This is a genomic window from Prevotella pectinovora, from assembly GCF_000834015.1.
Classification (GTDB): domain Bacteria; phylum Bacteroidota; class Bacteroidia; order Bacteroidales; family Bacteroidaceae; genus Prevotella; species Prevotella pectinovora.
The window spans coordinates 1-57671 of the sequence record NZ_JXQI01000060.1 but is presented as its reverse complement, the minus strand read 5'-3'; the positions used below and the strand labels follow the sequence as shown (position 1 = coordinate 57671).

Below are 57671 nucleotides of genomic sequence, written 5' to 3'. Positions count from 1 at the left end.
CGAAGGCTATCGGATACGGAGTGAAATACGACGGTGACGTGTGGGACATCTACGCAAGGAAATATGTGCCCACGGAGATGCTCCCCGTGGGAGTGATTCTGACCATACCGGCAGCAGGAAGCGAGATGAGCGACTCGAGCGTGATAACGAAAGAAGACGGCGACCTGAAGATTGGATACTCCAATAATATCTGCCGACCGAAATTTGCAATCATGAACCCGGTGCGCACATTCACACTGCCTCCATATCAGACAGCATGCGGAGCCACCGACATCATGATGCACACCATGGAGAGATACTTCGGAAAGGTGGATGACATGACACTGATAGACAATATCGCCGAGGCGCTCATGAGAACGGTGAAAGACAGCGTGTTCCATGTGCTCAAGAATCCGGAAGACTACCGTAACCGCGCTTGCATAATGTGGGCGTCGAGTCTGGGACACAACGACCTGACAGGCGACCGCTCTTATGCTGACTTCGCGACACACCAGATAGAGCACGAGCTGAGCGCCATGTTCGACGTGGCACACGGAGCCGGACTTGCCGCAGTATGGCCGTCGTGGGCGAGATACGTGATGGACGAGAATGTGTCGAGATTCGCACGCTTCGCAGTGAACGTGATGGGAGTGCCCAACGATTTCACCGACACCAAGGCTACGGCAATGGCTGGAGTTGAGGCTGTGGAGAAATTCTACAGGGCCATCGGTATGCCTACAAACATCCATGAACTGATAGGAAGAGAAATCACCGACGACGAGATAAAGGAGCTGGCGCGCAAATGCAGCCACGACGACGGACGCACCATCGGAGGATTCAAGAAACTCGACCGTCATGACATGGAGGAAATCTACAAGATGGCAAGATAAGCGCCAATCCTGTGGAGATGACGGATGATAGAAAGACGAAAACTATGCTTCCCTTTCCCACGCCGCCACAACCGGCGTGGGGAAGGAGTCACATACTATATATTATAATAATAAGGTGTCTGTTGCTATAGACAGATATGATGCTGCAGGCAGATATGATATTACAGACAAATAAATACTATAGACAAATATATTATTGCAGGTAAATGTAAAACTATAGACTGATATAATGAAAAACAACAATTCCATTTTCGGCAAAGACGGCGTGAGCTATGTCTTGCCATTCGTGCTGATAACGTCGTGTTTCGCCCTATGGGGATTCGCCAACGACATCACGAACCCGATGGTGAAGGCTTTCTCGAAGATATTCCGCATGTCGGCAACAGACGGCGCGCTGGTGCAGGTGGCTTTCTATGGAGGATACTTCGCGATGGCATTCCCGGCAGCGATGTTCATACGGCGCTTTTCGTATAAGGCAGGAGTGATGCTCGGTCTCGCGCTCTATGCCCTGGGAGCCTTTCTCTTCTTCCCGGCAAAGATGACCGGGGAGTATGCCATGTTCCTGATGGCGTATTTCATACTCACTTGCGGACTGTCGTTTCTTGAGACATCATGCAGTCCGTATATCCTGACGATGGGACCGCAGGGGTCGGCTACGCGACGCCTGAACCTGGCGCAGTCGTTTAACCCTATGGGATCGCTGCTCGGCATGTATGTGGCGATGAACTTCATCCAGGCTAAGCTCAACCCGATGAGCACGGCAGAGAGGGCACGGCTCTCCGACCAGCAGTTTGAGGTGCTGAAGGATCACGACCTCTCAGTGCTCATAATGCCATATCTCGCCATCGGAGCGGTGATATTGGTGATGCTTCTCATAATAAGCATGGTGAAGATGCCGAAGAACGGCGACAACGACAAGTCGCTCAACGTCATCCCCACGCTGAAGCGCATCCTCCACATCCCGCACTACAGAGAGGGAGTGGTGGCACAGTTCTTCTACGTAGGAGTGCAGATAATGTGCTGGACCTTCATCATACAATACGGCACGCGGGTGTTTATGAACGAGGGGATGACGGAGATAGATGCAGAGGTGCTGTCGCAGCAGTATAATATCGTGGCGATGGTCATTTTCTGCTGTTCGCGGTTCGTGTGTACCTTCCTGCTGCGCTATCTCAATGCCGGACAGCTGCTTATGATACTTGCCATCGTGGGCGGATGCCTCGTGGCGGGAGTGATAATGCTGCAGAATGTGTGGGGAGTATACTGTCTCGTTGCAGTCAGCGCATGTATGTCGCTGATGTTCCCTACTATCTATGGCATCGCCCTCGAAGGACTCGGCGACGATGCCAAGTTCGGAGCGGCAGGTCTGATAATGGCAATCCTGGGAGGCAGCGTGATGCCGGCAATACAGGCAAGCATCATCGACATGCACGAGGTGATGGGAATGCCGGCGGTGAACGTGTCGTTCGTGTTGCCTCTCGTTTGCTTTGTCGTGATATCCGTATACGGCTATCGCACGATGAGGAGGTCGAAATGAAATTCTTAACCCCAAAGCGGTCATCAAGACTTTGATTTGAATTAAACCCAAATCGGTCGTTAGGGCTTGCTTGTATTTTGTTTTTTAGAAGGATGGATTTTGTTTGGCTTTTAATGAGTAATAGCAGGCTATTGCGAATTAAAAACGGACAAAAGACGCCTTATAAAAAGCAAAGAACTGCAAGCAGTATTAAAATACTACATTGAACGGCCTAATGACCGTTTTGGGTTAAAATAGTTTGATAACTGCTGAATTATTTGGCAGTTACGGGAATAATGACTACCTTTGCACCGCTTTTCGGCGTAATCGCTGGCAGGAAGAAGAGTGGCCTGTTATGTTGCGTTGGAACGATAAACAATTTTAAACAGTTAAATTACAATGGATTTAATTAAAGTTGCTGAGGAAGCATTTGCAATCGAGAAGCAGTATCCTGAGTTCAAGGCTGGTGACACTGTTACTGTAGCCTACAAAATTATCGAGGGTTCTAAGGAGCGTATCCAGCTCTACCGTGGTGTTGTTATCAAGATCAACGGTGAGGGTACAAAGAAGCGTTTCACTGTACGCAAGATGTCTGGAACTGTTGGTGTAGAGCGTATCTTCCCAATGGAGTCTCCAAACATCGCAAGCATCGAGCTTAACAAGGTTGGTAAGGTGCGTCGCGCTAAGCTGTACTACCTGCGCAAGCTCACTGGTAAGAAGGCTCGTATCGCTGAGAAGAGAGTCATCATCAAGAAGTAATGGCTCTTGACTTGGTTTAAAAGAACAACGAAAAGTTATAAATGTGGCAGTCCGTTCAGATTGAATTGGCTGCCCATTTTGTTTTGTTATCCAAGCAAGCCCTAATAACCGATTTGGGTTAAACGGCATAATTGCCGTTTCGCATTTAATAATATGTCAATTGAAAAGGAAAGCATAACTACAGATATGAGAAACAAGAAAGAACTGTTGGAATATTATACGGACAAGATGACGGGACTGGATGAAGTCCTTCAGAGCCGCAAGGCAAAGGTGAAATATATCATAACGGCAGAGATTCTGTTGTTTGTCGTGGCTGTTGCCGTGGCGGTGGTATATCTGTGTGGATATGTATCAGTGGCAGTGTTCATTCCGGCTTTCTGTATCGCACAGGCTTCGTTTGTGGGCGTGAAGGTTTTCGACAGACAGAATTCAGTAGCCATCGACGGGATGGAGGCGAGGATTGATGTATACAGGCAGAACATCCGCTATATGGAAGGCGACTTCTCACGATTTGACGATGGCAAGAGATATGAGAATCCATCCCATCAATATTCCTTCGATATGGACATATTTGGCAAGGGATCTTTGTATAACCGCCTTTGCCGTAATGTCACTACGGGTGGGGCAGACAGGCTTGCCGGGATTCTGGATAGTGCTGCATGCCGTACTGCTGCCGCAGACCGTTCTGTTGCTTCTCAAGACAAACCGTCGTCGCGTTGCGGAACATCTGTTCCTGCTCTTCCTTCAGAAATAGACAGAAGGCAGAAAGCTATATCGGAATTAGCAGAGATGGAGGAGTGGCGAACAGATTTCCTTTCAGCCGCCTATAAAGGAAATATCGACACCGGGGCTATACTAAAGGCGCTGCATGAGGCGAAAGAGGCAGGAATCCCTGAAGCGGCATTGTCTCGGAAAGGGCTGACAATGGTGGCTTCTTCGATAGCGATATTCGTCGTGTTACTTATCTTCACGGTGTTTACGCCGCTCCCGGCCGACTTCGTTTGTCTGTGGACTGTTGCTCAGCTTGCCGTCAGCATCGGAGCATCGGCGAAGGCGATAAAGATGATTAGCAAAAGTGTGGAGAAAATAAGTGTCAGCACAAAACGGTTCGTCTCGTTGCTGCATATAATCACCGAAGCGCAATTCCGGGAGGAAGACAACAAGCTGGTGGCATCTGTCCTTAAAGGCAACAATGGGGCAGAGGCTCTCAATTCATTGAAGGAACTGAAGGCTATCCTCGATGCTCTCGACAGACGGGCAAATGTGCTTGGCCTTGTCATCTTCAATGCTTTGGGATATAGCGACTTCTTTCTCGTAAGGCGTTATCTGCGTTGGCAGCGGGATAATGTGGCGTCGTTTGAGAGGTGGGTTGATGCCGTGAGCCTGATGGATGCCATGGTGTCGATGGCGACAATGCGCTGTAACGAACCGCAGGCTGTCATGCCGGTGGTTACAGATTCTGAGGAGGTCGTTTTTGAGGCTAAAGGACTGTATCATCCTTTCCTCGGAGAGAAAGCGGTGAAAAATGATTTTACTATACAGGATAGTAATTATTATATCGTAACGGGTGCCAATATGGCGGGCAAAAGTACGTTCTTGAGGTCTATAGGAGTGAACTATATCCTCGCGATGTGTGGTATGCCGGTATTTGCAGAGAGCTTGCGTGTTTCGGTCTTCAATCTTTTCAGCAGTATGCGCACCAGTGATGACCTGACGCATGGCATCAGCTATTTTAATGCAGAACTGCTTCGTCTTCGTCAGCTTCTTGACAATGTGCGGCAGGCATCGCATACTCTCATCATTCTCGACGAGATACTGAAGGGCACAAACTCTCTTGACAAGCTCAACGGGTCACGTATGTTTCTTGAGGCGATTGCCAAACTGCCTGTCAGCGGCATCATTGCCACCCACGACCTGGAACTGTCGAAGATGGCAGATGAATATCCTGCCCGCTTCCATAACTTCTGTTTCGAGATAAAACTCTCAGATGCCATCACTTATACTTACAAGATTTCTCCCGGCGTGGCAAGAAACCAGAATGCCACATATCTATTGAAGGGAATATTGAAAGAGGAATGATGAGTGGGGCTTCTGGTTCTTTTCTATTTATATAGGTTTTTCTAGACTATCTAGTTTTTCTAGACTTTCTAGACTTTCTAGACTATCTAGACCTTCTAGACAATCTAGACCTTCTAGACAATCTAGATTTTCTAGTATTTCTAGCTGAAATAGACTGTTATTTCTTTTTCATCTCTTCGATTAGTGCTTTCAGCCTGCTGATTTCTTCTTGTTGTTTATAGTAGGATTTGAGGGCACGTTGACGGAGGTCTTCATACGATGATTTCCATTTCATCATTTCGGCGTTAGCCTTGAAAAGTTCGCTTTCAAGTTCACGAAGGCGGGTTTCAAGCTCTTTAAGTCGTGTGTCTTGTTGTTGGCGGTAGCCGGTACGTGCTTTGTGCATTCGCTCCTTGATGCCGCCTTCGGTGATGAACTCCTGTTCGAGGCGCTTCATAAAAGACATCATCATCTTGTCTATCATGTGGCATAGAGTGAGTCCATAGTTGCACATCTGTTCATCATTCCATTTGTCAAAGAAAGGTTCGTAGTCAGGAAGTCTGTTGTGATGGCGACAGTAGTCGAGCATCACGTTATACCGTTCTTCGCCGGCGATGTAATACTGTAGATGCCGTGATTTGAGATAGTCTTCGAAATCTTCACGTAATTCTTTTAGGGAGGCGCGTGCCACGTTGAGCAGTTTCATCTGCATCTCAGATGACGTAACACCGTCGGCAAGACCTTCTACAATGTTTTGCTTGCATGACCGTGCAGCCTGTATTATCTGGTCGCGAGTGCGGTCTTTATAAGGATGTATGAATCTGTTGCAGAAGGCAAATGACATCTGGTATACGATGTCTGCCTTCTGATAGAAGTACAGATCTTCCCAGTTCGTTTGTTTGCCAAGCACGTTGATTTTGTCATTTCCCGTGTCTGTCATAATATTCTGTTTTTTTACATTCAGTGAACAAAAACATTCCATTTTGCATTCAGTGAACAAAATTACCTAATATTTTTAATAATTCATAGCAAAGAGTTTGTTTATATTGAAATAATCAATATCTTTGTGGAGAAATATTTATAAAAAGGAACGCTTTTTCAATTATTATTAACACATAAAAACAAAAAACTATGGGATTTACAGAATCAGTTAAGACAGTGTTTAGTAAGTTTGCCACATTCAGTGGCCGTGCATCACGATCATAATTTTGGTGGTTCTATTTGTTTAATAGTCTGGCATGGCTTGTGTTCGGGATTATAGGTTCAGTACTCGGTAGCATTTTCGGCGGCGGTGATGCAGGAAGTGTATTGACAGGATCGGGAATTGGACTTGTGTTGTCTTTAATTTACAGCTTGGTTGCCATTGTTCCGACTATTTCGGTTCTGGTGCGCCGTCTTCATGATACCGGCCGTTCAGGTTGGCACTATTGGTGGTGTCTGATTCCTATTGCCGGTCCCATCATCCTTCTGGTTTTCTTGGCATCACCAAGTGTGCCGATGGACAACCTTTACGGACCATGCCCTACAGATTGATTTAATTGCCTATAAGACTATTGGTGATTTCAGTAAAGTGAAACAGCAAAACATAAGGACTGATACAGCTTTGATGGCAAATATGATATAAAAAACACCCGGAGCATCATATAGAATGTTCCGGGTATTTATTTAGATTTTTTCCTTTATTCAATTTTCCAGTCTCTATTCGGATTTCCTGTCTTTGTTTAGGTTTCCTGTATAGATTTCCTGTCTTTCTCAGGATTTCTTATTTTTTCTTCAGATTCTCAGTCTTTGTATATCAGTACCGTGGCATACGCACTCATGCCCTCTTCTCTGCCAGTGAAACCGAGTTTCTCTGTTGTTGTAGCTTTGATGGAGATGTCGTCAACATCGGCATTCATCACTGTGGCGAGACATTCCTTCATCTTTTCAACATGCGGATTTATCTTAGGGCGCTCGGCACAAACCGTGGCGTCAATGTTTCCGAGTCTGTATCCCTTTGTGGCAATCAGGTCGATGGTCTTCTTCAACAGTATCTTACTGTCTATGTCGAGAGTGTCAGCCGATGTGTCGGGAAAGTGATAACCGATGTCTCTCATGTTTGCCGCTCCGAGCAATGCGTCACAGATAGCATGTATCAGCACATCAGCATCGCTATGGCCAAGCAGACCGAGAGAGTGTGGAATCTTTATTCCGCCCAACCACAAGTCACGTCCTTCAACGAGCTTATGAACGTCAAAACCAAAGCCTACGCGTACCGAACCCACCCTGTCCCTCCCCAAGGGAGGGTATGCGGCTTGTCTGGTATTTTGAAAGGCTTCTGTTTTTAGTTCTTCTATTGTATCTTTGATTATTCCTATAGTTTCATCAGTGTCATAAAGAACTTCTTCATTTGTGAATCTCAAGAAAGAAAATCCTTCCTTTTCCAGATAATCTTGGCGTATTTTATCTTGTTCTTGTTGTTCACCTTCCGAATGATAACCTCCGTCTATCTCAATGATGAGACGCAAACGTAGGCAAACGAAATCTGGAATATATCCACAGATAGGATGTTGTTGCCTAAAATGTTCTTTTAACCCATTCCTCCTTAAATATTGCCATAAGAGCGATTCTGCTTCTGTAGGATTATTTCTCATTTTTTTGGCTTTTTCTAAAAGGAGTTGATAGGTTGTCCCGTCTGTAGTAGTATAACCATATTTCATGCTAAATCAATATTAATAGTAACTTCGTTCCCTCCCTTGGGGAGGGTTAGGGTGGGTTTTAATTATCTTCTCTTGAACAAATCCTTCAGTCCGTCCATATCGAAGCCCAGAGTGAAGCGGAGTGTCTGGTCGAGAGGGTTGCTCTTTGCAGTAGCGATGACATAACCGCAGTCGAGGGTAAAGGCACTCATGCGGAAGCCCGCACCGACAGTGAAGTATTTTCTGTTACCCTTGTTCTCCGACTCATGGTGGTAACCGGCGCGAACGCTGAACTTGTCGTTGTATACATATTCAGCACCGACACTCCAGTTTATCTCTTCAAGTTCCTCCTTGAAACCTCCAGGAGCGTCGCCGAAACTCTTGAACATTCCGGAGATACTGCTCGTGTTGTAGTATTCATCCTCCACACGCTGCTGGTAGTCCTCTGTCGTTTCCCCCTCTTCCTGCTGAGGATAAGAAGGAACGAGCAGCTTGTTTGCGTCGGCAGATATCGTGAAGCGGTTAAATTCGTCGATCGGCACCATCAGGGCAGCACCCAATCTCATGTTTGTTGGAATAAACTCACTGTAGTCACTGCCGCCGAATGTTATCTTACTACCGATGTTGCTGATGTTCAGACCGATGCCGAGCTGACATTCGCGAGAACCGATGTTGATATAGTCGTTATAGTAGCAGGCGAGGTCGGCAGCGAAGGCGTTAGAAGCAGAGCGCTCCTCTGTAGAACTGTACTGCATGTCGGACATGAGAAAACGCACGCCGGCAGCGAGAGAGAATTTCTCGCTCAGCATCAGAGAATAAGCCACATCAAACGACATCTCGTATGGGTTGATGGTCTGTGCGTTTGATATGTCGCCCGTACCGTCGTAGTTCGTGTAAACCTCACCGAGAGAGAAATATCTCAATGATGCCGAAACGGCGCTATAGTCACCGATGCGGTAGTATCCGGCGAGATATGCGATGTCCATGTCGCTTACCAGTGAGCGCAGCCAAGGCGTGTAGTTCAGGGCAAGACCTGCACGGCTGATACAGAAAGGATATTTTGCCGGGTTCCAGTATTGGGAGTTCACGTCAGGGTCGGTGGCGGCACCCACGTCACCCATACCGGCAGCGCGTGCATCCGGTGCGATGGTCTGTGAAACGAGAGCCGTATGAATAGGGTTGAACATCTCGCGCTTGTCTTGAGCCTTGACGTTAGTTGCTATTACGGTGAGCAATACTGCCGCAATGATTCTTATTCTGTTCTTCATTTATATCTTGTCTTTTGTTTTTATTCTCGTTATGATGTATTGCGTGATGGTCCTCCATTCTTCAATGCCAGTCTGTCATTTCAGCCTGCATTACATGAAAACTTCGTTCACGCCTCTATATAACTCTTTTTGTGTTATATTATTGTGTGACGACAGTCAAAGAGTTACATTCTCAGTTGAGTACTATCAGTTTCTTGGCTTTAGTTGCCTCGTTCTTTCCCTCGCTTGTCATGCGCACACGATACAGATATACTCCAGACTGCAACCTGCCGCCGCTGTCGGTGGTGAGATCCCAGTCGTATGTGAATGTTGCCGACTCTGCCAGAGTGTTCTCCGTATGATTCCACAGCAGCCTGCCGCTGATGTCAAACACTTCGATGGTCATCTCCACGTTGCTGCCGCTTCTATCGTGGCTGACGATGAACGTAGTGTTCGTCTTTGCCGGATTGTTGGAGCAATAGACGTTGGTGATGTTCGGAGTCAGACCTTTCACCACGTTGAATTTCAGCGTCGTTGTCGAAGGGTTGTTGAGGATATCCCATGCGGTGAATTTCAGCTTGTGCGGTCCGTTCTCCAGTTCCGGGATGTTATACCATGTCGTTCCCTCGGTATACGAACCGAAGTTGAACGAGAAGTTGTCGTTCAGAGTGAATGTCATCATCGGGTCGTCGTCGACTACCAGTGTCAGGTCATGGCCGATGCCGCTGCCCGAAGTGTTCAGTCCGTCCTTGTCAGATATCTCCGCCACGAAGTAAGGCGTAGAGTTCACGTTGCCTCCGTTGCTGAAGCTTGGAGAGTTGAGATAGCAGTATATCGACGGACCGTTGGAGTCGTTGGATACGATTTCCGTTCCACCCACGATGAAGTTCTCCGTATATCCGTTCATCGTCCTGTTGTCGGTACTGCTCACTGCAAAGGCATTTATCCTTCCGTTCTCGTCAGTATAGTTGATGTCTTTCGTCACGGCAAAGGTGATGTCGAACTTTCCTGAGCGTATGCTGTCGTTGCCGTTGAATATCGTCTTGGTGTAGTCGAAGAAGGTGTATGCATATCCCGTATCCTTGCTGTTCAACTTGCCCACACGTTTCTCCTTGGAGTCCTTAACGTCGATGTTCACCGTTCCTGTGAAAGATTCGTCGGTGGTGCCGTCGGCATTCTTGATATGTCCCTTCACGTTCACCTTCGCTCCCGCCTTTATCTGTGGCAGTTCTGTGGCTTCAGCCAGACATATGCCGTTGATGCTGTCTATCACTACGTTGCTCTCCGCTATCTTCAGACTTATCGCCGGATCGCCGAGCAGGGCATAGTGCAGCTTGTTCACCGTTCTGTCGGTGCCATCGCTGATGATTCTGTTCTTTGCCACTCTCTGAGCCTCGCCAACGGAATTGAACTTGCCGTTTGTCTTGGTGAACAGCGCCTTCACGTATTCGGCATTGAGATATTGGTTCTGTGTGATATACACCGTTCGTGCCGTGCCGTAGAAGGCGAAGGTGCCCCCGTTAGGATTAAGCACGGAGTTCACTCCGATGTTGCTCACCGTTCCGTCGTAAGGCATGATGTCGCATGATGCCGTAATCCACAGAGGCAGCACCTTGTTCTTGAATGCTGCGAAGTCGGCAGACGACAATACAAGCTCGTGAGACAGCATGTCCGGGCGTCCGTGTCCGGCATAGTCGAAGAGCAGCGCACCTTCAGCTTGCTGCTTTTTCAACAGACTCGTCACCTCAGGGTATGTGTTTCCCGTTGCCGACGATACCCTTGTATACATGTCCCAGAACACACGCTTTGCCTGTATTGCCGGAACGAGTTGCTCCACAGCCTTGGCGGTGTTGTCCACCGACGTCACGTGAGCGTTGTTGTTACCGTCGTCACCGAGGAAGAGAGCCACGTTCTGCCATGCCCCCGCCATCTTGTTCTCCATATAGCTGATGCTCTTGTCCACCATTATCTTCGCTTCGTCAGCAGTCTTCACCGGAAATCTTCCCACAGCGATGTCGTATTTGTCCGATTTGGTGGAATAAGCCGATGCGTTTGCACCCTCACCGTCGTCGAGAGCGGTGAAGTAGCAGTCGTCGATGAAACTGTTCACGTAACTGAAAGAGTTGTCGCTCTCGAAACAGAGCAGGAAGTCGTCAGGGCTATAGTTCCTCAGAGCGCTGACCTTCATTCTGTTGTCCCATTTACAGTCGCCGAAGAGCAGCAGATATTTCGGCATCGACGCCTCGTCTTCCGCCCTGTCATACATCATCTTCATATACAGACGATAGGCATCAGCCTCCGGCGTACCGCTCGAGAACTCGTTATACAGTTCATCGGCAGGCACGATGCGAACGCTCATCTTGTCGTGCTCCTCATGATAAGCCTTCAGACGCTCAGCCTGTTTCAGCAGTTTCTGACTTGCCGGGATTATCATCACCATATCGTAATTCTTATCCCCGTGCAGGTTCTGGTTTGTTATGTTGTACACATATTCCGGTGTGGCGAACGTCGCCTTCGAGAGTTGTGGCTCCGGTCGCGGATCATTGAAGGTAAGGGTGATGTAGTCGAGTCTCACCGTGTTGCTCGACTTGTTTGTTATTTTCACCTTGTTTGTCTTTGCCGAACTGCTTGCGAGCATGTCCTTCAGATAGAACGAACCTTCAGCCAATACGCCAGTGTCGTATTCGCCGCCATTCTTCGTCGTTATCGTTCCCACCACCGAGTCGTTGATGGCAATCTCGCTCGTAGATGCAGCCGATGAGGTGAGTCTCACGAACAGAGTCCCTTCGCCGGTCTTCTGTGCCGGAGTGGTCAATTCGTATGTCAGACTTGCCCCTGGGTTTATCGGAGTGGTGTCAAACAAGTTCCTTCCTCCCTGGAACCAGGCGTAGTCATCCACCTCGTATAGCGTGTGGTAGTCGTCGTTGGCAGGATAGAAAGATGACACGAAGGCAGCCGAGTCAACGCTCAGCGGTTCGCCCTCGCTTTGTGTGATGAAATAATATCCGTAGTCAGAATAAGGATTGCGTATGCGTGAAGTCTTTGTAGCGCTGTCCCACGACACCGGACCTATGGCACGGAAAAGCTTCTTGCCATTCACAGTGACTGTAGGCACCTCCTTCAAATCGTCATATTCAGCGATTTTCTTGTCGAGCAGCTGTTCCGAATGTAGCGCTCCGCCATATCCATATACCTTCACCTTGCTCAGGTCGTTGAATCCCGCCTGACGTATCAGGGCGTCAGTAATCTGGTAAACACCCGTTGACGGCACACGTATCTTGGCCCAGTTGCCCGTTGCCAGCACCGAGTTCTTTGCCCAACGTTCGCTCTTCGTCTTGTCAGCCTTGGCGTTGGCCTTTCTTGTTGATGTCGATTTAGGTTTTGCCGTGATGCGCAGCATGAAGCTTACGAGCTTCTGGTATTTTCCGTTGCGCATCACGATAGGTGAGAAATATACTTCCAGTCTGCCTTTCTTCCTTTCCACCACTGTCTTTGTCGTTATCTCCGGCAGGGCAGGGTAGGTGACATTGCTGATTTTCTTCAGTTTCTCCACGTCGCCCTTCTGCATGTCGATGAATTCAGGATATTCAATTGTCACGGTGTATATGGAGTCAGCATAGGCAGGTCCCAGGTCTTTGGAATATCCGAACGTAGGTATGACGGAGTCTATTCTGACTTCGTCGGCAGTCAGATTGAAGAACTTCTGTGCCTTGGCGGTCATGCCGGCAAGAAGTACTGCTATGGTGAGGAGTATATTTCTTATCATTTATTTTATATTAAATTCAAGCACTTTCCTGTCTTCTATATATCCAGTGAGGTGGTCGTCGATGTTCACAGGTCCCACGCCCACAGGAGTACCAGTATAGATGATGTCGCCGGTTTTCAGCGTGAAGTACTTGCTGATGTATTCAATAATCTCGTCAATCTTGAAGAGCATGTCGCTTGTGCGGCCCTCCTGCACGGTCTTGCCATTGATGTCGAGATGGAACTGCAGAGCCTGCACGTCTCTGAATTTCTCCACGCTCACCCATTCACCAATTGCAGCAGCACCGTCGAATCCCTTACACATCTCCCACGGCAGACCTTTTTTTCTCAGTTCCGCCTGCAGTTCGCGAGCTGTGAAGTCGATGCCCACAGTCACGGCATCATAATACCTATGGGCGAAGCGTGCAGGTATAGCCTTTCCCAGTCGGCAGATGCGCACTACGATTTCCGTTTCATAGTCAATGCGTCCCATGTCGTCAGGAACGAAGAACGGTTTTCCGTCCTTCAGCAGCGACGAGTCCGCCTTGGTGAAAATCACGGGGACTTCTCCCTTGTATAACGTTTCGTTAAGCTCTTTATTGTGTTGAGGATAGTTCAATCCTACTGCGAAAATCTTCATTGTATAATTGTTTTGTTTAATGTTCTGTTATTTTATCCTTTGCATGCCCTTTATAGTAGTTGTGAGCCAGTCGTCTGCCGCCACTATGCCTTCAGGTCTTTCAAAAGGTGAAAGTTTGAGTTTCTTGTCCGCTTTCATTTCTTCCTTAGAGGCATAGTCGATGCCAAGGATATACATTTCCGTAACCATGTCCACGTAACCCATTGTCTTTGTCTGGTAGACGCGGTATCTGTCTGTCATGTTTATCAGATTGTATAATCGCGGAGTACCCAATTCCGTGCTGTATGTCTCGCTGTTGTATATGTTACTGAATGCGAATCCGAAGAGTGGAACCTTGAAGGGCTTGTCAGAAAACAAACTGTCTCTTACTATTTCGCAGCGTTTGTTTATGGAGTCTTCGTTCATATAATATATTCCTCCAGCCCTTTTCCAACTGGTTCCCATTCTCCTCGAGCCTTTCAATGTGTTATAGTGTTTGTATCCGTCGAAGAATGCTAAAGCTGTAGGATTGCTGAAGTCTGCTAGTGATTTCAGCATCTTGCTTTCACCCTCATAAGCCTTTTCGTCCTTGAACTTGTCTTCCGACAGTATTTTGTATGAATTTGGTTTGCCGTCGTCATTGTTTTCTTTGAAATACAGATAGGCCATGCTTTCGCTTACTGCTGCAGGCTTGCTGTTCAGAACTGTCATGTGTCTGATATATACTTTCATCCTGAGCATTGCGTCTTTCTGCTTCGAGATTTTCACCTCAGGAAGCCTGTGTGTGCGGGGTGTAAGGAGAATCGTAGAGTCTTTCAGCGACTGCAGGTTTATGTTTGCCGGCATGTAGTTTATGTGTTGTATGTGTATGCTTTGTAGCTGTTCTGCAGTTTTGGGTAGTTTCCCGTCGTAGTCGGTAATGCCTATAACGTCTGTTCCGTTGCCGTTATATATGCTTGCCGAGATGACAGGCAGCTTGTCGTTTGCGTCAACCACAGTGATTTGGCTGTATGCACATTGGCATATCACTGAAACAATTGCCGGCAGCAGTGATTTTATGATATTATTCAGATTTTTCATACGAAGTATAATGTTATTGGTTACAGGCAGATAAAAAACAGTAAAAGCCAAGCAAACGATTTCTTGAATCCCTTGCCTGGCTGATATATTTAAGTTTGTGATTAATCCTCAGGATTAGTCAGCGCTCAGAGAGAAGCGCTTGTAGTCAACTACTGTGAGGTCCTTGTCGGCAGCCTTCAGGTAGTCAGCAACAGAGAGCTTGCTGTCCTGGATGAACTCCTGGTTGAGCAGACAGTTCTCCTTGTAGATGCGGTTGATACGACCCTTCACGATGTTCTCGATCATCTGAGCAGGGAGGTTTGCAGCCTTCTCTGCAGATACAGTAGCGATGATCTCCTTAGCCTTGGCAACATCCTCAGCTGTGATCCATCCCTTGCCCATGTTAGACTCCATGTGCTCCTCAGAGTCAACGTGTGCAGGGTTGATGCCAGCCTTCTTCAGGGCAGCGTCAACAGCCTTCTGTACCAGCTCCTGCTTTGTCTTCTCAGCAGCAACCTTCTTCTCCTCCTCGATGAACTCCTGAGAAACAGAAGCCTCGTCAAGGAACATAGGCTTCATGGCAGCCACCTGCATTGCTATAGCGTGAGCCTGCTCCTCAGCTGCCTTGTTGGTCTGAACCATTGTGCAGAGAGTGTGCTTGCCCATGTGGTCGTATGTAGAAATGTTCTCACCCTCGATGAAGTTGTAGCCGTCGAGCTCCATCTTCTCGCCGGTGATACCAGAGCGAGCGACAACAGCGTCGAGAACCTTTGTTCCGTCAGCCAATGTCAGTTCCTTAACCTCGTCGAGGCTCTTAGCCTTTGCAGCTACAGCAGCGTCGAGGATATCCTGTGTCAGTTTGATATAGTCAGCTCCGTTAGCCACGAAGTCAGTCTCACACTTCAATGCTACGATAGCGCCGAAGTTGTCAGCGTATTTAACGAGAACACAACCGTTAGAAGTCTCGCGGTCAGAACGCTTAGCAGCGATAGCCTGTCCCTTCTCACGGATAATCTCTACTGCCTTGTCGAAATTGCCCTCTGTTTCAGTGAGAGCCTTCTTGCAATCAGAAAGACCGGCGCCAGTCATCTTGCGCAGCTTCTGAATATCAGCTATTGATACAGCCATAGTCTTAAATATTGAATTAGGTTTTGGATTAATATTGAAAAAGGAACATTGAATTAAGTATTCTGTAAGTCATTAATTCAACGTTCCTAATCTCTTTATACTGTCATTGATTAAGCCTCTGCTGGTGCCTCCTCTGCGGCAGCCTCTGCAGGTGCGTCCTTGCGTGCAGCCTTACGTGCGCGCTTTGGTTTGTCCTCAGCTGTCTCAGCCTGCTCCTTTGCAGCCTTCTCGTCAGCCTTCTCTACCTTGCGCTCCTCAAGACCCTCGTTGATAGCCTCGCAGCAAGCAGTCAGGATAACGTCGATGCTGTCCTTTGCGTCGTCATTGGCTGGGATCATGAAGTCTACGTCCTTAGGGTTAGAGTTAGTATCCACGATAGCGAATACAGGAATACCAAGACGCTTAGCTTCCTTAACGGCGATGGCCTCTTTCATAACATCAACAACGAAGAGTGCAGATGGCAGACGGGTCAGGTCGGCGATAGAACCGAGGTTCTTCTCCAGCTTGGCGCGCTGACGTGTGATCTGCAGGATCTCACGCTTAGAGAGGTTAGAGTATGTTCCGTCGTTCATCAGCTTATCGATGTTAGCCATCTTCTTCACAGCCTTGCGGATTGTTGGGAAGTTGGTGAGCATACCACCTGGCCAGCGCTCGATAACGTATGGCATGTTTACAGAAGCTGCCTTGTCAGCAACAACGTCCTTAGCCTGTTTTTTAGTAGCAACGAACAGAATCTTCTTGCCTGACTTTGCGATCTGCTTAAGAGCCTCTGCAGCCTCGTCGATCTTGGCTGCGGTCTTATACAGGTCGATGATATGAATACCGTTACGCTCCATGAAGATATAAGGAGCCATTGCAGGATTCCACTTGCGTGTGAGTTGACCGAAATGACATCCGGCCTTCAGAAGCATATCAAAATTTGTTCTTGACATTTCTTTTTCTTTTTAAAATTGTTTGTTTACTTTCTTTTTTATTCTTTTGTTAGAATCAGCCGGCGAGTAATCGCAATTCGAGTCTTGCCGGTTTAGATGCTAAACATTGTCCAGCTATCCAGAGGATTAACGCTTGCTGAACTGGAAACGACGACGAGCCTTTGGCTGACCTGGCTTCTTACGCTCAACGGCACGAGAGTCGCGAGTCATGAATCCGTGATCCTTCAAAGTCTTCTTGTCCTCAGCGTTCACCTTAACGAGTGCGCGTGCGATAGCGAGGCGGAGAGCCTGGCTCTGGCCTGTGAAGCCACCACCGTCGAGGTTAGCCTTGATGTCATACTTCTCAACAGCGTCGAGAGCCAACAGAGGCTGCTTTACAACATACTGTACGATTGCTGATGGGAAATACTCAGTAATATCTTTCTTGTTAATGGTTATCTTGCCGGTACCCTCGCTCATGTAAACACGTGCAACAGCACTCTTGCGGCGACCAATTGCGTTAATTACTTCCATTATCGTGTGAATTATTTATACTGGTTAATATCGATTGCTTTAGGTTTCTGAGCCTCGTGGTTGTGCTCTGTTCCCTCATATACATAAAGGTTGTCCATGATGTGGCGTCCGAGAGGACCCTTTGGAAGCATACCCTTCACAGCATGACGGATAATCTTGTCAACACCGCCCTTGCGAGTGCGAAGCTCGGCTGGAGTGTTGAAGCGCTGTCCGCCTGGATAGCCAGTATAACGTGTGTAGACCTTGTCGGTCTCCTTCTTGCCAGTGAAATATGCCTTGCTGGCGTTGATGATGATTACGTTGTCTCCGCAATCTACGTGAGGAGTGAAGTTTGGCTTGTACTTACCGCGCAACAATTTTGCCACCTTAGAGCAAAGACGACCTACTACCTGGTCTGTGGCGTCGATAACAACCCACTCTTTGTTGACTGTTTCCTTGTTTGCGGAAATAGTCTTGTAACTTAAAGTGTTCATTCTGATGTTTTAATTTTACTACTAAAAAACGTTTTTTTTATTACTTTCTTCACGCTTTTCATATTCCGTCTGTCCTATTTATAATATAAGGTTAGAGGTTTATGAAAACCGTTTGAACGTCGATTCACTAACCGTCGCACTCGGCCAAAAGTACAACTATTAACACTACGTTCGTGGGGTTCTAAGTCTTTCCCCGTTTAATAATCGGATTGCAAAGGTATGAATTTTTCCTTTATATTTATAATACAAGACTCGTTAGGATTTTATTTTTATGAATATTTAACTGTAATTTGCAGGAATGCCATATTGCAGGATTGTCTGTATGGCAGTATGGCATTTGAGGTGAATTGGGTTGAGATTTCTACTGACTGTTGGCGGTTAGAGTTTAACCCCGCCGTTTGGGGATGATCCTTGCCGGGTTTCCCACTGCCGTGCAGTTGTCCGGCACATCGGTGAACACCACCGCTCCGGCACCTATCGTCACGTTGTTGCCAATCCTCACGCCTCCGAACACCGTGGCGCCGGTATATATTTCCACATCGTCGCCAAGCGTGGGGCGACCGTCTTTGCCATTACCCAGCGTCACCATCTGCAGGCAATAGAACCGTTCGCCTATCCCCTCGGCATTCAGATACGTGGCATAGGCATGCTCCAGATGCGCTCCCTTGCCGATGCTCGGACACCAGATGTTCAGAGTCCTCTCTCCAGGCAGCATCCAGCGTATGGGAGCCGAAAGGTATTCCCCGATGCGATAGTAGAATAGATTCCTGAACGTGCGCTCCCTGGTACACGCCTTGATGAAGTTCAATACCCCAGCCCGGCGGTCCTGCACCTGGGTCAGGTCGGCATCGATATCCTTCCGGTGGAGCAGATAAATGGCTATGTGCGGCAGCATCCTCAGTGTGGATGCCGACAATATTATGGTTTGAGTGACGGGATTCATATTCCTACCTTAATTTATGTATAACCTTATATAATATAGATGATGCGCCTATTGTTACATCAAGATGCTTAATTTTCGTTTTCTTTCTGCAAATCTAATGAAGAGTTATGAAAGAAGGATAAATATATCCAACTTTTTTTGATTTATCCTTACAACATTAAATTTTTTTATGTAGATTTGCAACATCTATTGGAAAACATCCGCAAGGAAAGTAATTTGACTAACAAAATAACGATACTATAAAAAACATAGCAATGGCAAAGAAAAAGCAGATTGTTGAGTGCGTGCCCAATTTCAGCGAGGGTCGCGACATGAACGTTATCAAGCAGATAACCAGTGAGATTGAAAAGACATCGGGAGTAAAGCTCCTCGACGTGGATCCGGGCGAAGCCACCAACCGTACGGTTGTAACCTTCGTAGGAGAGCCGGAGGCCGTTGTAGACGCAGCTTTCCGTGCTGTGGCAAAGGCAGGCGAACTCATCGATATGCGCAAGCATCACGGAGCACACCCACGTATCGGTGCTACCGATGTGTTGCCAATCGTACCTGTAAGCGGCATCACACTCGAAGAATGCGCCGAACTGGCACAGAAACTCGCTGAGCGCATCGCCGACGAACTGCAGATTCCTACATATTGCTATGAGGCAGCAGCCCGTACACCAAAGCGCCGCAACCTTGCCGTTGTGCGCAGAGGTGAGTATGAGGGTATCGCTGAGCGCATTATGGACGAGAACGAGAAGCCTGACTTCGGTGCAAGGCCATACGACGAGAAGGTGGCACGCACCGGTTGCACGGTAGTGGGAGCCCGCGACTTCCTCATCGCCGTGAACTTCAACCTCAACTCCACTTCTACACGCCGCGCCAACGCCATCGCGTTCGACGTCAGAGAGAAGGGCCGCCCGGTTCGTGAGGGCAATCCTATCACCGGAAAGAAGAAGCTCGACGAGAACGGAAAGGTCGTGATGCAGCCGGGTACGCTCAAGGGAACAAAGGCAATCGGATGGTTCATCGACGAATACGGCATCGCCCAGGTGTCAATGAACATCACCAATATCAACGAGACACCGCTGCACAAAGCCTTCGACGAGGTGTGCCGCTGTGCCCAGAACCGCGGACTGCGCGTTACCGGAACGGAGATCGTAGGACTCATCCCAGAGTGTGCGCTCCTCGACGCCGGCAAGTATTTCCTCGCCAAGCAGCAGCGCTCGGCAGGTATTCCTAAGGAAGACATACTGAAGATTGCCATCAAGTCAATGGGACTCGAAGACCTGCGTCCGTTCAACCCCGAGGAGAAGGTTATAGAATACCTGCTCGCAGCAGGCGAGAAGGGCGGCAACAAGCTCGTAGGCCTCACGGTGAAGGGATTTGCCGAGGAGACAAGCCGCGAGAGCCCGGCTCCTGGAGGCGGTTCCGTGTCTGCATATATGGGAGCACTGGGAGCTTCGCTCGCCACTATGGTGGCAAACCTCTCAAGCCACAAACCGGGATGGGACGAGCGTTGGAGCGAGTTCGCCCAATGGGCGGAGCGCGGCATGGAGCTGCAGGAAGAGCTTCTGCATCTCGTTGACGAAGACACCGAGGCGTTCAACCGCATCATGGCTGCCTTCGGAATGCCTAAGAACACCGATGAGGAGAAACAGTTGCGCACTGATGCCATACAGGCAGCAACGCTCTTCGCCACGGAGGTGCCGCTGGAGACTATGAAGACATCATACAAGGTGTTTGAGGTATGCCGCCAGATGGTGACCACAGGAAATCCTAACAGCGTGTCGGATGCAGGAGTGGGTGCGCTCGCAGCAAGAGCTGCCGTAATCGGAGCAGGCATGAACGTGAAGATCAACGCAGCATCGCTGAAAGACCGTGAGAAGGCAGAAGCGCTCATCGCCGAGGCCGACGCTCTCGTGGAGAAGGCAAATGCTGAGGAGAAGGAAATCACGCAGACTGTCGAAGAGATGATAAGAAAATAAAATGACGAAAGGTGAGGGTGAAGAAATTACGTTTTTCTCCCTCACCTTTTTCGGTCATATATCATATAAAAATGTCTAAATCGAAGCAACTATGACAAAAGAACAATTCCAAGAGGAGATACGCATCGGAATCCCCGACACTCTGCCGGAACCGAAGGCATACGATAAAGAGATAAACCATGCGCCCAAGCGCAAGGAGATTCTCACCGACGAAGAGAAGAAACTCGCCCTGCGCAATGCGTTGCGCTATTTCCCGAAACATCTTCACGCGAAACTCGCACCTGAGTTCCTCGAAGAACTTCACGAATACGGTAGAATATACATGTATCGCTACCGTCCTGACTACGAGATGTATGCCCGTTCGATAAGCGACTATCCACACCGCTCTGAGCAGGCAGCCGCCATCATGCTGATGATTCAGAACAACCTTGACCCGGCAGTGGCACAGCATCCTCACGAACTGATAACATACGGAGGCAATGGTGCCGTGTTCCAGAACTGGGCACAGTATCGACTCGTGATGAAATACCTCAGCGAGATGACAGACGAGCAGACGCTCGTGATGTATTCCGGTCATCCGCTCGGTCTCTTCCCGTCTCACAAGAATGCGCCACGTGTAGTGGTGACAAACGGTATGGTGATTCCAAACTACTCCAAGCCAGACGACTGGGAGCGCATGAACGCACTCGGAGTGAGCCAGTATGGACAGATGACCGCCGGATCATATATGTATATCGGTCCGCAGGGAATCGTACACGGCACTACCATCACCGTGCTCAACGCTGCCCGCAAGCAGATGAAGAAACCTGGCGGTCCTACTGACATCCACGGAATGCTCTTCGTATCCTCTGGTCTCGGAGGCATGTCGGGAGCTCAGCCAAAGGCAGGCAACATTGCCGGAGTGGTGAGCATCGTTGCTGAAATCAATCCGCTGGCTGCCGAGAAACGTCATGCACAGGGATGGGTAGACGAGCTGCACTACAGTCTCGACGAACTGATTCCTGCCGTTCGCAAGGCGATGGAAGAGAAACGCACGGTGAGCATGGCTTATGTGGGCAACGTCGTTGACCTGTGGGAACGCCTCGCTGACGAGAATATGCATGTGGATCTGGGTTCCGACCAGACATCGCTCCACAACCCATGGGCAGGCGGCTACTATCCGGTAGGCGTATCGCTTGAGGAGTCGAAACGGCTGATGGCAGAGGAACCGGAAAAATTCCGCGACCTCGTGCAGGAGTCGCTGCGCCGTCAGGTGGCAGCCATCAACAAGCTCACCGCAAGGGGCATGTACTTCTTCGACTACGGCAATGCCTTCCTGCTGCAGGCCAAGCGTGCCGGAGCCGATATCGTGATGCCCGACGGAAAGTTCCGCTATCCGTCTTACGTGCAGGACATAATGGGACCGATGTTCTTCGATTATGGTTTCGGACCTTTCCGCTGGGTTTGTACATCCGGCGATCCGAAAGACCTCGCCACAACAGACCGCATCGCTGCCGAAGTGATGGAGCAGATCAAGGCAGAGGCGCCAGAGGAGATACAGGGACAGATGGACGACAATATCCACTGGATCAAGGAGGCCGGTAAGAACCACCTCGTTGTGGGTTCCCAGGCACGTATTCTCTATGCCGACTGCGAGGGACGCACCAAGATAGCCCTCGCCTTCAACGAGGCGATAAAGAAGGGCGAGATTTCAAAGCCTGTAGTGTTGGGCAGAGACCATCACGACGTGTCGGGTACCGACTCTCCATTCCGTGAGACAAGCAATATCTATGACGGTTCGCAGTTCTGTGCCGACATGGCGGTACAGAATGTCATCGGCGACTCATTCCGCGGTGCTACATGGGTGTCTATCCACAACGGCGGCGGAGTAGGCTGGGGAGAGGTCATCAACGGTGGCTTCGGTATGGTGATCAACGGTGATGCCGACTCAGACCGTCATATTCGCGAGATGCTCCTGTGGGATGTGAACAACGGTATCGCCCGCCGAAGCTGGGCACGCAACTCTGGTTCGATGACGAGCATCGAGCGCGAGATGCTGCGCACTCCAGGTCTGCAGGTTACGATGCCGAGCATCGTTGACGACGAGATAATCAATAACATTTTATAATACACAATATAGTCGGAAAGTCCTGAGTGAACTCTGTTAGCCTCAACGGAGGCGTATTATATTCATAGGTCTTTTGGGTCCTCAGGGCTTTTCCGATTTTTAAAATTAATCATACACTACTATGATACACAAAATTTCAGCAGAACATCTTACGATTGAGCGTATCGGCGAAATCATTGAGAAAGGTTACAAACTCGAACTTAGCGACGACGCACGTCGGCGCATAATCAAATGTAGAGAATACCTCGACAGGAAGATTGCCGAGACCACAGCTCCCGTTTATGGAGTGACCACAGGATTCGGTTCTCTTTGTAACGTATCCGTTGGCGCCGACCAACTGGCACAGCTGCAGATCAACCTCATGATGTCGCATGCCTGCGGTGTCGGCGACCGTGTGCCAAACGAAATCGTGAAGATTATGCTGCTGCTCAAGATACAGTCGCTGAGCTACGGATATTCAGGTTCGAAGCTCGACACCGTGGAGCGCCTCGTCGACTTCTTCAACAACGACATCTATCCTATAGTATATATGCAGGGCTCGCTCGGAGCTTCCGGCGACCTCGTGCCGCTGGCACACCTCACATTGCCTCTCGTCGGACTCGGCGAAGTGGAATATAAAGGCAAGGTGATGACAGGTGCTGAAGTACTGAAGGAGATGAACTGGCAGCCTATACAGTTGGGTTCTAAAGAGGGTCTCGCTCTGCTCAACGGTACTCAGAACATGAGTGCTTTCGCCGTTTGGTCTCTGCTTCAGAGCGAGCGGTTGAGCGACTGGGCAGACAGGATTGCCGCAATGTCTCTCGACGCTTACTACGGACTGCTCTCTCCATTCACCAAGGCCGTTCATGTGGTGCGTCCTCACAAGGGACAGCTCGACACCGCAGCAAGAATGCTCGAACTGCTTCAGGGCAGCGAGATAGCAGCCAGACCGAAACCTTATGTCCAGGACCCATACTCTTTCAGATGCATCCCACAGGTGCATGGAGCTGCCAAGGACACACTCGCATACGTGAAGTCTGTTATCGACACCGAGATAAACTCAGCAACCGACAATCCTACCGTTTGTCCAGATGAAGACCTCATCATCTCTGCCGGCAACTTCCATGGCGAGCCTATAGCATTGCCAATGGACTTCCTCGCTATCGGAATGAGCGAGCTCGCCAATATCTCCGAGCGCAGAACATACAAGCTCGTGTCAGGCACAAGAGACCTGCCAAGCTTCCTCGTTGCCACACCTGGCGTGAACAGCGGATTCATGATCACCCAGTATACCGCCGCTTCAGTAGTAAGCTTGAACAAGAGCCTCTGCACACCGGCGTCTGTAGACAGCATACCTTCAAGCCAGGGACAGGAAGACCATGTGAGCATGGGAGCCAACGCTGCCATCAAGCTCTATAAGGTGGTGCTCAATGTGGAGCGCGTGCTCGCAATAGAACTCTTCAATGCAGCACAGGCATTGGAGTTCCGTCGTCCGTTGAAGTCTTCTCCTGCAGTGGAGAAACTGTTCGAGGACTATCGCAAGGTGGTTCCGTTCATCGTGAACGACGAGGTGATGTATCCCCACATACAGCACTCTATAGAGTTTCTTAGAAAATAATCCATACCACATATCCGACTGACAGATGAGAGTATTGATAGAAAACATCGGGATTCTCGCTGGCATCGATTCTCATGGCAAGCAGAGGCTCTGTGGCAAAGAGATGCAGAGCCTCGGCATATTGAATGACGCATGGCTCCTCGTTGAGGACGGGCGCTTTGCGGCATGGGGCACGAGAGCTGAGATGCCGGCAGAGGGAATAGCAGCCGACGAGCATGTGGATGCTGAGGGAGGTGCGGTGTTGCCATCATGGTGCGACTCGCATACCCATATCGTTTTTGCCGGAAGCCGTGAGGCGGAATTCGTTGACAAGATCCGCGGTCTCAGCTATGCTGAGATTGCCAAGCGCGGAGGCGGTATCCTCAATTCCGCCGACTTGCTGCATACGCTTTCTGAAGACGAGCTTTACCGGCAGGCCATGGTGCGCATGGAAGAAGTGATGCGCAAGGGAACCGGCTGTGTGGAGATAAAGAGCGGCTACGGACTCAACACCGCCGACGAGCTGAAGATGCTCCACGTGATAAAGAGAATAAAGGAGAATTCACCGCTGCGCGTGAAGTCCACCTTCCTCGGCGCCCATGCTGTGGGCAGGGGAATGACGCAGCCTGACTATGTTGACCTGGTGGTCAACGAGATGATACCGGAGGTGGGCAAGGAGAAACTTGCCGATTTCGTTGACGTGTTCTGCGATGAAGGATTCTTCACTCCTGCAGAGACGGCACGCATCCTGGAGGCTGCCGACAAATGGGGTATGAAACCGAAGATTCATGCCGATGAACTGGCATCGTCGGGTGGAGTAGAGGTGGGTGTGGCCCATGGCGCACTCTCTGTAGACCATCTCGAAAGCATGACAGTGGAGGAGATAGAGATTCTCAGAGACACCGTTACCATGCCTACCGTGCTGCCAGGCACATCGTTCTTCCTCAACCTGCCTTATGGCAAGGCGCGCCAGATGGTAGACGCCGGACTCCCGGTTGCCGTGGCGAGTGATTATAACCCCGGTTCCACACCGTCGGGCGACATGAAGTTCGTGGTGTCGTTGGCATGCATCAAGTTGAGGCTCCTGCCTGAGGAAGCTATCAATGCCGCAACGCTCAACGGTGCTTGCGCCATGGGCGAAAGCCAGCAGTATGGTTCCATTGCCAAGGGCAAGGTGGCGAACTTCTTCATCACCCGTCCTATACCGTCGGTCAGCTTCGTGCCATACGCCTACACCACACCTATCGTAGAGCGTGTGTTCCTGGGCGGAAAAGAGTGTTGATGACTTCTCAATAGTAATACCTTTTCATGTAGCGCTGCCTTTGCATATTGTTGCGGGGCAGCGCTTTAGTTATTTTACCGTCACTTACCAATATTTTCACATGCCTTCATTGATTAGTGGGAAAAATGCCGTATTTTTGCAATATGTTATAGTATGGCGTATGTAATCAGGCATGCCCTGGCATATATGCATAACTAAAGAAAAAGGGAAATATCATGAAAAGAGTATTCCATATAATATCCAAATTCGACCTTGGCGGTGCGGAACGGGTTGCCGCCAACATCGCCAAGTCAGGAAACGACGACTTTGAATATCATGTGGTGGAGGTGTTGCGTGGCGATTCCTCATTCACCCGTGGGTTCCTCGATGAACTGCAGTCTGTCGGCGTTATCTGTCACCGGTCTGTCATGCCCGCTTTCCATTTTCATTTCATCGCCGAGCGTATCGCCGCCATGCTCTTTCCTTTTCGCTTTCTGCTGCTCTGGCTCAGATACAGACCCGATGTCGTGCATGCCCATACCGAAGTGCCGGATATGTGCGTGTGGGCAATCTCGCGAGTCTTCCCATGGATGCTGCGTCGCGTAAAGCTCGTGCGCACCATCCATAACACCTGTCTCTGGACCGGACTGAAAAGGTTTGGCAGAAAGGTGGAGCGCTTCTATCAGCGCCATGATGCCAATGTCGCCATCTCGCAGTCGGTGCTCGATTGCTATACGAGGGAATACGGCAGTCAGCCGCCGATAATATACAATGGTGTGCCGGAGGTGGAACAAAAAGCGTATGACGGGTTGAAAGCCGGAAAGACGAACATCCTCTTTGCCGGACGGTTTGATGACCAGAAGGGCATCGTGCATCTCGTTGCCGTGATAAAAGGTCTGCAGGATATGCCGCAGTATCATTTCCATGTCATCGGCGGTGGCAGACTACAGGAAATGGTGGACAGAGAGCTCGGCGGACTGCCAAACGTCACCGTCCGTCCGCCCCTGTATGGCATCTCTGGCTATCTCGCCTCCTTTGATTATATGTTTATGCCTTCCGAATTCGAAGGCCTTCCGCTGATGTCGGTAGAAGCGGCGTTTGCCGGTCTGCCGGTGGTATGCAGCGGCTGCAAGGGACTCAATGAGACCGTCCCCAAAGACTGGCCTCTCGTGGGCCACGACAACAGCCACGAACAATATTTCCATATCTTCCGCAGTGTTATCCCCAATGCCGACCGCACGATGCTGTCGCAGCAAGCCCGCCAGTTCGTTGCAGTCCGCTTCGGCGTGGAACAGATGCAGCGGAAATATGAGAAGCTTTATCTTGGGTAGTCGTTTAACCCAAATCGGTCTTATCCATTTCCTCCCGTATCGTCGTCTTCAGCTTCTGCTGCCAGTTGCCGGCAAGGGGTTTCCATCCCAAAGCCTCCAGCTTGTCGGTGGCAAACACTGCATAGGAAATCTTCGTGAAAACTTTCTTCTCGGCATCTTCAGGGATGGCGAACACCACCTTCCTGCCAGCCTGATGCGCCAGCGTCTCTGCCATTTCCCTGATGGAGAACACCGATGATGTGTCGGCGATGTTGTAGGCATTTCCCCGTTCGCCATTTAGTAGCACGTATAGCATCGCCAGGGCACAGTCAGCCACATAACACCACGACCGCATCTGACTGCCGTCGCTCTTCATCACTATGTCCTCACCGCGCAGCACGTTGCGGATGAACTGACAGAATACACGGTTGTCGCTGCCTGTGAAATGCGGACCGTAGGTGTGCGACGGTCTCACTATCACCGCATCCACACCATACTCCTCGGCATACGCCACACAGAGAGTCTCTGCCGCACGCTTCGACGACGGGTAACAAGCCCTCGGCGTGGCACAGTCCACATATCCGCTGTCTGTCTCGGTAAACGCCTTTTCGCCGGTGCCCTGTCCGTAGATTTCGCCCGACGAGACATAAAGGAATCTCTCCATGCCGTGGTTCCTGCCGTAGTCTATCAGATTAGCGGTGCCATAGACATTAGACTTTATTATCTCCACCGGACTCTTGGCGAAGAACACCGGACTGGCGTTGCTCGCGGCGTGGATGATATAGTGGAACACAGCGTCACCGGCAAGCGGTTCGCTGACATCGAATTTTATGAAGTGGAACCGCTCGTCTTGCCAGTAGCGGGCAAAGCGTGCATGCGCCCTCTTCTCGTCGCGTCCGGCGGCAAATACATGGTATGAGCGCTCCCGGTGAGCCATCAGTATTTCAACAAGACACCCCCCGATGAGGCCCGTGGCCCCCGTCACGAGAATGTTCCTGTCTTCCAGTTTCTCCCAGGGCAGCGCAGCGGCAGCGGCGTTGATAATGTCCTTTCTGTATTCTGTCATGATAGATGTCGTTATTTCAGCCAAGACTCCTTGTGCACATGCATGAGAGCCTTCAGAATTTCCAGATCCTCCACAGTCGTCACCTTGATGTTCTTCTCCGATCCCGGCACGATATGCATCTCCCTGCCGCCCAGTTCCGCCATCAGCGTACAAGAAGCCACGGAGTTGGTGATGCCCTTCTCCTTAGCCTCCTCATGGGCAGCCACGAGGTTCTTCAGTCTGAAAGTCTGTGGCGTCTGCGTGCGTATCAGCTTGTCGCGCGGAATGCTGGTGCGTGTACTGAATCCGTCCTCGCTCTCAAGTATCGCCTCGCGGCATTTTATTCCCGTTATGGCATATCCGTATTTCTTGCATGTGGCGATGTTGGATGATATGATGTCCTGCGACAGCAGAGGTCTCACGGCATCGTGGACCAACACGAGGTCATCATCATTCACACCGTTCTCCTTCAGTCCATACACACCGTTGCGTATCGAATGCTGTCCGTTGTCTCCGCCCATGAAAATCCATTTCAGCTTAGTCACCGAGAACTGGTTGGCATACGACTGCAATACCGTCTGCCATCCGTCGAGACACACCACGGCGATGCCGTCGATGTCGGGATGACGCTGGAAGGCGAGCAGCGTGTGGATGATTATCGGACAGTTGTCCACGTGCATGAATTGCTTTGGGATGTCTTGTCCCATTCTGTTGCCGGAACCACCGGCTATTATGAGTGCATAGTTCATAGTATCTGTATTTATTCTTGTCTTTATTGTTATGGAATTTTTGTCTCGAAGAGGATTGTTGTCTCGATGAGATCGTTTATCCCAGCTTTTTCTTCACTTCCTCTATCGGTTCTCTGGCGTTCATGTTCAGATAAGCCCTGTTGTGCTTCTCTATCCGCTGCTCCACTGGCGGCAGCTGCATGTAGTCGCCGAAGAAATGCCGCAGATATTCGTCGTATCTCTCGGGCAGCAATACTGTGGTGTCTTCAAAGGGGAACGTCTTTCCCTTGCCGAGCCATTCCTTGGGGAACACCTCGCGGTAGCCGTAAGACCCGGTATACACCTGCACGTTCTTCGCCTTCTCATAGTCGTAGAGATGGCTCATCCCGTCCATCTGTCGTATCAGTCTGCGGCGGATCGCCGACCGGCAGAAGAATGCCAGAGTCTTTATGGCGAAGCGTCCCCACGTTTTAGTGCTTGTCAGCAGCTGCATGTATTCGCCGAAGGTGTTGCGTGTGGATATGGCATTGAGACGGTTGATGATCTTCGTGTATCTGTCTTTCAGCCTGTGCGCCTTGTCTATGTCATCGTCGGTGGCGTCGAGGGGGAAGATGTCCACGAACAGACCGATGACACACGGGCGCTCGCGCTCCTCCACGAGAGTTGTCGTCTTGTCAGACAACTTTGAGAAATACAGAGGGTACGCCTCATTGTCGTAGGGCGTCACAAGTTCATACTTCCCGAAATCCTCCTTCTTGGCTATCTCCAGCAGACGGTCGTAGTCGGGGCGCGGCATTATCACGTCGATGTCGTCGTCCCATGGGATGATGCCATGATGTCTCACCGCACCGATTGCCGTTCCTGCACAGCAGTAGAAGGTAAGTCCGTGATCCTCGCAGATGCGTGTCAACGCCTTCAGAATATCCAGAATCTTGGCGTTCCACTCTTTTTTTATATCTTTTATGTCCATACCATTTACAAAGGTAGTTAAAAAAAAGCGAAAGAGACAAGGAAAGAAAACATTTAGTTGTATTTTTGCATAATCTTAAGACCGCCACATGCGAAACCCCGTGCAGACTTTAGTGGCGGTCGCATTATGAAAAAACGAAAAAAAACAGCGAAACGATGACGGAATCATTGAAGGAGAAGACAGCCAAGGGGCTCTTTTGGGGAGCGGTGAACAGTGGTACGATACAGATGCTTAACCTCGTGTTCGGCATCGTGCTTGCCAAGCAGCTCTCGCCTGGCGACTACGGCGTGGTGGGCGTGCTCACCATCTTCACTCTCATTGCCGGCAATCTGCAGAGCAGCGGTTTCACCCAGGGGCTCACGAATATCAAAAATCCAACGGCAAACGACTACAATGCCGTGTTCTGGTTCAATATCATCGCCAGTGCCATCCTCTACGTCATCCTCTTCTTCTCGGCGCCCCTCATCGCCTGGTATTTCCATTCACCGGTGCTCACCAAGCTGTCGCGCTTCGTGTTTCTCGCCTTCTTCCTGTCGTCGTTCGGCATCGCCCACCACGCCTATATGTTCAAGAACATCATGGCAAAGGAGCGCACCATGACAGGACTCATCGCCCTCTCCCTCTCAGGCATCTGCGGAGTGGTGATGGCATGCAATGGCATGGCATACTGGAGCCTCGCATGGCAGTCGGTGCTCTTCGTCTTCATACAGAACATCTGCCGCTACTACTACACCTTCCGCAAATGGCACCCCACATTCCATATCGACTTCAGTCCGATAAGGCGGATGTTCTCGTTCAGCGTCAAGATTCTCATCACCTCTATCGTAAACACCATCAACGGCAATGTCCTCACCTTCATCATCGGACATAAGTTCCCGATGGCGGCAGTGGGAAACTTCACCCAGGCAAACAAATGGAACACCATGGCATACAGCACGATATCCGGCACCATAGACCAGGTGGCACAGCCCGTGCTGGCGCAGATTGCCGACGACAGCGAGAGGGAGAAACGGGTGTTCCGCAAGCTGATGCGCTTCACGGCGTTCCTGTCTTTCCCTGCCATGTTCGGACTGTCGCTCGTCTCCAATGAGTTCATATTGCTCACGATAGGGGAGAAATGGACCGACTGCATTCCGTTGCTCCAGGTGCTCTGTGTGGGTGGTGCCTTCTTCTCGTTCAACACCATGTACCAGCAGCTCGCCATCAGTGGCGGACGGTCAGACATATACATGTGGTGCAATATCGCACAGATTGTGATGCAGATATTGCTGATACTGCTCACTTGCAGCTATGGCATATATGTCATGGTGGTGGCATACACCATCTTCACCGTGTTGTGGCTTGCCGTGTGGCAGTGGCAGGCGCATCGCCTTATCGGCATCCGCATCGCTGAAGTACTTGCCGACACCATGCCCTTCATGCTTTCGGCAGCAGCGGTGATGGCGGTGACCCATTTCGCCACACGTGCCATTCCAAACCTTGCCCTTCTCCTTCTCTCCCGCATCGTCATCGCCTCGCTTCTCTATCTCGCCATAATGAAGATAGCAAAGGTGGAGATTCTCAACGAGTGTCTGCGGTTTGTAAGGAAGAAGAAATAAGCTCCCCGACGAAGTCCGCACAAGTTCTGATGACCGATGAAAAAAAACGAGAGACTGACATCCTCACGGATGCCAACCTCCAGAAAAAAACCAACACTTATTCTATATAAAATCGCTTGTTCTTATTGCTTTATTTTAACCCGAAGACGGTCATTAGGCCGTTCACCCCCAAACGGTCATTAGGCCGTTGTAAACTTGCTGTCATCTCCTTTTGCCGTGGTTTGCCCTGCGGCGCTCGCTCAGTCTCTTCATCATCTTGCGCTCCTTCTCATACATCTGCTCTATCTGCTTCTGAGTGAGGAATTTGCTGAACTCCTGATAGTATTTGTTCCTGATGTCGAGCACCTTCTGGCTTCTCTCGAAGCGCTTGCGCATTTTCTCGGCAGCCTGCTCTTCAGTCTCGCTGTTGCGGCTGTTCTTCTTGCGGCACTTGGGTACGGTCTGCCATAACTCCTTCTTGTAGTTCTCGTATGTCTCCACAAAGCGGTCGTAGGTCTTGCCCGTGAGGTTCAGGTCGGCAGCGATGTGCTTGGCCTGCGTTTCCGCCATCTGCTCTCTCGACATACGCTGCTTTGCATTCTGTGCCTGTGTGCCGAAGGCTGTGAACACCAGCATCAGCGTCAGGATTATCGTTCTTGTTGTCTTCATATTTTTTTCCTTTCTTTTAGATTTTGAAGTTCCTTCTTGTCATTTGTCGATTCGTCTGCCGGCAACATTCGTGGACATCCGGAACTTCGGTTTGTTATTTTTTATGTTATAGCGCTATCTATAGGTTTGAATTATATGTGTCCGACAGGAATACGTCGTTGTCGTAGGCGTCGATCATGAGCTGTTGGTCATCGTAGCTCAGATTGTCGAACGCCTGGTCCAGATCAGAATATACATTCATGTTTCTGGGCTGTAGTGCGCTGTGGCATACTATGAAGAGTGTTGCCACTGCTGCCGCTGCCACCATGCTGCGGAACAGATTGTAGATGCGGCACTTGCCTCTTGAGGCGGTCTTCGCCTCCAAGCTCTCCATCACCCTGTTTTCCATATCCGTAAGGAATCCTTCCGGCATGACGTAGGGCATTCTCTTTCCTACGGTCTTGAAATCAAAGTTCTTTTCCATATCTCAAATTCCTTTTAGAGTTCTTGTTGCATATATCTTTTTATCTTTTCCTTAGCCAGATGGTAGTTCACTCTCGCCGTCGTGGCAGTAGTCTCCGCCACTTGGGCTATCTGGTCGTAGTCCATCTCGTCGTAGTATCTCAGGTTGAATGCCAGCTGCTGCTTGCGTGGCAGCGAGAGTATCGCCTTTTGCAGCCTTACGGCTTCGAGGTCGGAGAAGTCAACGTAGCTGTCGGCAGTCATATCTGCCATGGCATCCTGTTCGCCGAGCGCTTCGCTCATCAGTGTTGTCTTCTTGTTCTGTTCCAACAATGTCAGTGCCTGACGCGTGGCGATGCGGTATATCCATGCCGTCAGGGCATCCTTGTTGTCGAGTCTGTCGATGGAACGGTATGCTTTGATAAACGTCTCCTGTTCGACGTCCTGTGCATCATCATGACTCACCACCAGACGGCGGATGTGCCAGTATAGCGGCTCACTGAATTTCGCCATCAGCAGTCGGAACCCCTTTTCCTTGTCTTGGGTTATGGTCCTCGTTATTTCGTTGTTGTCGATATTCATTTTGCCTTGTTGCCTGTAGTGATGTTTTGTTGTTATAAACTATATGATGCTTGTCTGCCGTATTGTTTGTCGGCTTTCTGTTTATAGGACGCACAGACTTGTGGAATGTTTAATTCCGAATGGTAATTAAACCGTCTTTTTATTACTGTTTGCGTTTTTTTACCCGTTGGCGGAAGGTGATCGATATGAGTAAAAGCTGCCAATGTCGCTGATTCTTAGTAAAAACGAGAATTGCTCAAAAACTGTCAGATTGTCTGGTTTTTTGTTGTAGTCTTCTGATAAACAGACGGTTGACTGTCTTGCAATTGTCAGCCAATTGTCTGGATGGTTTGCTGATGAAAAAAATTGTCAGGTGTGAGTAATTGTCAGATGAAAGGACTTGTCAGATGTGGGGAATTCAGACTACAGGAATTGCATGCGTTGGCAGAATCCTGAAAACAGGAATATGGGTATTACAACATTCACTTTTGGGGCATCATTCTGACAGCAAATCTGCCCAACAGGGGCAAGCACGTTGCCCATGATGGGTAAGCACGTTGCCCCAGTTGGGCAAGCAGCGTGCCCAATTCCTGAACTTTTGTTGTCCTTGCCAATGTTGTTTTTTAGGAGGTGGAGTCCTCTTGGGCTCCGGGAGTATATCGGTGCGTATTCTATATACCTTCGTATATTGTATACAAAGGTAAATATAAAAGATGTGTATCTGCGGAGTATAGATTCTGCAGGAGGTGGTTTGGGGTGTCAGATTCCCGTGTTCTGGTGAAGCATCTGCACGTTTTCGTCCCAGATGTCCTTCAGACTTTCCGTGTCGCCGTCGTCGGCATAGTCGGTAATCGCCAGGATACAGTCGTTGGTAATCTCGCCAACCTCAATCCTCAGTTCGCAGTAGGCGTCGGGATTGGTGTCGTCGTCCCATTTGAAGCGGATGAACTTCTCTGCCTTTTCCTTCACTATGGTTGCCGTCTTCGTGTCTTTGTTCATATACGATGTCCCCCATGTGAATGTCAGCTTGTCGTCTTCCCGCTCCACCTCGTCAGCCATCCATCGTTCCAGTCCGGTAGCTTCGCTGATAATGGGCCATACCGCACTTGGTGATGTAGCGTTGAGTTCATACTCCAGATAGATTCTTTTCATGTCGTCCATAGATAAATAGATATTCTGTGCCAGTGTGTTGACCCCGTCGGTCGTAGATTCTGATGCCTTGACAACAGTTAGTAGCGTCCGATTGGGGCATATCTTCAGTTTTATGTTCTATTTTGGGGCAAAAATACAAAAAAACATTGTATTGAAAGATTTTCTTGAAAATATTTTGGTGGTTTAAATAAAAAGTCTTACCTTTGCACTCGCAAAAAAGAAATGATGGCGGGATAGCTCAGCTGGTTAGAGCGCATGATTCATAATCATGAGGTCCCCAGTTCAATCCTGGGTCCCGCTACAAGTCTTAAGGATGTATCTGAACTTGATGTTTGGTACATCCTTTTTTATTTTTCGGCGGTCGAAGATGCCGCTGACTGAACCATTCAGATGGTTTCTGACAATTTCAGATGCTTAACAGTCAGAGACTCAGGTTGTTACGTGTGAAAACCAGATGGTCTGATGATTTTTTTTGTTTTTCCTCTTTTCAGTACTTTTTACGGTGATATTAGCGAGTGTGTCCTCAGCTTCCGGTGGGGATACAAGCAGTAATAAAACAATCGAGTAGGAGGAAAACGAAGCAGTTTTCTTCCTACTCGATTATATAATCTAAATATTTATTTTGTATCTCTTTCCGTTTATATAAAGGATATAGATACCAGATTTTAATGTGATTTTTTGTTCTGTACCTTTGTGTATAAGCTTTCCGTCGACTGAGACAACTGTATAGTCTGTGTTGTATTGTTCTTTTACAAATAGACTATTGTCCTTTATATAATAAGGTGTACCTATTGTCGGATTGTTGATACCGTCTATGTTTTCTACAGTCACAACACATGAAGCCATGTATCCTTTCTCTTCTGTCGTTGCAAATATTACGGATGTACCATATCCTGTTGCTGTAACAAGACCTGTTTGTGAAACTCTGCAAATATTTTCATTACTGCTAGACCAGTTAACGTTCTTGTTTGTCGCATCATCCGGTGTAATCTTGGCATAAAGCTGCACGGACGAACCAATTTTGGATAATTTGATTTCATTTTCGCTCAGTTCTATTCCTGTGACAGGCTGATTAACTGTTACAGAAATTAAATTGGACAACACATAACCATCTTTATCTACAATTTTTATATTTGTTATTCCTGTTCCCACAGCAGTAATAACGCCCTCTTTCACAAATTTTACAATTGTTTCGTCTTCTGATACCCACTTTACATCTTTGACTTTTGCTGTGTTCGGAGATATTGTATATGAAAGCAATATCGTTTCACCGACATTGATATTCAGATTCGTTGGCGTGATATTAAGCATAGGTCGATTTACTACCACATTACATACTGCTTCAAAATCTCCATCATGTGATCTAGCTCTAATTGTAGTCTCACCATTTTTTAGCGCAGTAATCATGCCATTGTCGTTAACATTGACTATATTGTAGTCATCGCTGCTCCATATTATCTTTTTGTCGAATGCGTCTGATGGCTGTAATTTCGCAGCTAATTGTTTTCCTTCTCCAACAAATAGTGATAGTTCATTTGAATTCAAGGAAATTGATGAAACTTCGTTTGCTTCTTTTATATTGGAAAATTGAAATGTCTTGTTCGTCTTGTATGTTTCAATGCATCCTTTGGGAACGTATACAACATCTGCTTTTAAATTATTTTGCTGTATGTATGGTGGCTTTTGAGATTTGAAATATGCTATTTTAGCTTTTAGTATTATGTCCAAATGCTCACAATCTTTGCCGATTGTTATTGTGTCAGATTGGTAAGTATGAGGACCAACGTATCTATCACTGTAATATTCTTTTAACTTGCTTGGAAAGTCAAATCTCTTTTCGTTTATTGGCACAATGAAATTTTCAGCAGAATTTAGCCAAGAATCTGAGCTTCGCCCTGCAGAAACAAGGTTCTTTGGAAGTGTGAATGGAATATTTAAAATTGGTTTTGCGCAATAAATAGACCCCATTTTTTTTATAGAATCAGATAGCTTAATTGAAACAGGCATTCTACTGCCTAAATTAATGGCTTCATTTTCAACATTTTCAACGTCGTCCATAAATACTGTAACTTTAGGCTCAGCACACACTAAATCTGTTACGTTAGCATTGGCAATGTAGAGACTATCAATAGAATATCCTTCTGCGGACGAGATAAGTATAGCTGTACTAGAATTAACTCTTCCTTCTATTTTCCTTGGTGTTACCAATTTCTTCATGTGATTGTGTAAGTATAAATTAGAGAAACGAATAAAGCCGTTCCAAATTAAGTTGTCTCCTTTGTCACACGTAAGGTTAACATCATATAGATTTAAGCTTGTAAGTTTTCTGTTTTCGATAAGTCCACAAACAAATTTCATGTCAGTTTCATTAACATACCCCGTAATTGTAAGGTCTTCAACATTAACTTGTTGTTCATAGGTCATTTTGCTTGACAGCCAACCGGGAGTTTGGTTGTCAATAGTCATGACTTTTTCTTGTGCTTGCATATTGCAGACTACTGCAAGAAATGCAAAAATGATAAATAGATTTTTCATGTTTGTTTAATGTTTATTTATTACTTAATTCTGCTTCTATGATTTTATCTAACTTGCATGTTTCAATACATTTTCCAAATCTTTTATTGTATTTGGCATAGTTTTGGATAAAAAACAATTCTTTATAAGACATGCTTGTAATGAAAATATTCATATATCTTGATATTGACTTCTTCCTGTATATGTAATCATTTGTATACTTTAATATTTCCTTTATACTATGTAGATAATTTATCATGTATGGCTCATAATATTTAAATACAATTTTGTTACAGAATAGGTCTTTAGTCGTTTGATCTGTTAATGAATTATACTTATTGTAAAGCTTTTCGGCTATATGGAATTTTGCATTGTAGAATTTTATTGTAATGTCTGTTTTCAATGCCTCTATATGCTTTTTGCATAATTCTCGTTTTTCATTTATATTAGTCTGATACAGCATGTCTTCCCAATATAATATTCCTTTATCTTCAATATCAGTATCCTGTCCAAGATATTTTTCTGATGATAAAGCAATCTTAATTAATTTGGATTCTTGTAATATATAATCAAAAATTTGTCTGTTCTTTGTAAATCCGTTGTCATTCTCATTGTTCTTTTCAATGAACAATCTTTCAACTACCTTTTCGTGATTGCTAAGTAAATTGAAAAAAGTTGTTTCAAAGCGTTCTTGTTTAAAACTCCGACCTTGTCGCCTTAATGTAAGATATAAGAGAATTGCATTGGCGATAGCTGCAACTTCAGATATAAAAGAACCGTAGCAACTACCATCCCAATTATTTAAGGAAGTAATGAAGACATAGCCCAATATGGCACACAGAATCAAGACTGCAATGACTATAGCTGCAATAATATCTGTCGTGTTATAGCTGAATTTGTAAAATCTAACCATAGTTCTTCATACTGCGCTACCTATAGTATCCCAAATTCGGTAGACCTTATAAATGCGAAAAGCGTGGGAACTTTACCCGTCGTTCGTCCTGCGCTTCGAGGCCTTCGCATTGCCCAGTATTGTAGAACGAACAACTTCGAAGCCCACGCCGATATGAGTATACACTATCCCCAACACAGATATTTAGCCTAATGTGAAATCACAATATGCCATATCCGTAAAAGGGGATGCGAATAAACACATCCCGAGAGCATCTACCGTTGCTATGTCCTTGACAATACTTTTGGGAGTTTGCGAAGTTCCGAAGTGCCAAAAACAAGCGTCAAGTAAACGCCTTTATATTTAAATTTAGTATTCTATTGTTGCCCAATCCCTCCACTTGCAGAGTTGTTTCCTGCCTGTTTCGGCGTGGGGCTTGAAACATCACATTATGTAATGTTTAAGAATACGGAGACAAAGGTATAAAATATATTGATATATTGAAAATAAATGAAGTATAAAATATTATTGCTGTCCGCTAAAAGCTTTCGACCAATAATTGGGTAGGAGGTAAATGTTATTCATAAAAGGCATTTACCTCCTACTTTCACATTTACCGACCTCCCACGCGGCACCGTACGTGCCGTTCGGCATACGGCGGTTTCGTGCTTTTACACCTTGCTGTGTGTGGCAAGTTGTTTTCAGTCATCCCTTCAAGATACGTCACTTCTATTCTATTGTTGGATTCCGTCCTATCGTGTGAATAGAGAGTTCCTTTTCGGACATCTGACTACAAAAGACTCTCAAGGTAGCAGTCATTTACTATTGTACTGCACGATTCAGTCCTTCCCTTTAGGCAACCCGTGCCTTGGGTACTATGACCTCTGCTGACTTCTCACGATAAGCTTTACTCCGTCATGGTACATCGAATACATCATCTTCACCATGCGTCCGTGAGACCTCCTCGGATAAGGGCATTATCTTTCCATCTTATACCCACTTCATTTACACCAACCGTTCCGAATAGCTATAGGGCTTTGGTTTGTTCGGCAACCTTACCCACGGTCACATGCCTTATATGAAGTTTCTGTTCGTTAGGTCAGATGTTTGCCGCCGGCTTCTTTCAGATTCCAACTCACGATGGACACCCTTGCCTTTGGCTATGTAATTCCCGCTATTAGGGCTTACTCGGGACTTGCACCCGTTAGACAATGCTCATGCCGAGCATACTATTAAACCCCAAACGGTCATTAGACTGTTTGGGGTTAAGTTGATTTTTACAGCGGACGGTCGCTTGTTGAGGCTTGACTCTTTATGTGCGTTTCGCCGTTGCGGTCCACATATTTCGCCTTACCTGTGTATTCGCCTCCAGAGTCGGCCATCCTCATGATGCGAGCCTGACAGCCAGGAGTCTTGCCGTGGTTAGGGAATACACCGTCGGCGTCGGTCTCCTCGAAAGTGAAGTAGGCAGAAAGGCCCTCCGGCACCTCTTTGTCGGTGAACCCCCTCATGCATCGCAACACCTCCTCGGCGGTCAGCGCCCTGTTCCATATCTGCACATCGTCGATGGCACCGTTGAGGCCTGCCTTATATACACCGCTTCCGCCGATGCGGATGTCAGCCACGGCGTTGTGGTCAATCCTCTTGTTGTCGGCAGGCATCAGTTCGCGACGTGTCGATTCCGGCATCTGTAGCGGACCTGCCACGAGCCTTCCGTTTATATACACCCTCTGCACCTTCTCCTTGTCTTGCGTCACCATGATATGTGTCCACACGCCTGCCGGGATGCTGTATCCGTCTGTCGTCATGTCGCCGTGGCCTTCGATGTCGCCGCCGCAGCCCATCGTGCGATACATAATTTCGTTGGCAGGATGGTTCTTGCCGCTCTTCTCGTCGGTCCATGGCGGACAAACCTGCACCCACAGGTCGCCCCAGTTGTTGAACGGCCATTTGTCGGCTATTGAATTCTTCGACACGATGTTTGTTCCCTGCTTGTCGTGCGTCCAGTCGTCAGCCTTCACCCATAGGGCTACCGAATATTCCAGTCCAGGCAATGCCTCGGCAGGAATTGTCAGCATATACGGGTCGTTGAGCTTGAGTGCCTTCGATGTGGAGGAGAGAGGCGACACCTTCACCAGTCCTCGTGTCATCGTCTGCGATCCGTCGCCGTTGATAGTCATCAAGTCGTAGATTCCATCCTTGTCTATACTCGTGGTGATGGAAGTGGAGTTCTCCGCCTTCGCTATCACCTTGTCCGTCAGAGCGTCGATGATTCTCCATTCCTTTGCCGGCGGCATCATGTTGTCCTTATAATATATGGTGAACGCCTCTCCCGGCTTTATCCTTTCGCGGTCGATGGCCGGTGTGCTGTTCAGGGCGTTGTATTCGATCACCCTGTAGTCGCTCCATGCTATGTCAGAGCCCTGCTGTCCGTCCGGCGACACGGCACGCACACCGAATCGGCATTCCCTCTTGCAGCCTTCAGCCAGTGGAGCGCCGATCACGTATGCCGCCCATGATTCCGTGGCGGTGAGCAGCTGCTGCGGTCTGCCTTTCTGCTGGAAGTATATCTCGTAATACCAGGTGCCCACCTCGTCGTTGTATGTCTTCTCGTCGCCCTTTTCCTCCTTGGAGGCATAGCGCATCTTGAAGTCCACGGTGTGGTTCCATCCCCGCATTACCTCTATTTCCTTTATCCATGGCTTCACGGTGTTGAACCGCTGTCTGGGGTTGCGGACAGCCATCTCGCCGATGTTCATCACATAGTCGTCGCCCGTGCCTTCCACCACGATGCCCATCATGGCTACCTCGTCGCCGGCTTTCAGTCCCAGCTTTTTCAGAGGCGTCTTGAATGTGGTCCATGTGTTCTCCCTTTTTGCTGCAGGCAGTGCTATCTCCTTGTATTCCGACGTGTTGCCTTTGAGCGCCACGAAGAGTCTGGCGTGTGTGTCCCTGCCTTTCGGCATCTTGTATGTCAGCGACAGTTCGTAGGAAGGCTCCGTCAGCAGCTTTGTCTTGAAGAGTTTTATGCGTGAGAACTTCGTCGCTCCATGCAGCTGTAGACACGAACCGCCGGTGTAGCTGTCGTCCCACGACAGTTCGGCATTTACAAACGAGCCGATGTTCTCTGCCGTAGTCCGGTCATCCTCGTCGGTTATCCAGAAGCGCCATGTCGGCAGGTAGTCCTGGGTGTTGAGGTTATACCATTTGGAGTCGAAAGCCACCTTTCCGTCCTTGTAGTAGTGCAGTCCGTTGCCCAGATTGAAACGGGTGACAAACGGCACCTGCTGTATCGTTGACTTTGCCGTCAGCAGACGGGCAAGTCCGTGGAAGGTCCTGAGGTCAGCGTTAGACAGTGAGCAGTCTGTACGTACCTCCGGCAGCAGGGCAGGGTTGCGGTAGCCGCCGGAGAACGACAGTTCCTGTTTCAGCAGATACGCCTTCTGGATGATGACGTCAGCCGTGCCGTCGTCGGTAGCGCTCTGGTGAAGCAGGTTCTGTGAGTGTGCTCCCCATACGCCCACCGATATGTCGTTGTTCATGAGGTCCTGCCAATGCTTGTTGTTCCAGGCACGTCCCTGAATGTCTAATCCTGCATAATAGTCGTAAGGACTTCTGCCCAGCGACCGAGCGTATTTTGCCGACGCCTTAAGAATGTCGTCCGTCCAGTTGTAGTTGGCAAAAAGGCGGTCTGTGGCGATGCTGTCTTTCGTGCCGAACATCCTCTTGTTCTGTTCGCCGAGTCCGCAGTCGAGCGACAGTTCTCCATTGTCGTCGGTCACGTCATACCATTGCAGTTCGAATGTCCATCCAATGTCCTTCGCCTTGCGGTGGACGTCGATGAAGAAATCCTGCAGCCGCATCATCGTTGCCTTGTCGGTATTGAATTCCGAGTTCACTCCCAGGGCGTTGATGCCGTAGTATTTCATCAGACGGGCAAGTTTCAGCGAGTTTCTGAACGAACCGTCGGTGTTTCTCTCCGCCAGTTTCATCAGCGTCTGCGAATAGTCCGCCTTCACGGTGTCGCCTACTTCGGCATCCCAAGGCACCGAGAGCACGCATCCCACCGTGACACCATTCTTAGCCGCCGCATCGCTGATGCCAGCCGACACTCTCAGCCATGGTGCCGACCAGTTGCCGTGGGTGTCGATATACTGCCACATAGAGAAGTTGTCGCCCTCAAAACAGTAGCGGGGCAGAGCCTTCCATTTCGTCGTAGGGTCGTCGAGCGGTGTCCACAGGAACATCCTGCGCTCAGCCTCCACATCGTTTCTCACCTGGTAGTCGCCGTCGGTGATGCGCTTGAGCGGACGCTGGCGCGAGATGAAGAACTCGTCGTCGATTCTTGACAGACCGCAGGGTGGGGTGCCCGGCTGCCATGAGTCGAAGAATCTGTAAAGGTTCTTCCAGTTTATCTCTTTCTTCTCTCCTCCCACAGTCACCTTCTCAAAGTCGAATTCGTGTTTTGGAGTGCGTTGTGCCGTTGCCGTCATACATGTTATGAGGGCAACGGCGATAGTGGTGATGGTGTTCTTCATGTGTAAATAAATTATTGCCGTTTCACAAGTTTACAGACTTGTCATTTCTTCTTCATGTCGATGACCAGTTTGCCCACGTAGATGCCGCTCTTGCCGTTCTGGTCGTTGCCGATGCTCTTGCCGTCGAGGTTCTTGGCATATTTCAGCTCTTTGAACATGGAGTGAGAGTGTCCGCCGAGCACGAGGTCGATGTTGCGTGTCTTTGCCATCATCACCTTGTCGTTCATGGCGTCTTCGTTCCATCCCAGATGCGAGAGACATATCACGATGTCGCATTTCTCCTTCAGCTTCAGATAGTCGGCAGTCTGCTGCGCCTTCTCCACAGGGTCGAGGTATTTCACTCCCGGACAGTTCTTTGCCGACACCAGTCCGTCGAGTTCCGGCGCCAGGCCGAACACTCCGATTTTCATTCCGCCTCTCTTTATGATGGTGTAAGGCTTCACGATGCCCTCCAGACAAGTGCCGCTGAAGTCATAGTTGGCACATACGATGGGGAATTCCGCCATCTTGAAGATGCGTGCCATGTTTTCGATGCCGAAGTCGAATTCGTGGTTTCCGATGGTAGCGGCATCATAGCCCATCATGTTCATGAGACCAATCTCCACGTTGCCGCGGAACATGGAATAGTATGGCGAACCCTGTGAAAAGTCACCGCTGTCGAACAGCAGCAGCTGCGGATTGGCAGCCCTTTGCTCCTTCACCATCTCCAGACGGCGCAGGAATCCGCCGCGTCCTGCCACGAGAGTGTCTTTAAGAGTGGTCTTCAGAGGCATTACACAACTGTGGGTGTCGTTGGTGTGGAGAATCACCAGCTTCTTTATCTTCGCCGATGCGCAACTGATCGTGGCGCACATCAAGGCGATAAGGAATATCTTCTTGTAGTTCATAGTGTCGTGGTTATTTGTTTCTTACGAATCTTCCCTCTACATTGGCGTCGATTACGATGCCCTTTGCCGAGGCTTCCTTGAAATATCTGATGATGAGGTCGCGCACGTTGTTCTTTTTGCCGCCAGGATTCTTCACGTCGGTCTTGCTCTTGAAAGCTACCATCCTGTCGTTGCCCTCAGCCACATAGTCGAGAGTGGCGATGCGGTATACACGTTTAGGGTCCACCTCCTCGCCGTTTATCTTCAGGCTCAGCAGATGCAGGTCCTTGTCCATTACTGCCGCCACACCTTGACTCACGCCCTGGCCGCCCCATCCAGCCATCTGCTGGAAGAGTTCCGTCACCTTCTCGCCGGTCAGCGAACAGAAGCAGAGCTTGTTTTCAAACGGTGCCACATCGAGCACATCGCCATACGTGATGTTTCCTTTTGGGAAAGCCGCACGTATTCCGCCAACGTTGTATACTGCGAAGTCTGGCTTCTCGCCGAAGTCCTTTCCGCTCCAGAGCAGTATGTCGGAAAGGAGGTTAGACAACGGACTCTCCGGCTGGTAGCTCTCAAGAGCCTTTGCCGTCTTGCCTACCACCGGCCCCATCACGCTGTCCACTTGAGCTCTGAATGGAGCTATGAAGGCTTCCGACTTGGCATCAGCCTTGTCGTATCTGCTGTCGATCAGGATTCGGCTCCTGTCCACGTTCTGCATCTCATAATGGGAGACGCAAGAGGCAGAAAGCATCGTAGCCGCCGCGACAAATGTAATTGATAACTGTTTGTTCATACTTATATATTTTTGTGTCTTCTTTGTCTTATGCTGAGGTGCAGCATATCTTATCATTGCAAAGATAAAAATATAAAATGGCATTTCCAACCGAAATGCCATTAATTAGTATTATCTTTTGCTTATCGTGCCGTCGTTGGCAATAGTGAGCTTCGGATTGCTGAAGTCAGCATTCGTCAGACTCCGTATCTCTTTCGCCACAAGGTTCAGAGGGTCGCGACGCGGACCCTTGCCGCGTTGCTGGATGAAAGAGTTTATCTTTCCGCCGACGAAAGTGCCGTCGGCTGCGTTGACGGTGAGCTGCAGCACCGGAGCATAACCCGATATGCCGCTGATGTTCACGCCGTATGGAGTGCAGAAATTGCCGAGACTGTATGCTATGAAATGATTCTTGTATAGTTCCACAGCCCTCACCACATGCGGTCCGTGGCCATACACCACGTCAGCACCGTTGTCTATGCAGAAGTGGGCGAAGTTTCTCAGGTCGCCGCGGTTCTCTCCGAGGAACATCTCCTTGCCCTGTGGCAAGTGTTTGTGTGCCGTGCCCTCCGCTCCGCCGTGGAACGACACTATCACGATGTCGGCTTTCTCTCTGAGATTGCCGATAATCCTCTTCACGTTCTCCTGGTCGGCATGCTTCAGTGTGTAAGAGTTGTGGCCGAAGGCGCAGAATCCGTATCTGATGCCGTTGCGTTCCACTATCGCACTTTCCTTTCTTCCGCCGATGCCCGAATATGCTATGCCGTTGGAATGGAGAGTGGCCTCGGTGGATTTCACGCCGTCGAGACCGAAATCGAAGGCATGGTTGTTCGCCATGCTCATGAAGTCGAAACCGGCATCGGCAATCAGTTTGCCGTAGCGGGTTGGCACACGGAAGGAGTAGCTGAATTTGCCACCCTTCTTCGTCGTCTCCCCCTCATCGGCGAGGGCGCCCTCCATATTTCCTGCCGCCACGTCGGCAGCTGTCAGGATGCTGTCCACATCCTTGAAGAGCGTGGCACCGTCTTTCTCCGGCAGACGGCTGTCGGGGAATGTAGTGCCCGGCATTATGTCGCCCACGAAGGCAAGGTTCAGTGTGCCGCCCTTGGCTCTTCTGTCAGATGTCATACTTGCCGCAGGTGCCTGCTTTCCCTTGTCGGCAGGAGCCTTGGCTGCTATAGTGTCGGAAACGCCAACGGGCACAGAGCCTTTGCGCTCGGTGCCCGTTGAAGTGCAGGCGATGGATATCCCTGCAATTATCATCAATGAAGCTAATGCTTTCATAAGAGATTTTTATAGTATACGTGTGTTATTGAGTAATCCTTCTTGCGCCCACATAGCGGCGAGAGTAGTAAGGCTCTGTGCTCTGGCTCACCTTCACGCCCTTTATGCTGGCGTGGATGAAACTGAAGTTGCCGTTCATCGGGTCGTAGTCAACCACGATTCCCACGTGGCCGATACCCTTGCCGGAACGGGGACTGGTGAAGAACACGAGGTCGCCGGTCTGCAGATTGCTGCTTGCCACAGCCTCGCCCTGGGTGTATTGTCCGCGAGAAGAACGGTTGAGGTCTATTCCCATCTGCTTGTAGAGATAGCTTGTGAATCCCGAGCAGTCGAAGCCGCCGGGACCCGATGCTCCTGAGCGATAGCGTGTGCCGATGAGCGAGAATGCCTCGTCCATGAGGTTCTCCATTGAAGCAACGTCGTAGTTGTCCACATTGCCGTCTTCCGAATACAGGAAGTCATAGTTGTCGATTTCGTCTGTCTGGTCGTTATCGTTGTCTGGCAGCTGTGCGAATGTCGGTGTGACAGCCACGAACAATGCTGCGAGAGCGATCTTGATGCTTTTTTTAATGTTCATATTCCGTTTTCGTTTTTTTATGCGCCGTCATCTTGCCTGTTTCCTGGCAGGCACAAAAAGAAACTATACCCATACATGTTTCATGTGGGTTCACTCTTGGGTGTGACGATGGTTCATTAAGCGCATTAGGTTCTGGCCTGCCGGGCTTGGAATCGGGATGACAATAAACGACATTATCCTTCTCCCTGTTGACTTTCGGCAGCCATTTTAATTAGTTTGCGGTACAAAGATAATAAAAAAAAGCGACTTCACAATGCCTTTTACATCTTTTCAAGCCCATGCCTTCAAGGGGTTGCAATGTTGTGAAAATTTCTTAGCCACTGATTTTTAGCGATTTAGCTTTATGTCGTGCAGTTTTTACTTTAAGTTTTTCTTTTAATATTCGTTAACAACGATTGATTAACAAATATTGCAGCGGCGGTAAAGGTTTCTTTGATTTTCGTGGTTAAATCAGAGTGCATCAACGCTTATACACATTGTATTTTCAGTTTATGATTGGCGGGCAGAAGTGTTTATGTAAAAGGCCGTTTGAGAACTTTTGCCGTTCCGAGTTCCGCTTTTGCCAGTATTATATAAAAAAGACAAGAGGTAGAACCGCGGAGTCCGCAGGTCCAACCTCTTGCCGGTATTTTTTTCAGTCTGTTGTCCCGTTGTGGGCAGTCAGTATTATTTCACCTGGATTACGAGATACTTGCTTGTGCTCCAGAAGATGTCAGGGTTCGTGATGCGCAAAACATACTGGTCTTTGGCATCTGTGGTGAGCGAGTAGCTGCTCGATGGGTGCATGGTGAGGATTTTTGCCGATTTGGAATACAGTTTGATTTCCTTCTCCACGCGGATATCTATCTTGGTGAAGTAGCTCTTGTTGAAGTTGCCCTGCAGCACCTTGCCCTTCACGAGGATGTTCTGCGCCTTGAGTTCCTTCTTCGTACCGAAGGCAAACCATGCCGTGTTGAGCTGCTTGTCCTGCGAATTGATGGTCTGGGTCTTCTGTTCGCTCTCCGTCTTGAGATCGCTCATGTTCGTGTTCAGGTCGCTGATGGTCTGGTCAAGCTCGGCGATGTGTATGTCTTTGGCGGCAAGTTCGGCACGCAGCTGCTTCAGCTGTTCGTCCTTTTCCTCCATCTGCTTTATGAGATTGTCAACGGTGCGTTTCAGTTCGCTACTCTTGAAAGAGCTCTCTCTCATCTGCTGCTGCAGTTTGGCGATGAGCTCGCGGTTCTGCTGCATGCGCTGCTGTATGAACTGGATGTTTTCTTTTATCTGCTCCTGCTTGTTCTGTCCCTCGCCCTCTTTGGCTATGGTGACACGCTCTTCAGCCTTGTTGATGGCGCGGAATCCCTCTTCCACGTCGTTGAGCATTCCCACCATGTCGTTTATCTCCTGGTCGCGCTGGGCGATGATTTTCTGAAGTGAGTCGTTCTGTACTATGTTAGACAGTTCGCCCGTTGCCTTCTCGTTCTTGCAGGCAACTATCGTCGCCAGGCAGAACACGATAAATAGAATCTTTTTCATGAGTATCTTATTTTCCGTTCTTTTACTTTTCTTGTTGTTTAACTTTTTCTAAAGTTATATTGGGGTTACCTTTTATTCTCCTTGTTCTTCGTCTTCGGCAGGGGCAGGTCGGTTGCCTCTCCTTTCCTTCTTCTGCCTGTTCTCCTTCTTGTCCTTCTTCTCCTCCGGCCTTCCGGCGAGCACGATTACGAATTCGCCCTTCGGCGGAATCTCCTCGAAATGTGCTATCACCTCGTCGAGGGTGCCTCTGACGCTCTCTTCGTGTATCTTTGAAATCTCGCGGCAGGCGCTCACCTGTCGGTCACCGCCGAAATATTCGGCAAACTGCTTGAGCGTCTTCACCACACGGTATGGCGACTCATAGAAAATCATCGTGCGCGACTCCTCGGTGAGGCTCTCCAGACGAGTGGCGCGTCCCTTCTTCTGAGGCAGGAAACCCTCGAAGCAGAAACGGTCGCAGGGAAGTCCCGATGCCACTATCGCCGGCACGAATGCCGTTGCGCCAGGCAGACACTGCACCGTGATGCCGGCAGCCACAGCCTCTCTGGCGAGATAGAAGCCAGGGTCGCTGATGCCGGGAGTGCCGGCGTCGCTGATGAGGGCCACAGTCTGTCCACCCTTCAACCGCTCCACGATGCCGGCAGATGTGCCGTGTTCGTTGAACTTGTGGTGTGCCATAAGCTGGTTCTTTATCTCAAAATGCTTCAGCAGGATGCCCGATGTGCGGGTATCCTCGGCAAGCACCAGGTCGGCCTCCTTCAGGATGCGGATGGCGCGAAGCGTCATGTCCTCCATATTGCCGACAGGCGTCGGCACGATATACAATGTTCCCATATGAGCCACAAATATAAGGATATTAATCAGGAGGAGCAAAAAAACTGATAGTTTCTTTGCAATTTTTAAAACGTCTTTGTACTTTTGTGCTCAAATGAACAATAATTTAGCAGGGGAGACACACCGTCCCGGAAGGATAGAAGTGGTGTGCGGCTCTATGTTTTCCGGAAAGACAGAGGAGCTGATAAGGAGAATGAAAAGGGCTAAGTTTGCCAAGCAGAAAGTGGAGATTTTCAAGCCGTCGCTCGACACCCGCTATTCCGATGTGGATGTGGTGAGCCATGACCAGCATTCGATACCGAGCACACCGATAGACTCATCGTCTACCATCGCCTTGCTCTCGTCGGACATCGATGTGGTGGGTATCGACGAGGCACAGTTTCTCGACGATGGAGTGGTGGACGTGTGCAACGACCTTGCCAACCGTGGTGTGAGAGTCATCGTGGCAGGGCTCGACATGGACTTCCAGGGCAAGCCTTTCGGTCCGATGCCCGCCCTTTGTGCCATTGCCGACGAGGTGACCAAGGTGCATGCCATCTGTGTGAAATGCGGAGCGTTGGCATATATCAGCCATCGGCTCGTGGCAAACGATAAGCGTGTGCTCCTGGGCGAGCAGATGGAATATGAACCGCTTTGCAGGGAGTGTTACCAGCGCATCGTGAATGACAACGAGCTGCAGGGACGCTGATTTTGGGCAGGACGCATGGTGGTGTCGGGCCAGTTGCATAAATTAAGGTGTAGCTCGCCGGATATAAAACAATGGTGTGACTTGTAATAATAAAAAAAAGTATAAAAGCTTATGTTGGAGAAAGAGATTACTTTCGACCGCTTTGTGCGAATACTCGGTATCGTGCTTCTTGTGGGCGGCGTGTTATATACGATGAATTTCCTGAGCAGCGTGCTCCTGCCATTCTTCGTGGCTTGGCTGCTGGCATATCTGATGTATCCGATAGTGAAGTTCGTGCAGTATAAACTGCATGTGCCCACCCGAGCCCTGTCCATTATCGTGGCGCTGGTGTTCGTGCTTGCCGTCATCGGTGGAGTGTTCTATCTCATCATTCCGCCGATGATAGACCAGTTTGAGAAACTCGGCGACATCGTGATGCAATATGTCAAGCAGGGTACCAACGGCGAGAGTTTCCAGGCTGTGGTGCAGCAGTGGTTGCATGACAACAGACAGGCGATAGAACAGGTGTTCAAACGCAAAGACGTGTCAGACGCCATCAAGTCGGCGATGCCGAAACTCTTCAGCGTGCTCGGCCAGACGGCAAACGTGATATTGAGCATCGTGGCGTCGCTGATAACGCTACTTTATATGTTCTTCATCCTGCTCGACTATGAGTACCTCTCATCGAGCTGGATAAAGATATTCCCCAAGAAGGTGCGCCCGTTCTGGCAGTCGCTGATGAAAGACGTGGAGCGCGAGCTTAACAGCTATATCCGTGGACAGTCGCTCGTGGCGCTGATAATGGGAATACTCTTCTGCATAGGTTTCACGATAATCGACTTCCCGATGGCTATCGGTCTGGGAATACTGATAGGCATCATGGACCTCGTGCCATATCTGCATACCTTCGCCCTGATTCCAACGGCATTCCTCGCATTGCTCAAGGCTGCCGACACAGGACAGAACTTCTGGGTGATACTGGCGAGTGCCGTGGCGGTGTTCTGCATCGTGCAGGTGATAATAGACATGGTGGTGACGCCGAAGGTGATGGGAAAGGCGATGGGACTGAATCCCGCCATCCTGCTTCTTGCCCTCTCTGTGTGGGGCACGCTGCTCGGATTCATCGGACTTATCATAGCCCTGCCGCTGACAACGATATTGATAGCCTACTATCAGCGATATGTCACAAAAGACAAGGCGGCAGAACATACCGCCGACTCACCGGAAGTAACGGATGCCCCTGGCAGTTCAACTCAAGCTCAATAACTCAAGTTCAATAACCCCGTAAAAATCTATTCAAGCCATAATGGCTGATAGAATAAACAAAACGGTCATTAGGCAAATCCTAATGACCGTTTTGTCGTTGCTATGACATCTTGCGATTATCTTGGGATTATCATGCGAATATCAAGGTATATCCCATATACACCAGGTGGGCGCAGACGGCTGCCACCAAACCTCCGATGGTGTGGGCGATGATAGCCTTTGGAGTCAAGTCGCGATAGCCCAGAGAGTCGAGCATCGCAGTGTGGGTGCTCAAGAATCCGCTCCAGCACATACCGATTGCCGTGAATACCGCAATGGCGTTGCCATCTACCCATCCGTGCTCAATGAAACCTGGCACCAGGCTCAATGCAGCGCCTACAGCTCCGAGAGCGGTGATAGGGAATGCCACGAGATGTGGATCGTTGAATCCGAAGAGCCATTCAAACACGAAGTTTATCTTATAGGCAAGGGCTGGAAGCAGTTCCACACCCTGATATGCCGAACCATCGTATCCGTTGGCACCTTCGCCGAAGGTGAACATCATCACGAACGTAGAGATGATGAGCACACCGGGGATGATGGCAATACCCACATCCACTCCGCTTCGTCCACCGTCGAGCAGACCGTCGAGCAGACGGATGAAGACAGACTTCTTCGGTTTGTCGCTCTCTTCGGCAGTCATTTCCTCCTCTTCTATTTCAACGGCATTCTCATGGGCATACTGAGGGAAAGCCTTCAGTATGAAACGCTGCATGAGACGGGTGGAGCAGACACATCCGCAGCAGGCTCCGAAGAGACCGATGAACGGTGCAGCATAGAATCCGCTGCCCACCATGAACACTATCACCAGAAGACCCATACCGAATGCCGTTCCAAAGTTGGTTAGGGAAATATACTGGTATTTCTTGAAGAACGAGGCGAATCTCTTGTCGTTGGCAAGCGATATGATGGCGGGGTTGTCTGAGAGGAACGTCATCACGGCTCCCAGCGATGACACACCGGGGAGATTGAACACCGGTTTCATCAGCGGGCGCAATAGCTTCTCAAGCAGGCTCACCACGCCGAACTCCACGAATACCCTGCCCAAGGCTCCCGTTATCACGCAGATGCTCATGAGATAGAACACTGTGTTGATCAGCAGGTCGTGGGCGGTCTTCATTATAGTGTTGAGCATGTTGGGAACTCCCATCACATAGCCCAGATATCCGAACAGCGCCACTACGATGAGGACGCACAAGCAGCCATTTGGCAGCAGACTTCTTTTCTTGGTTTTGTTTTCCATATTCCTTTTTGTTGATGTCTTAGGTATTGGATTTATTCTGAATAGGTTTTCTTGGTTTTTTGTCGTCCGGGCATTGCATCATCTGCCATTGTTGACAGATGCGCTGTTGCCATGACATTATCAATAACCCATTTTGAACAGGTCAAGCTTTGCCGATACGCCAGCCTGAATAGTCAGTCTGTCGTTGAGCATCGTGCCGTCAGGGTTTGTGTTCTTTCCGCTGGTGTGTGCCACACCGAGGTTCACTCTGAAGTTCTTCTTGTTCTTTACAGGGAAGAACTCCAGACCACCGCTCACCGTAGTAAGCTCCGAGCCGGCCATCACGTATTTGTCGGCATCGGTGTCAGTCTTGTTCACGTCGTAGGTCACTTTGCCGTAGATGTTCAGCATGGGAATCACGCCGTATATCAGGTTTGCCATCACAGAGCAGTCTTTGAAGAAATATGTCTGATGGCTGGCAGCACGGTTCATCAAATCCAGTTCCAGCGTCACCGGTCCCATATTGAATCGGTTGCCCAATGCTATGTATGAAATGAATTTGCTCGGTTCGTATTCCATCATGTTGAGAGAATAGGTGGTGCTCCAGATGCCGTGAGTGCCGGTCCAATAGAGGTTGTAGGCAAACATGTCGTGTCTGTCGGCGGTGGCAAAAGAGCTCTCGCAGAACTGTGCGAAGAAGGTGTCTTTGCCACTGTTAGAGGTGTAGGCACCGTTCACACCGAATTTGAAGCAAGTCACGTTGTTCCAGAATTCAGATGCCGTATAGATGTCGATAGGAGCTTTCTCATATTCGTATCCACCTATCCATACTATCTCCTTACCGGCAGAAACTCCCCAGTTCTTGTTCGCCTGATAGGTTACATACATCCAGTCTGTTGCCTGGAAAATGTCGTTTCTTTCGATTTTCTTGTTCAGTCGCTGTCTGAAGGCGAAAGAAACCTTTTCGTTGATTTGTCCGTCAACGAAGACGTTCAGCTGGTCGCCTTTGAATCCAGAGTGGTCATGCCTCAGTTCGCCGCCAACCCTGTCGTTGTAGAAGCCCACCTTTGTCTCGGCTCCGATTTTCAGTTTCGGTGCAGTTTCCTGCGCCTGTGTCGGCAATGCGCATAGGGCAGCGATTGCCAATAAAGGAAAATGTCTCATATTTTAATTTATAGTTTTATCATGGTGTGTTTCCCGCAAGAAAATATTGTATTCCTGTCACAAGAACATCGTATTTTCCTTCTAAGAATATTGTGTCTTTCTCGTAAGAACATTGTGTTTCTCCCGTATGAAGTTGCAAATGTATAATAAAAGGAAAAATATTCCAAACGATATAGCAAGAAAATGCGTCAGAATAAAAAAATCATTAAAATATTTGGTTGTTTGACAGAAAAATCATACCTTTGCACTCGCTTTTGATAATAAAGCAAATACGGAGATCCGCTAGCTCAGTTGGTAGAGCACAACACTTTTAATGTTGGGGTCTTGGGTTCGAACCCCAAGCGGATCACACAAAGGGAGGTCTTCGGAACCTCCTTTTTTTGTGCCCTGCGGTATCGAAGTATTTGTAGTATCATAGTTTTTTTATTTGTAGCATCATGATGTCTTGTGATGCTGATGAAAGAAGGAAGACACATGGAAACAACAAGAGATATTAATGTTTCGGTTGCAGGCAACGACAGCAACAGGCTGGCAAACGGGAAAGAGTATATGGAAAAAGAAAACAGAATAATCATGCTCGGCACGGGTAGCGCCACGGTGACTCGCTGCTACAACACCTGTTTCGTGGTGGAGTCGGGGAGCGACAGGCTGATGGTTGATGCCGGTGGCGGAAACGGTATCCTGGGACAGTTGCCCAAGGCTGGAGTCGCCATCGATGATATCCATCACCTCTTCGTTACACATGCCCATACCGACCACGTGCTCGGAGTGGTATGGGTGGTGAGAGTGATAATGCAGCATGTGCTTGAAAAGCGCTACGACGGGGTGCTCCACGTGTATGGCAACGGCAAGGTGGTGGATGTGATAACCGCCATCTGCGGAATGACCCTGCACAAGAAATACAACGCTCTCATCGGTTCGGAGATATTGTTCCACCGCCTTGCCGACGGAGACGGATTCCAGGTGGGCACGATGGATGTGAAATGTTTCGACATCCACTCCAAGAAGGAACCGCAATATGGATTCTCCCTGCGCTTCGGCAATGGCGAAAGACTGGTGTGTATGGGCGACGAACCTTGTTCGGAGCAGACGCTGCAACATGCCGCCGGTGCCGACTGGATGATGTGTGAGGCTTTCTGTCTGTATGCCGACAGGGAGCTCTTCCGTCCATACGAGAAATTCCACAGTACCGCACTTGATGCCGGAACAATGGCAGAGAAGACCGGTGTAAGGAATCTTATTGTATATCACACTGAAGACACCGACCTCGCTCATCGTAAGGAACGCTATACCGAAGAGGTGAAAGAGAATTTCTCTGGCAACGTGTTCGTTCCCGACGATCTTGAAGTGATAAAGCTCTAAAGGATTGTCTTTTACGACATGAAGGATAGATTTACGACATGAAGGATAAATCTACGTCTTAAATTATATATTTACGACATGCCCCGCCGTGACATAGAGATTGTCATGGCGGGGCATGTTATTTTTGCATTGGAGGATATTCAGAAAGAGTCGTCGGGATGCCGTTACAGGAAGGCAATCGTCAGTCCTGCCATCACGATGCTGACCATCGACATCAGTTTGATGAGGATGTTGAGCGACGGACCGGAAGTGTCTTTGAATGGGTCGCCCACGGTGTCGCCAACGATGGTGGACTTGTGGTTCTCGCTGCCTTTGCCGCCGAAGTGTCCTTCCTCAATCATCTTCTTGGCATTGTCCCATGCTCCGCCCGAATTCGACATGAACACGGCGAGGGTGAAACCGGCTGCCAGTCCGCCGGTCAGCAATCCGAGCACGCCGGCAACTCCCAATACCAAGCCTACCACTATCGGTATCACTATGGCGAGCAGCGACGGGATTATCATCTCCCGCTGTGCGCTCCTCGTGCTTATCTCCACGCAGCGTCCGTAGTCTGGCGTTGCCTTGCCTTCAAGTATTCCCTTTATCTCGCGGAACTGTCGGCGCACCTCCTGTACCATCGATTCTGCAGCACGTCCCACGGCACCCATCGTGAGTCCGCAGAAGAGGAATGCCGCCATGGCTCCGAGAAATGCTCCCACGAGCACTCTCGGGTTGATGAGGTTCACCTGGAAGAAGTTTATGAAGTCTATCGTAGAAGCGTTTGTAGGGTCGAAGATGTTTCCTGCCGCATCCACATATTGCTTGCCGCCCTCGAAGGCTCTCACCATGGCAATCTTTATCTCCTCTATATAGGAGGCAAGCAATGCAAGCGCCGTTAGCGCCGCCGAACCGATGGCGAATCCCTTTCCCGTTGCCGCTGTGGTGTTGCCGAGAGCGTCGAGAGCGTCGGTGCGCTCACGCACAGCCTCGCCCAGTCCGCTCATCTCGGCGTTGCCGCCGGCATTGTCGGCGATAGGGCCGTAGGCATCGGTAGCCAATGTGATGCCGAGTGTGGAGAGCATTCCCACGGCAGCGATGCCGATGCCATAGAGACCGGTGCTGAGACTCTTGGCTGATAGCGACATGTCGAAACCGTTGGCACACAGGTAGCTGAGCATGATAGCCACGGAGATGGTCACCACTGGCACCATCGTTGATATCATTCCCGTGCCGATGCCCTTGATGATTACCGTGGCAGGTCCTGTCTGCGATGCCTCTGCAATTTTCTGTGTAGGCTTGTAGCTCTGTGATGTGTAATATTCTGTAGCCTGTCCGATGATTACTCCCGCTGCCAGACCGCTGATTACCGAGAACGACAGTCCGAGCCAGTTTTCAATTCCCAGCAGATAGAGGATGAAGAATGTGGCGATGGCGATGAGCACGGCACTGACGTTAGTGCCGAGACCGAGCGAATGAAGCAGGTCTTTCATCGATGCGCCCTCTTTGGTGCGCACCAGGAAGATTCCAATCAGCGAGAGGAAGATGCCTATCGCCGCGATTATCATCGGAGCTATGACAGCCTTCAGCTGCATGTCGCCGTTCATGGCGAATGCCGTGGCGCCGAGAGCAGCAGTGGAGAGTATAGATCCGCAATAGCTCTCATAGAGGTCGGCTCCCATTCCAGCCACGTCGCCCACGTTGTCGCCCACGTTGTCGGCGATGGTGGCAGGGTTGCGGGGGTCATCCTCCGGTATGTTGGCTTCCACTTTTCCCACGAGGTCGGCTCCCACGTCGGCTGCCTTGGTGTAAATTCCGCCGCCCACACGTGCGAAGAGCGCCTGTGTTGAGGCTCCCATTCCGAATGTGAGCATTGTGGTGGTAATGGTTATCAGGGCAGTCTTCTCATCGGCATATACAGCGTTGAGGACCAGAAACCAGATGGCGATGTCGAGGAGTCCGAGGCCCACGACTACGAGTCCCATCACGGCGCCGCTGCGGAATGCAGTCTTCAGTCCCTTGTCCAGTCCTGTGCGTGCTCCGTTGGCTGTGCGTGCAGAGGCGTATGTGGCGGTCTTCATGCCGAAGAATCCGGAGAGTCCGGAGAACAGTCCGCCGGTAAGGAATGCGAACGGCACCCATGGGTTCTGCACTTCGAGCACGTATGCCATGAATGAGAATATTATGGCAAGCACTATGAATACTATGCCCACCACCTTGTATTGCTGTTTGAGATATGCCATCGCACCCTTTCTCACGTGTGCTGCAATCTCCTTCATACGGTCGGTTCCCTCTTCCTCTTTCATCATGGTGCGGAAGAAATACCATGCCATTCCCAATGCCACGATGCTTGCTACGGGAATCAGCCAGAAAACTAATGGAATGTTGTTCATAAATATTTGATATTTAAGTTTGACTGCTTAAAAAATCAAAACCCAAGCAAGCCCTGAAGACTGATTTGGGTTTATGGTTGCAAATATATGAAAATATCAAATAAGTTGAACTTCTGAATTACTTTTTTTTCTGTTTTCTCTTTGATTAATGTCACTTTTGTCTCTTTTTGCAATATCATGATTGCATTTAGACGGTATTGTGATGACGTCGGTCCGCTTGGAGTTTATTGATGATTGCATATAACTGAACTTCCCTTTGTGATTGCCTTGTCATGTCTGGTAATCACAAAGGGAAGTCTGTTCATGATATTTGTTCGTTTCCGTTTATTCAAAGTAGAATGTCAGGGCGATGATTTTGCTCCGGCATTCTTTCACTGAATTTGCATACATGAAGCGGTCTGCCATGCTCGGGTCTTTGAACCGTTTCGGGTGGTCGGTGTCGAGACAGTTGGTCAGTCCGTAGCAGAATTTCAGTTCAGGTCGCAGCTTGAAGAAGGGCAGGTAGAGATCGCAGCCCAGTCCCACTTCCAGAAACACGTCGTAGCGTTTCAGCTTGATATAGTCGCTGTCGCTGCCTGAGAGGTTCAGCATAGGGTTCACTCCCGCCATGAGATAAGGGCGGTGGTTGTTGAAGCGTGGTGCGCTGAAGATGAGGTCCATGGCAGAAGAGATATAGATGGTCTTCAGCTCCTGGTTCTGCATCACGTTCTTTCCTTCGCCGGTCTTGTCCGTCAGGTTCATGAATTTGATGTTCCTTGTTCCGAAATACATTGCCGGAGCGAGGCGGAAGGCGAAGTGTGTGCCAAGGCGCAGCTCACCGAGCACACCTACTGTGAATCCGGCGTCCCACTTGTCCTGGTCGGTGGTGATTATCTTCTCCACCGTGCCGTCGTCTGTCGTTATCGTCTGCGGTCCCATGCCCACGAACTCCAGATCCTGCAGGTGTGTTCCCACCATCACACCGAAGTGGAACGGTCGCAAATCGGTATACGGTCGATTCTGCACCTGTGTGTCTTGCGCTTTCATAGCCGTGCAGCCCATCAGCAAGGCGAACAGAATCAGTATATGTCTTGTAATTGTCTTCATCGGTTATCGTTTTTATTTACTGATAACGTAGAATTTGGCGTCTTATTGCATTTCGGGAGGCATCAATGTTTGGTTATGGCTTAAAATTACTTTATATGCCATAATCCTGTTCCTTACTGATTTTTTCATTTCCTGATTTCTCCCTTCTTCTTTGCAATACCCATAAATGATTATCGCCCTGGTTCATTATATACTTAATAATATGTGAAACAGGAGTTGAGGAACGTCGAAACTGATATTTTTTACTCGAAAGCAAAAAAAACCGTACCAAATATTAGGTATTTAAAATAAAATATCTAACTTTGCATCGTACGAGAAAAACAGTACAAGAACATTATTAACTTTAAAATATAAATTATTATGGCTTACGTAATTGGTGACGATTGTATCGCATGCGGTACATGTATTGACGAGTGCCCAGTAGGTGCTATCTCTGAGGGCGACAAGTATTCTATCGACGCAGATGCATGCACAGAGTGCGGTACATGTGCTTCTGTTTGCCCATCTGAGGCTATCAGCCTTGGTGAGTAATACGGAGTTCCTTTAGAACTTATGGGATGACAATCTCATATATTATTAAGTTTTAGACAATCAGAGCTTTCCTTAAGGGGAGGCTCTTTTTTTTATTGCGTTTACTGTTCATTCCTCTTTGGAATGATATATACTTTACATATATCCGATTCCTTTTCCACCAATATCAACCTGAGTTCGGGATAAGAAAGTCTTTATAAAAGTTGGTAATCTCAATAATTTTTAGTACCTTTATGGTTGTAAATCAATTAGTTATAAAGTAAAAGGA

At 49.0% G+C, this 57671-nt stretch carries 45 protein-coding genes, 2 tRNA genes and 2 pseudogenes (1 of these 49 running past the window's edge); 17 read left to right on the top strand and 32 right to left on the bottom strand.

Annotated features, from left to right (window positions below; genetic code table 11):
* From ST42_RS07440 to ST42_RS07425, 4 genes are all read left to right on the top strand, one after another.
* On the top strand, positions 1-869 hold the 3' portion of the coding sequence (locus tag ST42_RS07440; RefSeq protein ID WP_044073039.1) for an iron-containing alcohol dehydrogenase. Its footprint begins 313 nt before the window's first position; only the last 869 of its 1182 coding nucleotides appear in the window; the start codon falls outside the window, past its left edge; it ends in the stop codon at positions 867-869.
* Between the two features lie 229 nt (positions 870-1098).
* Complete coding sequence (gene fucP / locus ST42_RS07435; protein WP_044073038.1) at positions 1099-2406, top strand: L-fucose:H+ symporter permease; 1308 nt, start codon at positions 1099-1101, stop codon at positions 2404-2406.
* Between the two features lie 378 nt (positions 2407-2784).
* Entirely contained in the window at positions 2785-3144 is a 360-nt protein-coding gene (gene rplS / locus ST42_RS07430) for a 50S ribosomal protein L19 (RefSeq protein WP_022316637.1), read from the top strand.
* A gap of 186 nt (positions 3145-3330) precedes the next feature.
* Entirely contained in the window at positions 3331-5223 is a 1893-nt protein-coding gene (locus tag ST42_RS07425) for a MutS-related protein (protein WP_044073115.1), read from the top strand.
* Between the two features lie 157 nt (positions 5224-5380).
* Here ST42_RS07425 and ST42_RS07420 read toward each other — a convergent pair whose 3' ends face one another.
* Positions 5381-6142, bottom strand: a complete 762-nt coding sequence (locus ST42_RS07420; protein ID WP_044073036.1) for a four helix bundle suffix domain-containing protein — start codon at positions 6140-6142, stop codon at positions 5381-5383.
* Between the two features lie 278 nt (positions 6143-6420).
* Between ST42_RS07420 and ST42_RS14575 the strand changes: the two are divergent.
* A pseudogene (locus ST42_RS14575) lies at positions 6421-6735 on the top strand (DUF805 domain-containing protein); the annotation flags it as partial.
* A gap of 248 nt (positions 6736-6983) precedes the next feature.
* Here ST42_RS14575 and ispF read toward each other — a convergent pair.
* From ispF to ST42_RS07370, 11 genes and pseudogenes are all read right to left on the bottom strand, one after another.
* Positions 6984-7466, bottom strand: coding sequence for a 2-C-methyl-D-erythritol 2,4-cyclodiphosphate synthase (ispF, locus tag ST42_RS14335; RefSeq protein ID WP_044073112.1), 483 nt, complete (start codon positions 7464-7466; stop codon positions 6984-6986).
* Positions 7467-7547: 81 nt separating this feature from the next.
* Positions 7548-7901, bottom strand: a pseudogene (locus ST42_RS14570) (endonuclease domain-containing protein); the annotation flags it as partial.
* A 62-nt stretch (positions 7902-7963) separates the two neighbouring features.
* A complete protein-coding gene (gene porV, locus ST42_RS07410; protein ID WP_022316632.1) occupies positions 7964-9148 on the bottom strand; it encodes a type IX secretion system outer membrane channel protein PorV in 1185 nt (394 codons plus the stop codon).
* A gap of 172 nt (positions 9149-9320) precedes the next feature.
* A complete protein-coding gene (porU, locus tag ST42_RS07405) occupies positions 9321-12893 on the bottom strand; it encodes a type IX secretion system sortase PorU (RefSeq protein ID WP_044073034.1) in 3573 nt (1190 codons plus the stop codon).
* On the bottom strand, positions 12894-13511 hold the full coding sequence (locus ST42_RS07400) for a fumarylacetoacetate hydrolase family protein (protein WP_044073032.1): 618 nt from the start codon (positions 13509-13511) through the stop codon (positions 12894-12896).
* A 27-nt stretch (positions 13512-13538) separates the two neighbouring features.
* On the bottom strand, positions 13539-14570 hold the full coding sequence (locus ST42_RS07395; protein WP_044073031.1) for a hypothetical protein: 1032 nt from the start codon (positions 14568-14570) through the stop codon (positions 13539-13541).
* Between the two features lie 114 nt (positions 14571-14684).
* Positions 14685-15677: a translation elongation factor Ts gene (gene tsf, locus ST42_RS07390; protein WP_022316628.1), complete on the bottom strand. Its 993-nt coding sequence runs from the start codon at positions 15675-15677 to the stop codon at positions 14685-14687.
* A 110-nt stretch (positions 15678-15787) separates the two neighbouring features.
* On the bottom strand, positions 15788-16609 hold the full coding sequence (gene rpsB, locus ST42_RS07385) for a 30S ribosomal protein S2 (protein ID WP_044073030.1): 822 nt from the start codon (positions 16607-16609) through the stop codon (positions 15788-15790).
* 126 nt (positions 16610-16735) lie between these two features.
* Positions 16736-17122 carry a 30S ribosomal protein S9 gene (gene rpsI / locus ST42_RS07380; protein WP_042520160.1) on the bottom strand — a complete coding sequence of 129 codons (387 nt, stop codon included), beginning with the start codon at positions 17120-17122 and terminating at the stop codon, positions 16736-16738.
* An 11-nt stretch (positions 17123-17133) separates the two neighbouring features.
* Positions 17134-17595: a 50S ribosomal protein L13 gene (gene rplM, locus ST42_RS07375; protein WP_022316625.1), complete on the bottom strand. Its 462-nt coding sequence runs from the start codon at positions 17593-17595 to the stop codon at positions 17134-17136.
* A gap of 385 nt (positions 17596-17980) precedes the next feature.
* A complete protein-coding gene (locus ST42_RS07370; RefSeq protein WP_044073029.1) occupies positions 17981-18538 on the bottom strand; it encodes an LbetaH domain-containing protein in 558 nt (185 codons plus the stop codon).
* Between the two features lie 254 nt (positions 18539-18792).
* Here ST42_RS07370 and ftcD point away from each other — a divergent pair, with 254 nt between their 5' ends.
* The 5 genes from ftcD (at position 18793) to ST42_RS07345 (ending at position 26780) form a co-directional block, all read left to right on the top strand.
* Positions 18793-20505: a glutamate formimidoyltransferase gene (ftcD, locus tag ST42_RS07365; protein WP_044073028.1), complete on the top strand. Its 1713-nt coding sequence runs from the start codon at positions 18793-18795 to the stop codon at positions 20503-20505.
* A 91-nt stretch (positions 20506-20596) separates the two neighbouring features.
* The gene (locus tag ST42_RS07360) at positions 20597-22612 is read left to right on the top strand and encodes a urocanate hydratase (protein WP_044073027.1); all 2016 of its coding nucleotides are present in this window, start codon (positions 20597-20599) and stop codon (positions 22610-22612) included.
* A gap of 121 nt (positions 22613-22733) precedes the next feature.
* Positions 22734-24209 (top strand): histidine ammonia-lyase, encoded by a 1476-nt coding sequence (gene hutH / locus ST42_RS07355; RefSeq protein WP_022316620.1) that lies wholly within the window; start codon positions 22734-22736, stop codon positions 24207-24209.
* Positions 24210-24234: 25 nt separating this feature from the next.
* The gene (gene hutI / locus ST42_RS07350) at positions 24235-25470 is read left to right on the top strand and encodes an imidazolonepropionase (protein ID WP_042520158.1); all 1236 of its coding nucleotides are present in this window, start codon (positions 24235-24237) and stop codon (positions 25468-25470) included.
* Between the two features lie 215 nt (positions 25471-25685).
* Positions 25686-26780, top strand: a complete 1095-nt coding sequence (locus tag ST42_RS07345; RefSeq protein WP_044073026.1) for a glycosyltransferase family 4 protein — start codon at positions 25686-25688, stop codon at positions 26778-26780.
* A gap of 4 nt (positions 26781-26784) precedes the next feature.
* Here the strand turns inward: ST42_RS07345 and ST42_RS07340 are convergent, their stop codons facing one another.
* The 3 genes from ST42_RS07340 to ST42_RS07330 all read right to left on the bottom strand — a co-directional run bounded on the left by ST42_RS07340 (position 26785) and on the right by ST42_RS07330 (position 29502).
* Entirely contained in the window at positions 26785-27825 is a 1041-nt protein-coding gene (locus ST42_RS07340; RefSeq protein WP_044073025.1) for an NAD-dependent epimerase/dehydratase family protein, read from the bottom strand.
* Between the two features lie 11 nt (positions 27826-27836).
* Positions 27837-28553 (bottom strand): IspD/TarI family cytidylyltransferase, encoded by a 717-nt coding sequence (locus ST42_RS07335; RefSeq protein ID WP_022316616.1) that lies wholly within the window; start codon positions 28551-28553, stop codon positions 27837-27839.
* Positions 28554-28629: 76 nt separating this feature from the next.
* Entirely contained in the window at positions 28630-29502 is an 873-nt protein-coding gene (locus tag ST42_RS07330; protein WP_022316615.1) for a LicD family protein, read from the bottom strand.
* Between the two features lie 155 nt (positions 29503-29657).
* Here ST42_RS07330 and ST42_RS07325 point away from each other — a divergent pair, with 155 nt between their 5' ends.
* Complete coding sequence (locus ST42_RS07325; RefSeq protein ID WP_044073024.1) at positions 29658-31100, top strand: lipopolysaccharide biosynthesis protein; 1443 nt, start codon at positions 29658-29660, stop codon at positions 31098-31100.
* Positions 31101-31301: 201 nt separating this feature from the next.
* Here ST42_RS07325 and ST42_RS07320 read toward each other — a convergent pair whose 3' ends face one another.
* The 4 genes from ST42_RS07320 to ST42_RS07305 all read right to left on the bottom strand — a co-directional run bounded on the left by ST42_RS07320 (position 31302) and on the right by ST42_RS07305 (position 33902).
* Positions 31302-31748: a hypothetical protein gene (locus ST42_RS07320; protein ID WP_044073023.1), complete on the bottom strand. Its 447-nt coding sequence runs from the start codon at positions 31746-31748 to the stop codon at positions 31302-31304.
* A gap of 118 nt (positions 31749-31866) precedes the next feature.
* Positions 31867-32211, bottom strand: a complete 345-nt coding sequence (locus ST42_RS07315) for a hypothetical protein (RefSeq protein WP_044073022.1) — start codon at positions 32209-32211, stop codon at positions 31867-31869.
* Between the two features lie 14 nt (positions 32212-32225).
* Positions 32226-32771, bottom strand: coding sequence for an RNA polymerase sigma factor (locus ST42_RS07310; protein WP_044073021.1), 546 nt, complete (start codon positions 32769-32771; stop codon positions 32226-32228).
* Positions 32772-33509: 738 nt separating this feature from the next.
* Positions 33510-33902 (bottom strand): START-like domain-containing protein, encoded by a 393-nt coding sequence (locus tag ST42_RS07305; protein WP_156139327.1) that lies wholly within the window; start codon positions 33900-33902, stop codon positions 33510-33512.
* 227 nt (positions 33903-34129) lie between these two features.
* On the opposite strand from ST42_RS07305, the gene ST42_RS07300 reads away from it, so the two are divergent.
* A tRNA-Met gene (locus tag ST42_RS07300) sits at positions 34130-34203 on the top strand.
* A gap of 308 nt (positions 34204-34511) precedes the next feature.
* Here the strand turns inward: ST42_RS07300 and ST42_RS07295 are convergent.
* From ST42_RS07295 to rsmI, 9 genes are all read right to left on the bottom strand, one after another.
* Positions 34512-36437 carry an Ig-like domain-containing protein gene (locus ST42_RS07295; protein WP_082028613.1) on the bottom strand — a complete coding sequence of 642 codons (1926 nt, stop codon included), beginning with the start codon at positions 36435-36437 and terminating at the stop codon, positions 34512-34514.
* A gap of 13 nt (positions 36438-36450) precedes the next feature.
* Entirely contained in the window at positions 36451-37329 is an 879-nt protein-coding gene (locus ST42_RS07290; RefSeq protein ID WP_044073018.1) for a hypothetical protein, read from the bottom strand.
* A 1256-nt stretch (positions 37330-38585) separates the two neighbouring features.
* Positions 38586-41846, bottom strand: a complete 3261-nt coding sequence (locus tag ST42_RS07285) for an endo-beta-N-acetylglucosaminidase (RefSeq protein ID WP_052488272.1) — start codon at positions 41844-41846, stop codon at positions 38586-38588.
* A 41-nt stretch (positions 41847-41887) separates the two neighbouring features.
* Positions 41888-42700 (bottom strand): bifunctional metallophosphatase/5'-nucleotidase, encoded by an 813-nt coding sequence (locus ST42_RS07280; protein WP_044065762.1) that lies wholly within the window; start codon positions 42698-42700, stop codon positions 41888-41890.
* Between the two features lie 43 nt (positions 42701-42743).
* Positions 42744-43508, bottom strand: a complete 765-nt coding sequence (locus tag ST42_RS07275; RefSeq protein WP_044065763.1) for a 5'-nucleotidase C-terminal domain-containing protein — start codon at positions 43506-43508, stop codon at positions 42744-42746.
* Between the two features lie 111 nt (positions 43509-43619).
* Positions 43620-44771 (bottom strand): CapA family protein, encoded by a 1152-nt coding sequence (locus ST42_RS07270; protein ID WP_082028612.1) that lies wholly within the window; start codon positions 44769-44771, stop codon positions 43620-43622.
* Positions 44772-44796: 25 nt separating this feature from the next.
* Positions 44797-45348, bottom strand: a complete 552-nt coding sequence (locus tag ST42_RS07265) for a C40 family peptidase (protein ID WP_052485322.1) — start codon at positions 45346-45348, stop codon at positions 44797-44799.
* A 666-nt stretch (positions 45349-46014) separates the two neighbouring features.
* On the bottom strand, positions 46015-46863 hold the full coding sequence (locus ST42_RS07260) for a Cbp1 family collagen-binding glycoprotein adhesin (RefSeq protein ID WP_022316296.1): 849 nt from the start codon (positions 46861-46863) through the stop codon (positions 46015-46017).
* A gap of 72 nt (positions 46864-46935) precedes the next feature.
* A complete protein-coding gene (rsmI, locus tag ST42_RS07255; protein WP_044065766.1) occupies positions 46936-47697 on the bottom strand; it encodes a 16S rRNA (cytidine(1402)-2'-O)-methyltransferase in 762 nt (253 codons plus the stop codon).
* Between the two features lie 94 nt (positions 47698-47791).
* On the opposite strand from rsmI, the gene ST42_RS07250 reads away from it, so the two are divergent.
* Together ST42_RS07250 and ST42_RS07245 are read left to right on the top strand one after the other, a co-directional pair.
* On the top strand, positions 47792-48385 hold the full coding sequence (locus ST42_RS07250; RefSeq protein ID WP_042520147.1) for a thymidine kinase: 594 nt from the start codon (positions 47792-47794) through the stop codon (positions 48383-48385).
* A 111-nt stretch (positions 48386-48496) separates the two neighbouring features.
* A complete protein-coding gene (locus ST42_RS07245) occupies positions 48497-49630 on the top strand; it encodes an AI-2E family transporter (RefSeq protein WP_044065739.1) in 1134 nt (377 codons plus the stop codon).
* A gap of 130 nt (positions 49631-49760) precedes the next feature.
* Here ST42_RS07245 and ST42_RS07240 read toward each other — a convergent pair whose 3' ends face one another.
* Complete coding sequence (locus ST42_RS07240; protein WP_044073015.1) at positions 49761-50912, bottom strand: CD0519/CD1768 family membrane protein; 1152 nt, start codon at positions 50910-50912, stop codon at positions 49761-49763.
* A 120-nt stretch (positions 50913-51032) separates the two neighbouring features.
* Positions 51033-52055 (bottom strand): porin, encoded by a 1023-nt coding sequence (locus ST42_RS07235; protein WP_044073014.1) that lies wholly within the window; start codon positions 52053-52055, stop codon positions 51033-51035.
* A gap of 276 nt (positions 52056-52331) precedes the next feature.
* Between ST42_RS07235 and ST42_RS07230 the strand changes: the two genes are divergently transcribed.
* A tRNA-Lys gene (locus ST42_RS07230) sits at positions 52332-52404 on the top strand.
* 200 nt (positions 52405-52604) lie between these two features.
* A complete protein-coding gene (locus ST42_RS07225; RefSeq protein WP_044073108.1) occupies positions 52605-53417 on the top strand; it encodes an MBL fold metallo-hydrolase in 813 nt (270 codons plus the stop codon).
* Between the two features lie 164 nt (positions 53418-53581).
* Here the strand turns inward: ST42_RS07225 and ST42_RS07220 are convergent, their stop codons facing one another.
* The gene (locus ST42_RS07220; RefSeq protein WP_022316303.1) at positions 53582-55786 is read right to left on the bottom strand and encodes a sodium-translocating pyrophosphatase; all 2205 of its coding nucleotides are present in this window, start codon (positions 55784-55786) and stop codon (positions 53582-53584) included.
* Positions 55787-56110: 324 nt separating this feature from the next.
* Positions 56111-56872, bottom strand: a complete 762-nt coding sequence (gene porT / locus ST42_RS07215; RefSeq protein ID WP_082026279.1) for a type IX secretion/gliding motility protein PorT/SprT — start codon at positions 56870-56872, stop codon at positions 56111-56113.
* Between the two features lie 360 nt (positions 56873-57232).
* Here porT and ST42_RS13545 point away from each other — a divergent pair, with 360 nt between their 5' ends.
* Complete coding sequence (locus ST42_RS13545) at positions 57233-57403, top strand: DUF362 domain-containing protein (RefSeq protein ID WP_022316305.1); 171 nt, start codon at positions 57233-57235, stop codon at positions 57401-57403.
* Positions 57404-57671 lie beyond the last annotated feature (268 nt).

What these genes read in the sequence shown, in the direction of transcription:
- ST42_RS07325 (WP_044073024.1), top strand. Translation starts at nt 29,658, where the DNA reads ATGACGGAATCATTGAAGGAGAAGACAGCCAAGGGGCTCTTTTGGGGA.
- ST42_RS07345 (WP_044073026.1), top strand. Translation starts at nt 25,686, where the DNA reads ATGAAAAGAGTATTCCATATAATATCCAAATTCGACCTTGGCGGTGCG.
- rpsB (WP_044073030.1), bottom strand. Translation starts at nt 16,609, where the DNA reads ATGTCAAGAACAAATTTTGATATGCTTCTGAAGGCCGGATGTCATTTC.
- ST42_RS07245 (WP_044065739.1), top strand. Translation starts at nt 48,497, where the DNA reads ATGTTGGAGAAAGAGATTACTTTCGACCGCTTTGTGCGAATACTCGGT.
- hutH (WP_022316620.1), top strand. Translation starts at nt 22,734, where the DNA reads ATGATACACAAAATTTCAGCAGAACATCTTACGATTGAGCGTATCGGC.
- ST42_RS07270 (WP_082028612.1), bottom strand. Translation starts at nt 44,771, where the DNA reads ATGAAAGCATTAGCTTCATTGATGATAATTGCAGGGATATCCATCGCC.
- ST42_RS07260 (WP_022316296.1), bottom strand. Translation starts at nt 46,863, where the DNA reads ATGAAAAAGATTCTATTTATCGTGTTCTGCCTGGCGACGATAGTTGCC.
- ST42_RS07425 (WP_044073115.1), top strand. Translation starts at nt 3,331, where the DNA reads ATGAGAAACAAGAAAGAACTGTTGGAATATTATACGGACAAGATGACG.
- ST42_RS07305 (WP_156139327.1), bottom strand. Translation starts at nt 33,902, where the DNA reads ATGAAAAGAATCTATCTGGAGTATGAACTCAACGCTACATCACCAAGT.
- ST42_RS07400 (WP_044073032.1), bottom strand. Translation starts at nt 13,511, where the DNA reads ATGAAGATTTTCGCAGTAGGATTGAACTATCCTCAACACAATAAAGAG.
- ST42_RS07315 (WP_044073022.1), bottom strand. Translation starts at nt 32,211, where the DNA reads ATGGAAAAGAACTTTGATTTCAAGACCGTAGGAAAGAGAATGCCCTAC.
- ST42_RS07295 (WP_082028613.1), bottom strand. Translation starts at nt 36,437, where the DNA reads ATGAAAAATCTATTTATCATTTTTGCATTTCTTGCAGTAGTCTGCAAT.
- ftcD (WP_044073028.1), top strand. Translation starts at nt 18,793, where the DNA reads ATGGCAAAGAAAAAGCAGATTGTTGAGTGCGTGCCCAATTTCAGCGAG.
- ST42_RS07235 (WP_044073014.1), bottom strand. Translation starts at nt 52,055, where the DNA reads ATGAGACATTTTCCTTTATTGGCAATCGCTGCCCTATGCGCATTGCCG.
- ST42_RS07290 (WP_044073018.1), bottom strand. Translation starts at nt 37,329, where the DNA reads ATGGTTAGATTTTACAAATTCAGCTATAACACGACAGATATTATTGCA.
- porU (WP_044073034.1), bottom strand. Translation starts at nt 12,893, where the DNA reads ATGATAAGAAATATACTCCTCACCATAGCAGTACTTCTTGCCGGCATG.
- tsf (WP_022316628.1), bottom strand. Translation starts at nt 15,677, where the DNA reads ATGGCTGTATCAATAGCTGATATTCAGAAGCTGCGCAAGATGACTGGC.
- rpsI (WP_042520160.1), bottom strand. Translation starts at nt 17,122, where the DNA reads ATGGAAGTAATTAACGCAATTGGTCGCCGCAAGAGTGCTGTTGCACGT.
- ST42_RS07220 (WP_022316303.1), bottom strand. Translation starts at nt 55,786, where the DNA reads ATGAACAACATTCCATTAGTTTTCTGGCTGATTCCCGTAGCAAGCATC.
- ST42_RS07340 (WP_044073025.1), bottom strand. Translation starts at nt 27,825, where the DNA reads ATGACAGAATACAGAAAGGACATTATCAACGCCGCTGCCGCTGCGCTG.
- porV (WP_022316632.1), bottom strand. Translation starts at nt 9,148, where the DNA reads ATGAAGAACAGAATAAGAATCATTGCGGCAGTATTGCTCACCGTAATA.
- rplS (WP_022316637.1), top strand. Translation starts at nt 2,785, where the DNA reads ATGGATTTAATTAAAGTTGCTGAGGAAGCATTTGCAATCGAGAAGCAG.
- ST42_RS07275 (WP_044065763.1), bottom strand. Translation starts at nt 43,508, where the DNA reads ATGAACAAACAGTTATCAATTACATTTGTCGCGGCGGCTACGATGCTT.
- ST42_RS07310 (WP_044073021.1), bottom strand. Translation starts at nt 32,771, where the DNA reads ATGAATATCGACAACAACGAAATAACGAGGACCATAACCCAAGACAAG.
- ST42_RS07280 (WP_044065762.1), bottom strand. Translation starts at nt 42,700, where the DNA reads ATGTGCGCCACGATCAGTTGCGCATCGGCGAAGATAAAGAAGCTGGTG.
- ST42_RS07335 (WP_022316616.1), bottom strand. Translation starts at nt 28,553, where the DNA reads ATGAACTATGCACTCATAATAGCCGGTGGTTCCGGCAACAGAATGGGA.
- rplM (WP_022316625.1), bottom strand. Translation starts at nt 17,595, where the DNA reads ATGAACACTTTAAGTTACAAGACTATTTCCGCAAACAAGGAAACAGTC.
- ST42_RS07330 (WP_022316615.1), bottom strand. Translation starts at nt 29,502, where the DNA reads ATGGACATAAAAGATATAAAAAAAGAGTGGAACGCCAAGATTCTGGAT.
- ST42_RS07320 (WP_044073023.1), bottom strand. Translation starts at nt 31,748, where the DNA reads ATGAAGACAACAAGAACGATAATCCTGACGCTGATGCTGGTGTTCACA.
- ST42_RS07285 (WP_052488272.1), bottom strand. Translation starts at nt 41,846, where the DNA reads ATGAAGAACACCATCACCACTATCGCCGTTGCCCTCATAACATGTATG.
- ST42_RS07370 (WP_044073029.1), bottom strand. Translation starts at nt 18,538, where the DNA reads ATGAATCCCGTCACTCAAACCATAATATTGTCGGCATCCACACTGAGG.
- ST42_RS07265 (WP_052485322.1), bottom strand. Translation starts at nt 45,348, where the DNA reads ATGAACATTAAAAAAAGCATCAAGATCGCTCTCGCAGCATTGTTCGTG.
- ST42_RS07250 (WP_042520147.1), top strand. Translation starts at nt 47,792, where the DNA reads ATGAACAATAATTTAGCAGGGGAGACACACCGTCCCGGAAGGATAGAA.
- rsmI (WP_044065766.1), bottom strand. Translation starts at nt 47,697, where the DNA reads ATGGGAACATTGTATATCGTGCCGACGCCTGTCGGCAATATGGAGGAC.
- ST42_RS07225 (WP_044073108.1), top strand. Translation starts at nt 52,605, where the DNA reads ATGGAAAAAGAAAACAGAATAATCATGCTCGGCACGGGTAGCGCCACG.
- hutI (WP_042520158.1), top strand. Translation starts at nt 24,235, where the DNA reads ATGAGAGTATTGATAGAAAACATCGGGATTCTCGCTGGCATCGATTCT.
- ST42_RS07240 (WP_044073015.1), bottom strand. Translation starts at nt 50,912, where the DNA reads ATGGAAAACAAAACCAAGAAAAGAAGTCTGCTGCCAAATGGCTGCTTG.
- porT (WP_082026279.1), bottom strand. Translation starts at nt 56,872, where the DNA reads ATGAAGACAATTACAAGACATATACTGATTCTGTTCGCCTTGCTGATG.
- ST42_RS13545 (WP_022316305.1), top strand. Translation starts at nt 57,233, where the DNA reads ATGGCTTACGTAATTGGTGACGATTGTATCGCATGCGGTACATGTATT.
- ST42_RS07420 (WP_044073036.1), bottom strand. Translation starts at nt 6,142, where the DNA reads ATGACAGACACGGGAAATGACAAAATCAACGTGCTTGGCAAACAAACG.
- ST42_RS07360 (WP_044073027.1), top strand. Translation starts at nt 20,597, where the DNA reads ATGACAAAAGAACAATTCCAAGAGGAGATACGCATCGGAATCCCCGAC.
- fucP (WP_044073038.1), top strand. Translation starts at nt 1,099, where the DNA reads ATGAAAAACAACAATTCCATTTTCGGCAAAGACGGCGTGAGCTATGTC.
- ST42_RS07395 (WP_044073031.1), bottom strand. Translation starts at nt 14,570, where the DNA reads ATGAAAAATCTGAATAATATCATAAAATCACTGCTGCCGGCAATTGTT.